This window comes from Paucibacter sp. DJ2R-2, from assembly GCF_025717675.1.
GTDB lineage: Bacteria > Pseudomonadota > Gammaproteobacteria > Burkholderiales > Burkholderiaceae_C > Paucibacter_A.
On the sequence record NZ_JAJIRT010000002.1, the window covers coordinates 226,384 to 284,054 of the forward strand.

Genomic DNA, 57,671 nt, shown 5'->3' on the forward strand with positions numbered 1-57,671 from the left:
AGTCCGCCGCCCTGCGGGGCAAAGCGCGGCGCACGAAAACTCCAGGCCGGCTCGTCGAGCAGGGGGCGAATACGTCGCTCGGCCAGATTCAGCTCGGCCAGGGCATGGCGCTGGCCGGCCTGCTGGACCGCGGCCGGATCATGTTCGAAGACGATGCGGCGGCCGTCCGGGCTGATGTCGAAACTGTCGGCGTCGCTGCCGGCGCGCGGCAGCTCCAGGCCGCTGCCCTCCATCAGCAAGCGGACCCGGCCGCTCGCCACGTTCAGGCGCAGCAGCTGCAGCACCCGCCCGACCGGCAAGTTCTCATCGAAATGGCGGTACTGGGCCTCGCTGGTGGCCAGACCACTTTCCAGGCGCGCGGCGAACTCGCGCTGACGCCGGTTCTGTGCCGCCAAACCGCGCAGCTCGGGCCAGACCCAGGCCATGAAGATGATGTGGCGGCCGTCAGGCATCCACTTGAAGGCCTCGATGCCGGCAGCGACTTCGCTGATGCGGTGGGCCTCGCCGCCATCGGCGGCAATCAGGTAAAGCTGCCGGCTCTCGTCACGCCGGCCCTGCTGCTCGCGCCGGGCCAGAAAGGCGATCTGGCGGCCATCGGGCGACCAGGCGGGCTGGCTGTCCTTGTCGCCGCACTGCGTCAGCGCACGTGCCGCAACCGGGCCCGCGGTGGGCAGCAGCCACAGCTGGCTGAGGCGGCCCCGACCATCCGGTGAGGGGTCCGGGCGACTCAGGCTGCAGACCACCTGGCTGCCATCGGGTGAAAGGGCCAAGCCGGCCAGCCTTTGCAGCTGGTTCAGGGCTTCGAAATCAATCGGGCGGGAAGAAACCATGGCCCGCAGTCTAGCGATGCGGGCAGGCTGCTGCCGATCAGCCGGGCCCCGGCCGCCTGAGGCGGCGCCGGGGCTCCAACTGCAACTCCAGCTCAGTGCTCAGGGCAGCGGCGGGGTGTTTTCCGCAAAGTACTCGTGGGTGTCGGCGTTGTCCAGGGCCTTGGTCGGGTTGGAGATGGCCAGGGACTTGGCGGCGCTCTGGCCGTAGGCCCAATCATCGGTGCCCGCCACCACATTGAAGTGCGTCATCTCGTGCACCAAGGTGCCGGCCTTGGAGTCGGTGCCGGTCAGCGGCGCGCTCCAGAAGGCATTGCAGACGTAGATCTTGTAGGGCTGGGTCGGATAGACGTAGGCGTAATAGCTCTGTTTGCAGCTGCAATCCAGGGTCACGGCCTTGTTCTTGAAGGCATCGTTGGTTGCCACGAAGTGCGCCTTGGCGGTGTTCCAGTTGGCGGCCGTGTAGGAACCGAACCAGGTCTTGTAGCGCTGCGTGCCCGAGCCGGCTCCGCTCAGATAAGTCTGGGCGGCCTGGGAATAGTTGCTCGCTGCGGCGAACGCACTGGCCAGGGTGGTCTTTTGCGAGGCCGTGCAATTGCCGGTGTAGCTGATGCTGCTGGCCAGGGACGGGCTCTGCTCCTGCACCGCCTGCGGCGCTTGCGGGCTGCGGCCTTCCAGCCAGAAGTAGCTGGGCGCCGCTTCGGCCAGTGCCGTCAGGCCGCCGGTCTGCTTGCCCAGGCCGATGTACTCGATCGCGTAGCGGCCGTTCTGGCTCAGGTCATAGGTACCGGTCAGTTCGACCTCGAAGCTCTGGGTCTCGCCGGCGGCGATCAAGACATAGTCGGCCTCGGTCAGCGGGCCACGCTTGACCAGGGGGCCGGTGTAGTCGACCGGCGCGCCATCGCGGGTGATGCGAAACAGTGCCGCCAAGGGCATGGGGCCGGGCAGCTGCGAACGCAGGATCTGGCGCGCCTGACGCGAGTTGTTGGTGATGCTGACGGTGACATGCACATCGACATCGCCCTTGAGCACGGGCTGGGCAAAGGACAGGCGCACGTCCAGGCCGCTGCTGGCAGGGGCGGCTTGCGCGCCGCTGGCGACGCTGCAGACCAGGGCGGCCACGGCCCAGGCACTCAAACTCGGGCTGACATTGATTCGCTTCATGTGTCGGTACTCCATGGGGTGGAAAGTTCGCCGCGCCACAGGCGGCAAGGCGTGGGCCACTCTAGGCAGAGCCGGGCTCGGCTCCCAGCTGTCAGCTCTTACAGCTGGGAGCCCTTCGTCCGGGAGGCTAGCCATCCATCGCGCGCCAGCGCCAGCCGTCGCATGGCGGCCCAAGCGGCCCAGTGGCCGCGACAAGATCCACCCATCGACACCGCCAACCCAAGGAGATCCCCATGCTCAGAACCGCCAAGACGGCCCTCGCCACCATCACAGCCCTGCTGGCCCTGCAGGTCCACGCCGCCGCAACGCCGGCAACTGCGGCCACGCAACAGCGGCAGGACCTGCAGCTGAGCGTACGCGGTGAAGGCCGGCCGGTGCTGATGATCCCGGGCCTGAACAGCGCCGCCAGCGTCTGGGATGAAACCTGCAACCAGCTGCAACCGGGGGTGCGCTGCCTGATGGTGCAGCTGCCCGGCTTTGCCGGCCTGGCGCCGCTGGCCACGCCCGAGGGTTTTCTGGAGCAGATCAAGGGCCAGCTGCAAACATTGCTCAAGCAAGAAGCGCCGCAGGGCGCGACCGTGGTCGGCCACAGCCTGGGCGGCGTGCTTGGCCTGATGTTGGCGGCCGACAACGCCGGCGCATCGGTTCGGCAGCTGGTGGTGGTGGATTCCCTGCCTTTTCTGCCCGGCATCCAAAACCCTGCGGCCACGGTCGAGCAGGTCAAGCCCATGGCCGAAGGCATGCGCACCGGCATGCGCAATGCGCCCGCCGAGGGTTTGCGCGCCCAGCTGACGCCCATGATGGCCGGCATGACGCGCGCACCCGAACGCGTCGAAACCCTGGTCCAGTGGGGCCTGGCCAGCGACCGCCCCACCACCGCCCAAGCCATGTACGAGCTCTGGACCACCGACCTGCGCCCGCTCTTGCCACGCATCCAGGTGCCGACCACCGTGCTCGGCTCCTGGGCCGCTTACGAGCGCATGGGCAGCACCCAAGCCAGCACGCGTGCCATCTTCGAGCGACAGTACGCCGGTCTGCCAGGTCTGGACCTGCAGATGAGCGCGCAGGGCTACCACTTTCTGATGTGGGACGACGCGAGCCTGGTGCTCGGCGCCGTCAAGAAAGCACTGGCCGCTAACTGAGTGCCTGCGCGGCCAGGCCCAGCAGCGCACTGGCCGCCAGCACCCGGGGAACACTCCAGCGCCAGCGGAACAAGGCCCAGGCTGCGGCCAGCATCAGCGCCGCCGAGAGCGCATCGAAGCGCCCGCCCCAGCCCTGTGGCCAGAGCAGATGCAGGGCAAAGAACAGGGCCAGATTGAGGATGACGCCGACCACGGCCGCCGAGATGGCCGTCAGCGGCGCGGTGAAGCCAAGCCGCCCATGGCTGGCTTCGACCAGGGGCCCGCCCGCCAGGATGAAAACAAAAGAGGGCAGAAAAGTGAACCAGGTCACCACGCCGGCCGCCAGGGCAGCGCCGGCGAACAAGGCATCGGGCCCCAGCACCTGGGCACCCCAGCCGCCGACAAAGCCGACAAAAGCCACCACCATGACCAGCGGCCCCGGCGTGGTTTCACCCAAGGCCAGGCCGTCCATCATCTGGGCCGCGCTGAGCCATTGCTGCTGCTCGACCGCCCCCTGGTAGACGTAAGGCAGTACCGCATAGGCGCCGCCAAACGTCAGCAGTGCCGCCTTGCTGAAGAACCAGCCCATCTGGGTCAGCACCCCCTGTGTGCCGCCCCAGAGCCAGAGCGTCGCCATGCTGAGCAACCACAGGCCCATGCCCAGGCCCAACACCTGAGCCAGGCCGGCGCGCGAAAAGCGCGCATGGGCCGGCGTGGGCGTGTGGTCGTCAATCACCGCCGGCCCGGCCTGTGCCAGCTGCGCGCCGCCATGGCTGCCGCCCGTGGCAAAAGCTTCCGGCCGGATCCGCCCGCCCAGCCAGCCGGCCAGGGCCGCCGCGGCGATGATCAAAGGGAACGGCAGCTTCAGCGCAAAGATGGCCACAAAGGCCGCCACCGCAATCGCCCACAGCCAACGATTGCGCAACACCCGCCCGCCGATGCGATGGGCCGCATGCAGCACCAGGGCGGTGACGGCCGGCTTGATGCCGAAGAACAGCCCGGCCACCAAAGGCTGCTGGCCATGCACCAGATACAGCCAGGACAAGCCGATCAGCAGCAGCAGAGACGGCAGCACGAACAGCGCTCCGGCCATCAAGCCGCCCCAGCTGCGGTGCATCAACCAGCCGATGTAGGTGGCCAGCTGCTGGGCCTCGGGGCCGGGCAAGAGCATGCAGTAGTTGAGTGCATGCAGAAAGCGCCGCTCGCTGATCCAGCGCCGGCGCTCGACCAGCTCCTGGTGCATCAGCGCGATCTGGCCGGCCGGCCCACCAAAGCTCAGGCAGCCCAGCCAGAGCCAGAACTTGAAGGCTGCCCAGCGGCTCGGAGCTTCGGGCGCCGGTGGCAGCGCTTCGCCGCTCATGGCGCCGAGCGCGCCAGCCAGGCCGCCCGGTCCATGTCGTAGACCGAGGTGTCCATGTCGTACCAATGTTCCAGGCCGCGGTAGCTCATGCCCAGCTTCTTCATCACATGGGCCGAGGCCTGGTTGTCGGGGTGGCAGACGGCGCACAGCAGCGGCGTCTGCAGCTCGTCAAAAGCAAAGCTGGCCATGCGCTGCGCAGCCTCGGAACCCAGACCTTGGCCCCAACGGTCCTGGCGCAGGCGCCAGCCGATCTCCAGAGGCTGGGCCCGGTCGCGACCCAGATGCTGGATGCAGCCCGCGCCCAAGACCTGGCCCGTCGCCAGGTCCAGAAAGCTCCACCAGGAATAGCCCAGCTCCGCCCAGCGCGCCTGCACCCGCGCGATCATGTCCTCGGTCTCTTGGAGGGTCTCGCCGCGCCCGGTGATGTAGCGCATCACCGCCGGGTCGCGGTTCATGTCATGCAGGCCCTGCAAGTGTTCAGGGCTGCAGGGTTCCAGGCGCAGGCGGGCGGTGTGAAGAACAGTCATGGTGCGGACAGGAGGCGATGAAGAATGTGGCCCGCAGTCTAGCCAGCCGCCCATGACAATCCGAAAGACAGCCGGCTGGATAGCCTCAGTCCCCGCTGAACAAGGCTTCTGCCTCGCCGAAACCATAGAAGCGCTCGCCCATGGCCTGCCAACTGCCCTTCTGCAAAGCCTCACGGCCCATATCGCGCAGCAAGCCCATGACGCTGAGCATGGGGCAGACGCCCAGACTGACGCGCTGCGCCCCGGCGGCAAACAAGTCGGCCGCGCCAGGCGCCCCGGGCATGGCCATCAGGCTCAAGGGCCCGCCGAGCCCGCTGGCCAAGGTGCGGATCATGCTCAGGTCCAGCAGACCGGGCACGAACACCATGTCCGCGCCGGCCGCCAGATAGGCGCGGCCGCGCGCCAGCGTCAGGGCCAGGTGCTGCTCGATGTCCGCGCCTTCGGCGAGCAAAAAGCTGTCGCAGCGCGCATTGATCCACAGCGGCAAGCCGCTGCGATCGGCCGCCGCCCTGGCGGCCACCAGGCGCTGGCCTTGCTCGGCCGGCGAGTACAGGCCGCTGCCAGCCGATCCGTGCCGGCGGTCCTCCAAATTGACACCGACCGCACCGGCGGCAATGGCCGCCTCGACCGACAAGGCCACCGCCTCGGGGGCGGCACCGTAGCCGGCCTCGATATCGGCCGTCAGCGGCAGGTGCACGGCGGCGGAGATGGCGGCGACCTGGGCCAGCATGGCTTCGCGACCCATCAGCTCGGCATCGCCGAGGCCATGGGCATAGGCGATGGCGCCGCTGCTCGTGCCCAGCGCAGCAAAGCCTTCCTGCTCGAACACGCGGGCGCTGGCAATGTCCCAGGCATTGGCGAGCAGCAGGCCGCCCTGGCGGTTCAAGGCGGCAAAGCGCTGGGCGCGTTGAGTTTGTTCTTGGTGATTCATGGCAACTCGATTCATCAGAGCGAAGACAAAGAAGCCGCCATGGTGTCGAGATCTGGGGAGGCTGGCTCGCGCTTTTCGGCCATGAACGTCGGCCGACGTTGTTGTCCGAAAACCGCCAGCCGCGGGCCCTGCCCACGCCCGAGAATGGCACCATGGACCTGCCCCTGGACCCCGACAGCTGCTACCGCGCACTCGCCAGCCGTGATGCGCGCTTTGACGGCCGCTTCTTCATCGCCGTGCGCAGCACCCGCATTTATTGCCGGCCGATCTGCCCGGCGCCCACGGCCAAGCGCGAGAACGTCAGCTTCTACGCCACGGCGGCTGCAGCCCAGGAAACCGGCTACCGCCCTTGCCTGCGCTGCCGGCCCGAGGCCGCGCCCGACTCCGGCGCCTGGCTGGGCGTGGCCAACAGCGGACATTCCCATGCAGTGAGCCGCGCCCTGGGCCTGATCGAGATGGGCGCGCTCGATGAGGCCGGCGTGGCGGCGCTGGCCGAACGCTTAGGCCTGGGCGAGCGCCAACTGCGGCGCCTGTTCGCCGAGCATGTCGGCGCCTCACCGCTGGCCGTGGCGCAGACGCGGCGCGTGCTGCTGGCCCAGCAGCTGCTGCGCGAAAGCGCCCTGCCCTTGACCGAGATCGCCTTCGCCTCCGGCTTCGGCAGCATCCGCCGCTTCAACGAGGTTTTCCAGACCCTGTTCAAACGCCCGCCCAGCGAGCTGCGCCACGGGCCCGGTGCCCGGCTGGCGCCGGGCCGCGCCGGCGAGGTCAGCCTGCTGCTGCGCTACCGGCCGCCCTATGACTGGCCGGCCATGCTGGGCTTTCTGCGGGCCCGCGCCATCCCGGGCATGGAGCAGGTCGATGACGAAGAGTGCGGTCGTTATGCACGCAGCTTTTCCCTGGCTGGACGGCAAGGGACCTTGAGCGTCAGCCATGCGCCTCAGCAGCAGGCGCTGCAGGTCAGCGTGCGCTGCGAACACCTGGCCGTGCTGCCCCTGGTGATCGCGCGCCTGCGCCGTCAATTCGATCTGGCCGCCGACCCCGAGCTGATCGCCGCCCAGCTGGGCGCCCACGATGGGCTGATGGCCGGCCTGGTGCAGCGCCGCCCGGGTCTGCGCGTGCCCGGCTGCTGGGACGGCTTCGAACTGGCCCTGCGCGCCGTGCTGGGCCAGCAGATCACGGTCGGCGCCGCCATCCAGCTGGCGACCAAGCTGCTGGCCCGCTACGGCGAGCCCCTGCAGAACGTAGCCCCCGAACAGCCGTCTTTGCAGTGCCTGTTCCCTCGGGCTGAGGCCCTGGCCGGCCAGGACCTCAGCCACCTGGGCATGCCACGCAGCCGCGCCGCCACCTTGTCCGGCGTGGCCGCCGCCAGCCTGGCCGACCCGGGCCTGTTCGAACGCCAGGCCAGCCTGGAAGACGCCTTGGCCCGCTGGCGCGCCCTGCCCGGCATCGGCGATTGGACGGCCCAGTACATCGCCCTGCGCCAGCTGCGCGAGCCCGATGCCTTTCCGGCGGCCGATGTGGGCCTGATGCAAGCGATTGAACGGCTGGAAGGCAGCCGGCCCGATGCCAAGCAACTGACCAGCCGCGCCCAGGCCTGGCGACCCTGGCGTGCCTATGCGGCCCAGCATCTGTGGGCCGAGCTGGCAGAGCAGGCGCCGCGCTGAAGGTCGATCGCTTCCCTTGTCAGTCCGCTGCGGACCACCCGAGCTAACCCGCTGTCAAGATTGACAGCTACAAGCCTGTTCCAAGCCATTCAAGAATGCGCTCTGCCGCCGGAACAGCGGTGGCACTCACACCCCCGGCAGCCACAAGCCAGCCCGGGGCTGAATCGCAATTTGGACAAGGCAAGGGACACGATGTTGTTGCGACAAGGATGGAAGGCCAGGCCGCTGGCCCGACGTTGGCGGGCGCCCATGGCGCCGGCGGCCGGGCAGGAAGACGGCCGCGCCGCCGCGCTGGACTGGGGCCCGCTGCGGCAACGCTGGCAGGGGCGCATCTTCACGGCCGAAGAGATGGCCGAGGCCGGCCTGGGCAAAGCGCTGGCGGCCGGAGGGCGGCCCCTGCCCCTGCCCGCAGTCTGCCTGCGCGCACGCAGCGAATGCGATGTACGGCGCGCGCTTGAGTTCCTGCAGCGCCACGAGCTGCCCTTCGCCCTGCGCAGCGGCGGCCACTGCCTGGCCGACCTGTCCAGCCACGCGGAGCTGGTGCTGGACTTGAGCGAGCTGCGCCGTCTGGCCTGGGACGCACGCGGCCTGCAGGCGGGGCCGGGCGTCAGCACCGCCGAGCTGAGTGGCTTCCTGACCTCACGCGGCCAGCTCCTGCCCAGCGGCAACTGCCCCGCCGTCAGCCTCGGCGGCCAGGCGCTGAGTGGCGGCTTCGGGCTGATGGGGCGGCGGGACGGCCTGGTCTGCGACCAGGTCCAGGCCCTACGTATGGTCACAGCCGGCGGCGAACTGCTGGAGGTGAATACCGAGCAGAACCGCGACCTGTTTTGGGCCCTGCGCGGCGCGGGCGCGGGCCAGTTCGGGGTCGTCACCGAGCTTCATTTGCGCACCCAGACGGCCCAGGCCATGAATGTGGTTCACGGCTGCTGGCCCTTGACCGAGGCGGCCGCGCTGATCGCCCTGTGGCAGGAGCTGGCGCCGGGCGCCGACCCGCGCGTCAATCTGCAACTGGCCATTCTTGCCGGTCGGCCGGCCGGGCATGGCGGTGGCAGCGGCCAGCCCCAGGTCGAGCTCTTCGGTGCGGTGCTGGCCGAAGCGGCCGAGGTGCCGGCCTTGCTGGCCCCTTGGCAGCGCGCCCTGGGCCGGCTGGCCGAGACTTTGTGCGAATGGCGCCTGCCTGCCGCAGCGGCGGCCAGTTATCTTTGCGGCCGCCTGGACCGGCGCTGTGAACCGGCCTGGCAAGCGGACCCGCCCTTCCCGGCCCATGGCTACCAGTTCACCCGTTCAGGCTTTTTCGAACAGGCCTTGTCGCGCGCCGCCATCGCCGGCTTGATCGAGCAATTCGCTGCCGGGCGCCCGGCGGCACAACAACGCGAGTTGTCCTTCATCCCCTGGGCCGGCGCCTATGCCCAGGACCTGGGCACTCCGGGCAGCTCCTTTGCTCACCGGCAGGCTCACTTCATGGTCCGCCACACTGCGGTGCTGGGCCCGAGCGCACAGGCCGCCGACTGCGAGCGGGCCAGGGCCTGGGCCGACGAATCCCGGGCCTGCATCGCACCGTTCGGCAACGGCCATGTCTACCAAGGTTTCGCCGAAACCGACTTGGAGGACTGGGACCAGGCCTACTACGGCGCCGCCCTTCCCCGGCTGCGCGCCATCAAGGCCCGCCACGATCCGGGCCTTTTGTTCCGGCACGCGCAGAGCATCGAGCCCGATGCAGGGCAGGACGAAGCGGCGCCGCTGCCCGCCTGAAATGACGCTGGGGCGGGCCTGCTTCAGCGCCCCTCGACCTGCTGGCGCCAATGCTGGTGCAGCGCCTCGATCTGATTCGAGCACAGCAAGGCCATCGCGGCCTCAATGGCTTCGATCGGCCAGTCCCACCACTGCATCTCCAGCAGCATGGCGATCTGCGCGTCGGAGAAGCGCTTCTTGATCGGCTTGGCGGGGTTGCCGCCGACGATGGCATAGGGTTCCACGTCCTGGGTGACCAGGGCACGGCTGGCGATCACGGCACCATGACCGATGTGAACGCCGGCCATGATCATGGCCTCGGTGCCGATCCAGACATCGCTGCCGATCACGGTGTCCCCGCTCTTGCGAAAGGCATCGAGCGCGCCCGCGAACGCCGGCTCTTCCTTCATGTAGAAAAAGGGGAAGGACGTGACCCAGTCATGGCGATGGCCTTGATTGCCGGCCATGACGAACGAAGCCCCGGACCCGATGGAACAGAAGCTGCCGATGATGAGCTGGTCGTCGCCGTTCACTTCGGGTGAGAGGTAGCGCGCGCAGTCGTCAAAGGCGTGCCCGTGGTAGTAGCCGGAGTAGTAGCTGTAGCGCCCGGCCTTGATATTGGGGTTCTTCACCTGCTCGCTGAGCGGTTTGCCTTTGAAGGGGCTGTCGAAGTAGTTGCTCATGACGGGCTCGGACACAGTTCTTCGGTGAATGGGCGAAAGGCTGCAGAGCGCGGCCAAACAGACAAGCGGCACTGTAGCCCCGCCCGAACGCCCTAGGCCCAAAAGAAAGGGCAGCCCGCAGGCTGCCCATGGTGAAGCACCGACTCTGACGCAGGCTCAGCTGCCGCGAAGGGCCAGCAACAAAGGCTCGATCTCGTGAGTCGTGAGTCGTGAGTCGTGAGTCGTGAGGAGCGTAAACCGCTCTGCCGCTCCGCCGTCAACCCGCTTCACCATTCACCATTCACCATTCACCTGTTCACCTGTTCACCTGTTCACCTGTTCACCTGTTCACCTGTTCACCTGTTCACCTGTTCACCTATCCACCTGTTCACCCATTCACTTCCCCACCGCCCCCCGCCGCCTCCCGCGCCCTTTGCTGCCGCACCCGGTCCACATAGGTCTCGGCGCGCGCCAGCTCGGTTTTCAAGATGGCGTTGTTCTGGCCCATGACGTCGATGGCCTTGGCGCGGAAGTTGTCCATCGCGTCCATGGCCTGGAAGGTCTGGTTGAACATCTCTTTCATCTTGTCGATGCCGAGCATGGGGTTCTGCGCGAACTGGGTGGTTTGCTCGACATGCTGGTTGAGCGCGCGGCCGGTCTCGCTGATCAGATTGCCGATGGTGGCGTTCACACCTTGCAGCATCTCCATCACCTGAATCTGATTGCCGGTGGCGCGCGCCACGGTCTGAGCCACGGCCAGGGCGCTCATGCCGGTGGTGGCGACACGGGTGCAGCCATTGATCATTTCTCGGCCGGTTTTCTTCAGCACATCAAGAGCCAGATAACCATTCACACAGACGGCTTGCTGGGTCTGGATGTCCTGGAGGTTCTGGCGCGCATAGAACAGCACTTCCTGGCGCAAGGCATGGGCGCGAGTCGGGTCGCTCAGCTCCAGGGCCTGCACCTTGTCGGCCAGCTGGCTGTCCAGGGCGCCGGCAAAGCGCGCGGCGGCGGCGAGCTTCTGCATCGCGTCCCAGAGCTTGGCGCGGGTGGCCTCGATGTCGACCACATCTTTTTGCATGTCGTCGCGGGCCGCATAGAGCTGGCCCATCGAGGTCTTGAGCTGCTCGGCCGCGCTCTGGTACTTGCGGAAATAGGCCTCCAGCTTGTTGCCGAAGGGAATGATGCCCAGCAGCTTGCGCGGCTGCAGCAAGTCGCCGTCGGCGCCGGGGTTCAGTTCATCGAGCTGGGCGCGGATGTCGGCAATCGCCTTGTAGGCCGGCGTGTCCTCGATGCCGGCGAAATTGCGATTCATGAAGCGGCCCTGCATCAGCGAGGACGCATTGGAGATTTCCTCCTTGCCCAGGGCGAAAGCGCTGTCCAGGCGCTGCTTGAAGGCGTCGGAATGCAGGTCTTCGCTGGCCAGGGCGTCGATGAAGCGCAGCACCTGGGCGTCGACCTGCTGGGCCAGCTCGGGCTTCAGGGGCACGGCCTCGCGCGTGGCCTCGGCGGCCACCGGGTGGATGACCTCGGGAGGCTGCAGCTGGAAGGCCGGAGCGGCTGTTGTGGTGCTGGTGCTCGTGTTGGACGGCGTGTTCATGGCTTGCGCTCCTCGGCGGCGATATTGAGTGCGGGGGAGTCCAGCCCTTGCGGGCCGAACTTCTGGCTCAGAAATTTGGAATGGACGAGAAAGGCGTGCGCGTCCTGCGCCGCCAGGTCCTCGCCGAGCTGGCCGACCTTGGTCTCGAGTTCAGCCAGGGTGTCGGCAAAAGTGGCCTGGGCGGTCTTGCCGTTGTCCAGGATCTTGCCGCTGGCGAAGGCCGCCGGAATGGACAGGTAGGTGTTGAGCGCCTCGGGCAGATAGCTGATGGCGATGTGGCGGGCATGGAAGCTGTCCTGCAGCGAGAGGCTGCCCTTGCTGCGCTCCCACTGTTGCAGCAGGCCATCGAGCGCAGCGCACAGGGCCAGCACCCGCGCCTGCAAGGCCGGTGGAATGCGGCGCTCGGGGTTGTGCTCGGTCAGCTGGCGCACGCCGTGCAGGGCGCGCTCCATGGCCTCGCGGGCATCGCCCTCGTCGCTGAACTGCAAGGCCTCCCAGGCCGGCTCCTGCGTCGAGGGGAAACCCAGCCAGAGCCCGCCGATGACGAAACCGGCAGCGTAGCCAAGCACCGCCACACCCAGACCCAGGCCGCCCAGCAGGCCTGCGGCCTTGAGCAGCAGCACCGCACTGGCCAGCCCGAGACCGCACCAGTTGGCCGGCGACGCCAGCAGTCGAAACACTCGGCCCATCATCATTGGTAGGCCCGGATGTCCTTGAACACGCTGTATAGCGGCGTGCGCCGGGCGTCAAAGACCCGGCCGCCGGTGGTCTTGACCAGCTCTTTCAGCTCCGCCTCATTGGCCTCGCCGAAGACGACCACAAACACCGGAATCGCGCGCACATCCTCGGGCAGGGCCTGGTAGTCGCGCTGGAACTGCGCCAGCGAGCGGCCTTTGTTGACCTCGCCATCGGTGAAGGCCACGACCGAATACTGGTAGTTGGGGCTCTTGCCGCGCTGCTCCAGCATATGGGCGAGTGCCTCATAGACCGCGTCGTAGAGGGCGGTGCCGCCTTTCATGCGCAGCTCGTCGGCGGTCTGGCGCACCTGGGCCAGCACCTGCTGCTTGGCCTCGCTGTCGGCCAACTCAGCCACGCCGCGCTGCGCCTTCGCGGCGGCCGGCAGCTCAAACGACTGCAAGCCATAGGGCTGATCGGCGAAGGGCTGCAACCACAGCCGCTCGCGGTTGCTCAGGCGGGCGATGCGGCCGGTCAGCGAGGCGTCGGCTCCGGCGATGTAATGCATGGCGTCGATCAGCTGCTGGCGCCGGCCACCACCGGCCATGCTGCCGCTGGTGTCGAGCACAAAGGTCGAGGCGATCGGCGTGCGGAACTCGTTCAGGTAGGCGGCGATCAAGCCATCGGCCAGGGCCCGGTCGGGCGAGAAAGGCAGCTCCACCTGCAAGCCCTGGCGCGGCAGCACATCGGCCACGCGCTCGTTCAGCTCGGGCTTGATGGGGCGGCGCAGGGTCTGGCGCGCCAGCCAGAGCTGGGCCGGCTCGCTCTTCAGGTACTCGGCCACCTTGAGGTAGTCGGCCCGCTTGGCCTCGTTGAGCAGCATGAAGGGGTAGTCGGCCGTGCTGACACCCTCATGCGGGTAGATCAGGGTCAGCTTCTCGCGCAACTTGCCCGAGGCATTGAGGCTGAGCAGCCAGCTCTCGTAATTGATGAAGGCATTGACCTTGGGGCCTTGCTGCAGGATGAACTGCTCGGACAGATAACTCGAGTTGTCACCGGGCAGCTTGTAACCCTTGAGGAAATCAGCAATCGCGCCGCGGTCGACATCGGCGGCGCTGAGGGCTTCGGACTTCTGGCTGGCCGCAGCCACCACCCCCATCAAGGCCATGAAGCCCTGGTTGGAGGTGGCCGGATTGGACAGCGCGTACTTCAGCTGACCGGCCTTGGAGGCGTTGGCGATGTCTCTCCAGCTCAGTTTGAGATCGGGCCGATCCCAGCCGTACTTGCGGGCCTCGGACTCGCTGACGCCGATGGCGATCGGCGAGAGCATGATCTTTTCCTGCAGCTTGACCCGGCCCTGGCCCTGCGGGCTGGACAGCAGGTATTTGGCATTGGCGAACCAGGCGGCGTCGCTCTTGGCCTCGCCGCTGAGCACGGCCTCGGTGCTCTCCATGGTGCCGCCAAACTTGAGCTTCAGGCGCACGCCGGTGGCCTTGCGCACCATCTCCTGCAAGGGCTCCACGTCCTTGAGGTCGCTGGTGGCGAGCACGGTGAAGTCCTCCTGGGCGGACTCCAGCTTGGGCGTGTCGGCGGCCGGCGCCTGCTCGGCCTTGCGTCCGCAGCCGGCCGTGGCCAGCAAGAGCGCACTCAAGGACGCCAGGCCCAGGCCTCGAAGCAAACGCATGGTGTTCAAGCGAATCATTGCGCCATCTCCTGGGCCACGACATCGATCATCTCGGCCATCAGTTCAAAAGACGGCGGGTCCACCACCTGGGTCAGGCGCGGCTCCACGCCCAGGCCGGTGGCCTGCACGGTCTTGACGAATCGAGCCGTGTCGGCGATGCGGAAACCGTACTCGACCGCAATGCCCTGCAGCTCTGCATCACTGGCCAGCAGCTCGCCCAAGGCCTTGGCCCGCTCATTCAGCGACACAAACACCACCTTGTTGACGATGGTGGGCTGCGGGTAGAGCAGCACCATGTCGGCGCTGACGCCCTTTTTGGCCAAGGCATGGCTGACGAGTTGGTTCTCGTAGATGAAGGCCAGCGGCGTCTTGCCCATGCCGATGGCCACGTAGTCGTCGAAGTTGCCGTTGACGTAGTTTTCCTGGTAGCCCTGGCGCTTGAACAGCTCGGCCAGCTTGAGGGCGGTGGCGCGGGCGGTCGGCCGGTCCGTCACCACATCGCCATTCAAGGCCTGGCTGGTCAGGGCCAGATACATGGCGCCGGAGTTGCTGCGCCGCAGGTCGGTGGTGGACACCAGCACGCTGCGGCTGACCTCGTAGGCGCCGGCGTCCTTGAGCTCCTTCCACTTTTTCTTGGCCAGCATGAGCTGGGTCAGCGCCGCCATGTCCAGGCCGTAGACCTTGGGCGACAGCGGTTTGGCCAGGCCGTTGGCGACCAGGATGCGCGCCACCGGCTCCCAGGAGGCGATCACCATCGGTGTATGGAAAGGTGCGACCTGGGCCACCGGCAGATTGGCCTTGCGGGCGGCGTCGACCACCTGGTTGGCGGCCACCACGCCGGAAGGGAAGAAGAAGTCGGGTGCGGTGTCGCGGCTGGCACCGTCGAGTTTGGCCGACATGTCACGGCTGCCGACCCGGGAGACGCTGACCGGCAGGCGTGCCGCAGCCAGACGCTGGATCACGCGAGGGTCCTTGAAGAAGGTCTCCACATCGAGCGCGATCAGGCCTTTGAGCTGCACCACGGCGGCCTGTTCGGCAGCCTCCAGCTGGGCTTGCGCCTCCTGCTTCTGCCCTCGCAGCGCCACGAACAGGCTGCCGCCAAAGGCTGCCGCCACCGCCACCGTGATCAATGCGCGCTTGCTCTTTGAGATCGCAGCCACAGGCCTCCCTTGCTGTTTGGATTGCGCGCAAATATAGACGCAAAGCGCCCTGCCGGAAGGCCGTCATGCCCCTGCCCTGCGGCGGCAAACCCGAAGGCGCCACACCCGCGTGCGATCAAGAACAGCTCGGGCAAACACCGAATCAAATATTTCGATTTAGCAGGCAGTCAAGGCTATATTTCTTTCGATCGCGAATTAAGGAAAGAATGTTTCCATCAATCGAAAGATTTTCCTTCGATATCTTTCAATAAGCCTTTTTCTTCCGACGATTTTCTCCATGCCAAACCATCCCACACCTCCTGCCTGTGCCCGCCCCTGGCTCCGCACCCTGTGGCTGGGCATCGCCCTGCTGACGGCGGCAGCCAGCGGCAGCAGCGTGGTCGCAGCACCCAAGAACAACAAAGCGACCGCCCCAGCGGCCCTGGACCCCTACCTCTGGCTGGAAGAGCTTCGCAGCCCGCGCGCCAGCGCCTGGGTGGCGGCACAAAACGCCCGAACCCAAGCCCCGAGGGCACAGGACCCCGCACATGAGGCCACCTACCGAAAGGTGCTGGACATCTTCAACACCCGGCAGCACATCCCCGAGGTGCAACAGCTGGGCGAGCACCTCTACAACTTCCACACAGATGCCGAGCACCCGCGCGGCCTGTGGCGCCGCACCCGGATGGAGGACTACCGGCACGCCGAACCCGACTGGGAGCCGGTGCTGGACCTGGACGCCCTGGCGGCGGCCGAGAACGAGCGCTGGAACTGGGGCGGACCGGTCTGTCGTGAGCCGGCCTTCGACCGCTGCTTGCTGACCCTGACCCGCGGTGGCGGCGACGCCACCGTGGTGCGCGAGTTCGACCTGCGCAGCAAACGCTTTGTCGAGGACCGAGGCTTCCAACTCAGCGAGGCCAAGCAAGGCATCAGCTGGCTGGATGCCGACACCCTGCTGCTGGCGCGTGCCGAAGGCGAAGCCGGCAGCACCCGCTCCGGCTACGCCCGCCAGGTCCGCCGCTGGAGCCGCGGCAGCGCGCCAGAGCAGGCACCGGTCGTGTTCGAGGGGCAAGCACAGGATCTGGGCGTTTCGGCCAGCGTCAGCCACACCCAGGGGCAGCGCTACGAGCTCTACCGCCGCATCCTCAGCTTCTACAAAACCGAGACTTGGCTGAAGCTGGACGGCCAGCTGCAGCGCCTGGCCATCCCCGACGATGCCGACATCGACTTCCTCGGCACGCAAGCCCTGGTGAGCCTGCGCAGCGCCTGGACGGTGGCGGGCAAGACCTGGCCCTCGGGCAGCCTGCTGGTGGCCGACTTGGCGGATCTGCAGGCCGGGCGGCCCGCGTTCAGCGTACTCTTCGAGCCCACGGCCAGCCGTTCGCTGAGCAGCTACACCGTGCTGCGCGATCACCTGATCGTCAACAGCATCGAGCATGTGCGCAACCGGGCGACCGAGTGGACACGCAGCGCCAGCGATGGACGCTGGCAGGCGCGCGAACTGAGCCTGCCCGGCCTGGGCAGCACCCGCTTCAGCGCCCTGGACGGCGAGCGCAGCAATGCCTACCTGATGCACTACAGCGACTTCCTGACCCCGCCCTCCCTGCTGCTGGGCGAAGGCGGCAGCGATGCGCGCGCGACGCTCAAAACCCTGCCGCCGCTGTTCGACGCCAGCGGCCTGGAGGCGCGTCAACACTTTGCCGTGTCCAAGGACGGCACGCGCGTGCCTTACTTCATCGTTCAGCGCAAAGACCTCAAGCTCGACGGCCGCAACCGCGTGCTGATGTACGGCTACGGCGGTTTCGAATCCAGCCAACGGCCCTTCTACTCGGCCAGCAATGGCAAGGCCTGGATGGAGGCCGGCGGTGTCTACGTTCTGGCCAATATCCGCGGCGGCGGCGAGTACGGCCCGGCCTGGCATGAGGCCGCCGTGCGCGGGCACCGTCAGCGCGCCTTCGACGACTTCATCGCAGTGGCCGAGGATCTGGTGCGACGCAAGATCACTTCGCCGCGACATTTGGGCATCGAGGGCTATAGCAATGGCGGCCTGCTGATGGGCGTGATGCTGACCCAGCGGCCCGATCTCTTCGGCGCGGTGCTCAGCCATGTGCCCCTGCTCGATATGCAGCGCTACAGCCAACTCTTTGCCGGCGCCTCTTGGCTGGAGGAATATGGCGACCCGAGCAAGCCCGAGGACTGGGCCTACCTGCGCCGCTACTCGCCCTACCACCAGCTCAAGAAAGGGCGGCACTACCCGGCGGTGCTGTTCAGCACCTCGACCCGCGACGACCGCGTGCACCCGGCCCACGCGCGCAAGATGGTGGCGCGCATGCACAGCCTGGGCATCCCCAAGGTCTGGCTGTTCGAGAACCCAGAAGGCGGCCATGCCGGCGCGGCCGGCGCCGAGCAGTTCGCCCGCATCGCCGCCATGGAGTACCGCTTCTTGTGGACTCAGCTGGGCGGGCCGCGACGTGACTGAAGGCAAGGCAGCTGCAGCGGGCCCAGGCAGCACCTGCCTGACAATGCCGCCATGCACCGGCCCCTGCCCGAACCCTCGCCATCGCCCCCGCATTCACACGCCCGAGCGCCCACGCTGCGGCGCTGGCTCGGTGGCCTGGCCGCCACAGCCAGCCTGGCGCTCTGTGCCGGCCTGGCGCTCTGGGTCTTCGGCCCCAAAGGTCTGCAGGTGGACCAGGTGGCCAAGACCTGGCAGCTGGAAATCGAGGTCGAACGCCGCACCCTGGAGACTGGCAGCGGCTGGTGTGATGAGCTGCCCGAAACCGCCCAGGTGCTGAGCCGCCGCTGGCTGGACAGTGACCCCAGCGGCCAGCGCAGCGGCGCCGTCGAACATTGCCATTACCGCTCGCCGCAGTGGCGCACCAGCTATGTGGCGCAAAGCCAGGGCCAAGCGCCGGCGGCAGCAGTGTGGCCGCAGCCTGTGCTGCGACCCGGCGACCCGGAACGCCAGGGCTTGGGCGAAGAACGCCTGGGCAAGCGCCAGAGTTTTTACGAGCTGCAGCTCCAAGCCAGCGACGGCCGCGCCTGGAGCTGCCGGCAGAGTCTGGCCGACTGGCAGGGCCGGCCCGCGCAAGCCCGCTACCGCGTGCAGGTGGACCGCTACGGCGTCGCCGACTGTGCCAGCCTGCCACCGGCTGCGCCCCCTGCCCGAGGTCCTGGCGCCGAACGCTGAGCCCCTGCCTCATTTTTCAGCAAAGCAGAAACAAGCTTTTGCAATCAATAGCTTGAGCGCGTCGCCCGCCGTTTGCGCACCTACTTATCCACAGAAGGCGGGGACAACGCGGCCCGCTGAAGGCACCCCCAGGGCAAAGCTGCAAGGCCCTCAAGGCGTGGCGCAGTGCAGTGCGGTGTGGGGCCCAGGCGCGATCGGGCCTGTCAGACCTTACACATGGCGGCGGCCGAGCGAAGCGGCCATGATCGCCCGGGCCGGAAGCAGCACCATCGACCCGCATCGCGCCGGCCCGGTCACCACTTCCACGCACCTGTCGCAACCGTGAGGACTCCCATGCAACACAGCACCGCAGCGCTCCTGTTGAGCGCACTCGCCGTTCTGAGCCCGGCTCAGGCGGCGCCCCAAGACTCCGAATCTGCACTCGCGGCCAAGGTCGGCCCGGCTGCCGCGGCGCGGCCGCTGACCGTGGCACGCGCCTGGGCCGCCGACATTCGCCTGGACGCCGGCAGCATGCTGGCCCACAACCAGGGCGAGCGCCGCATGGAGCGGCGCATCCAGCGCGCCGGTGCCGATTTCATCAAGCTGCACTTCGCCGAATTCCAGCTGCCGGCCGGCGCCTATGTGCTGGTGGCCTCTGGCGACGGCCGCGAAGTTCATCGCTATGAGGCCAAACCGGAGTCGCTGAACAACCGCACCTTTGATCGCAGCCTGGGCGAAGATGGCTTGCGCCAGTTCGCCGCCCTGTCGGTCTTCGGTGACAGCGCCACTCTGACCCTCGTGCTGCCGGCCGGCGTGCAGTGGAGCGCCAAGCATGCCCTGCATGTGGACAGTTACCACGCCGGTCAGATCGACGCAGAAACCTCGCCGCCTGCAGCCGGGGGTGGTCAGACACCGCTTTCGGTCTGCGGCGGCGACGAGCGCCGTGACCCGGTCTGCCTCGCCAGCAGCCATGCCAGCGCCGTGGATCGCAGCCGCCCGGTGGCTCGCCTGCTGATGGCCGGCAGCGGCCTGTGCACCGGCTGGCGGGTCGGCGCCGACAACCGCATGTTCACCAACAACCACTGCCTGTCGACCCAGACCACGCTGGCCAACACCGAAATCTGGTTCAACTACGAAAAAACCAGCTGTGGCGGCAGCACCCTGGCCCCTGTGACCAAGGTGACCGGCCAGACCCTGCTCAAGACCGACGCCACCCTCGACTATTCCTTGTTCACGATCAATGATTTCGCCAAGGTATCCGGCTTCGGCTACCTCGGTCTGGACCCGCGAGCCGCGGTCAAGGGTGAGCCCATCTTCATCGCCCAGCATGGCGGCGGCAAGCCCAAACAGCTTGCGGTCACCAGCGACCAGAATGGCGGCGCGGCCTGCCAAATCGACAATGCCTCGGTATCCGGTGGCGCCGCTGGTACCGATGTCGCCTACTACTGCGACACCGAAGGCGGCTCCTCGGGCTCGCCGGTGATCGCCGCCGGCAGCCGCAAGGTACTGGCCCTGCACCACTTCGGCGGTTGCACCAACCAGGGCGTGCAGATCAGCAAGATCTGGCCCCAGGTGGCCAGCCACTTCAACAACCAGGTGCCAGGCGGCGATGACGGCAACAGCGGCAACCGCCCGCCCGTGGCCGAGTTCAGCAGCAGCTGCAACGGCTTGGTCTGCAGCTTCAACGGCAGCGCCTCCAGCGACAGTGACGGCCGCATCGCACGCCACGACTGGCAGTTCGGTGACGGCCGCACAGCCAGCGGCGCCCAGGTCAGCAACAGCTATTTGCAAGCCGGGCGCTACACCGCCACCCTGACGGTCACCGACGACCGCGGTGCCAGCGGCAACAAGAGCCAGGAACTGGTGCTCAGCAGCGCCACGCCGCTTGAGTTGCAGTCCGGCGTGCCGGCCAACAATCTCGGTGCAGCCAAAGACCAGACCTTGAGCTACTTCATCAAGACCACACAGCCGGGCACCCAGGTCCTGGTTGGCATCAATGGCGGCACTGGCAGCAGCGGCAATGCCGACCTCTACGTGCGCGCCGGCGCTGAACCGACCAGCACCCAGTACGACTGCCGCCCCGCGCTGGCCGGCAACACCGAAAACTGCACCCTGCTTCTGGCCAACCCCGGCACGGCCTACATCAAGCTGGTGGCCAGCAGCGCCTTCAGCGGCGTCAATTTGCTGGCCAGCTTGCAAGTCGGCAACAACGGCTATCCCAAGACCGGTCTGGCCGCCAGCAAGGGCAACTGGCTGCGCTACGTCTACACCGTGCCGGCAGGTCGCAGCTCAGTGACCTTCACGACCAGCGGCGGCAGCGGCGATGCCGATCTCTACCTGCGCCGCGCCGAGGCCCCGGACACCAGCAACTACCAATGCCGCTCGAACGGCAGCACCAACAAGGAGACTTGTACGCTGACGGTCAGCGCCGGAGAGGCCATCCACATCGGTCTGCGTGCCTACGGCAGCTTCTCGGGGATGACGCTGGATCTCAAATAGACGCACAAGATGCGGCGGCCACCTCGTCTTGCGTGCAGGTGGCAGTCCGAACGCTCTGGCGCGGACTGGCTTATGCTTCCAGGCGCCATGGAACTGTTCATCGACGAGGCTCGCTACCAAGCCCTGCTGAGCAAGGTCGGGCAAGGCGCGGCTTCGATCGAAGAACGGCTGGCGCTGTGCTGGCATCAGCGGCAGCGCGAGCCTGCCGCCGCTCAGCAAATGGCCCGAGCCCTGCTGGAGCAGCCGCATCTGCTGGATGCATCGGGCCTTGCCCGCCTGGCCCTGGTGCGGGCCGAGCAGGCCCTGCTGGCGATCCGGGCCGAGCCGGCCGCCATGGCTTTGCAAGAGGCGCGCGAGGGCTTTGAGCTGGCAGCCGACGTGGAGGGCCTCGCCGACTGCGCCTGGTTGCAAGCGCTGCAGGCCGTGCTCGAGGGACGCCAGGCTCAGGCTTACCCCTTTCTGGACGAGGTCCGCGAGCGGGCTGGCGCTGCGTCGCTGCGCTGGCTGGCCGCGGGGCTGTGGCAGGACCTGCTGCGTACCTTCGCCGACCCGGTGGCCGGGCGGACGCGCGGCGCCCCGAGCGACGACGAGATTGCCGCGCTGCCACTGGGCGCCAAAGCCTGGGCCCATGAGCTGCGCGGCACACTGGCCGCCCAACGCAGCGACTACGGCCGAGCGGCAGCTGAACGCCTGCTGGCCTGCGAGTACGCCCTGGCTTCGGGCCAGGTGCACCGCGCCGTGGTGGCCATCCACAACGCGGCCGATGCCCTGAACAATCTCGGGGCCTACGAGCAGTCTTTGCACTGGATGGAACGCGCCCTGGCCTTGGTGCGCGAGCGCGCCTGGCCACAGCTGATGGGCTACAGCCTGGGCCAGTTGGGCGACACCTTGCGGCGACTGGGTCGGCTGGATGCGGCCCAGGAGGCTGTGCAGGAAGCCCTGGCCTTGCTGTCGAACTCGCCGACATCGCGTACTTTTGCGATCGCGCTGAAGTGCTGGGGCGATCTCTCGCTGGACCGTGCCGAGCCCGCCGCGGCGCTGGCTGCCTTCGAGCAGCTGGGGCACCACCCGCAAGCCCAGACGCAGCCCGATCTGGCCATCTTTGCCTTGCGCGGCCAGGCTCAAGCCCTGTCCCTGCTGGACCGGCCCGAGCAGGCCCTGGCCTGCGCCCTGCGGGCCCTGGAGCGCGCCACCGCCAGCGGCCATGCCTACCGCCAGATTGAAGCCTTGCGCGCACTGGCCAGCCTCCACACACGCCACCCTGTGCTGCCGCGCCCGCCAGGCAGCACGGCGCCCAACGCCGCCCTGCACCACCTGCTGCAAGCTCAGGCCCTGGCCCAGACCCTGCCCGGCTTTGAAACCCCGAGCGAGCTCTCGGAAGCGCTGGCCGACGCCTGGGCTGCGGCCGGCGATATGGCACAGGCCTTCCAGCTCTCACGCGCCGCCAACGCCGCGCGACAGCGCAGCCAGACCGAGCTGGCCAACCAGCGTGTGCTGGCCATGCAAGCCCTGCACCAGACCGACAAGGCCCGCGCAGAAGCGGCCGAACAGGCCCGCCGCGCCGACACCCTGGTGCGCGAGATGGCGCAGCGCGTGCAGCAAGGCAAGTTGCAGGCCCTGGGGCAGCTGGTGGCCGGTGTCGCCCATGAGCTCAACACCCCGATCGGCAACAGCCTGATGGCGGCCAGCCACTGGCAGGCGCGCAACGAAGCGTTGGGCCAGGCTGTTCAGGCGCAAGCCCTGCGGCGCAGCGCCCTGGACGACTACCTGCTGCACGCCCGCCAGTCGGCCGAGCTTCTGGCCCGCAATCTGAGCCGGGCCGCCAGCTTGGTCGAACAGTTCAAGCAGATCGCGGTGGACTCCACCACCGAGAAGCGGCGCCACATCAGCCTGCGCCCGCTGTGCGAAGCGGCCCTGCACACCTGCCAGCACGAGGCCTTGCAAGAACAAGGGCTCAAACTCGAACTGGAGATCCAAGTCGATGCTGGACTGGAGCTCGACAGCGACCCGGTGGCCCTGCAACAGCTGCTGGCCGAGCTCTGCCACAACGCCCGGCTGCACGCCTTCGCGGGCCGCAGCGAAGGCCGGCTGCGCCTGCTGGCCGAACCACTGCCCGGCGGCACCGGCTTGCGCCTGAGCCTGAGCGACGACGGCTGCGGCATCGCCGAGGCCGACCTGGGCCGCATCTTCGAGCCCTTCTTCAGCACCCGCTTCGGCCAGGGCCGCAGCGGCCTGGGCCTGCATGTCTGCCACAACCTGGCCTTGGCCCGGCTGGGCGGCAGCCTGAGCGTGCAAAGCACCCCCGGCCTGGGCACTTGCTTCGTCTTGGAGCTGGGCGAGATCCAGCGGGAAGCGGGTTGACGGCGCTGAGACGCTCGGCACTTAGGGCTTCGCGCCTTCAAGCCGTTTCAGGGTCAATTCGCGTTGGGCCTTGAGGCGTCGGATCTTCTCCTCCGCTACCGCCAGTTGCTCGGCGGACACACCCTGCGCGCGACCGAGGGCCAGCCAGTGTTCAAGCTTGGGCAGCTCGGCGTTCGCAGCTTCAACGAAAGCCTGCTGAACGGCGCGGTGCTCGTCCAACTCTCGACGCAGATGGCCCTCGTGATCGCTGAGCTGCCAGGCCGGGGTTTGAGCTTCCGGCGCGGGGCGGTGCAGGGGTGGTGTGCGCGGATCGCCATTCACGCGCGCGTCAGCCATGCTCCAGTGGGCAGGCTGCAGTGCATCGGAGGCCACAGGCGAAGGAAGTGCTGCTGGCGTAGCCGGTGGCACCGGCACCTGTGCTGCTGCTGAGGCCGAAGCAAGCGCGGGCTGCGGATGCGGCGCAGAAGCCGCCGGCGCCTGGCGCGACACCCGCGCGACCTCGGCCGGTGGCGCCTGCTCGGGCTGCATGGACAAGCCGGCGAGCACCAGTGCCGCGACCAGGGCGCTGGCCAGTAGCAGAGAACTGCTTGCGCCGCCCTGTTGGCTCGACCCAAACGGCGCGACCTGCGAGCGGGCCCTAGGATCAGTCATGTGAATGCCCATGGCCCTGCTGCGCGTCGGGCCAGGCCAGCACCGCAGCGGTCCACGACTCAGGCCAGCCGCGCCGGCCGTCGCCCCAGCGAATATCCGCATCCTGCAGCCACTGGACCTGGGCCTGCGCCCAGCCCTCGCGCATGCGGTCCAGGGTCAGGGCCAAGCGCGACTGGTAGCGAACGGTTTCGCTACTCAAGGGATGCACGCCCATGCTGCGTGCACTCAGCTGCACCCACTCCCGACCGACGCTGTCCACGCCCGGTGGGCGCACGCCCAAGGGCGGCTCGCCAGGCTGCGCCGCCATCAACAAACTGAGCGACCAGCGCTCACGCGCATTCTGCTTTGCCTCTGAATCGTCCAGGCGCCAATGCACGGGCTCCAGCTGCCAGCCCGCCACCGGCGCCTCAGCCAGGGCGCTGAGCTGTGCCGGCGCTTGCAGGGCCCGCAAACGCGCCTCGATCTGCTGGGCGCAAAGCGCCGTCGCGCATCGGCCGCGCCAGCCCTGCAGCGACTCGATGCGAGCGAAGTCATCGCTGTGGGCGCGGTAATAAGCCTCGATGTCCACGTCCGTGAGGGTGGCGCTGAGCTCGGCCCAGCCCTCGCGCGGGCCATGCGGATCACCATCCAGACCACGGAGCCGCACCCAAGCCGCGCGCTGCAGTCGCGCCTGCAGCCCACCACGCAGCGCCGCCACATCCTGGGCTTGCCAGCCGGGCTGGCTGGGCAGCCAACGGTCGGCGAAGCGCGCTTGCAGCAGTTCGTCGCCAGCCGCTTGCACGGGGCGCCAATCGCCGTCCAGCACCGCGGTGCGCGACTGCACATTCATGCGCCCCCAGAGTTCGCTCAAGGACAAGGAAGTGCAAGCAGAGTGAACGCATTGCCGCAGCACGGGTAGCCGGGCCGCCAGACGCTGTTGCGCCGGCGACAAGCGGTCATCGAGGCGAAATGCCGGCGTTGCGGCGAGAAACGCGCGGTGCGTCGCCCCCGGCTTGACGGCCTGCCAGCCCAGGCGCTTGCGTTCCGCAGCCCAGGCTTGCGAGAAAGCGGGCCCGCTCAGCTGTGTGAGCAGATGGATCCAGAGCCGCTCGACCTCGATCTCAAGCGGATAGGCCACATGCCGAGCCGGGAACAAGCGCTCGGCCGAAATGCCCTGTGCGACTTGGCGCCCCACCACCCAATCCCGCAGCCATTGCTGCGCCACCCGCTCGCAGGGCAGATCGGGCTCCTGGCGCTGCGCGAGCTGGCACAAGGCCGCCTGTGCATGGGCCGACAGCGTCACTCCCTCAACCACCACATCAGCCAGCGGCGCCGAAGCCACTGCAGCCGCTCGAGCACTCACAGAAACGTGCAAGACTGTCCACAGCCCAAAGACCAAAGCCAGCCCAGTCCGGCACCGGCCTCGCCAGCCGCGTCGCTCGCCCATGGGCTCAGAAACGCTCGGCGGCGCGGTTCAAGAGATGCACCACCATGGCAATGGCATGGGGCACCACCACGCGACCGACGGTCTTGCGGTCCTTGTGGTCGGTGCTGCTGAGCACGATACCGCCGCGTGCGTAAGACAGCGCGCCACCTTGACGCAGCAGCGGGCGGATGTCCGTCGCCGTCGGCGCCAGCGGCGTGAAGCTGCCCAAGGCCTCCGTCACCAGCGCGTCTTCGCTCAGACGCTCCTGGTCGTAATAGTCCTTGACCCAGGTCTCCCAGCCGGTGTGATTGCGTGCCGAAGTGGTCCAGGTGTGGTGCGGCTGGAGCAGGTCGGTGGTGTGCATCACAAAGCCCAAGCTCTGCACCGTCGGCTTGGCCAGAAACTGGCTCCACCAGTATTGGCCGAGGTTGTCGATGGGCTGGAAGGGCATTTTCTCAAAGTCCGCGTACATCGCCGGCGTCGAAGTGCTGCCCTGGCGGTAGTTGCGTTCGGTGATGCCGTAGGTGTTGTACTTGCTGCCGTCGCTGAACCAACCCTTCATGCCGCCCCGACCGTCGTCCAAGTGATCACCCACCAGCCAGGTCGCGGCGAGGTCGTCAATGTCGCCTTTGACGGTCAGCTTGGCATAGTTGTAGCCACCGAAGGGGTTGCCATGCACGTCCGGGCCTTGCGTGTGATTCTGGAAATGCCAATACGAGGTGTAGTTGACGATGCCTTTGCCCAAACCCCAGACCGGAGCCAACTGGCAATCACCGGTGACTGCGCCGCAGATATAGGTGTCGGCGAAGTCGTCCACGTCGTAGGCACCTTGGCCCAGCTGTTGAGCAAACTGTTCGACCGTATAGCCAGCCTTGACCAGGCCCGCTTGCAGCTTGACGAAATTGGTGCTGCTCGGGTTGCGCTGCATATACGCCACGGCATCCATGGCGATGCGTTTGTGCGTTTCCTGCGCGAAGGCATTGGCTTGGTTGGCCAACACGCAGCACATACCTGCAATCAACAGAGCCTTCATATGCGACGACACCGAGGAAATCAAAACCTTCATGCTCGCCCGCATTCATGACGTCGTGATGAAGGGATCAGCAAGCTAAAGCCACTGCGTTCGAGAGCAGGCCATGCGCAGTTTCTGGGCCAAATCGCGTCGCACTGATGGATTTCCCATCTGGACCTCCGTAACGATGAATGACCGACAACCACTGTGCATAACCATTGGTTTGCACTGCATGAAATTTTCTCTCGCTTACGCGACTGTCATCGTCAGCAGGAATACTTCTTTGCGGCATCGGTTCGTTGCCAATATCCAACTAGAAGGAGACTTTCGATGAGTGAGACCGCTGTAAATACCGCCTCGTCCCTGGAAATTCGCCGAGACTTCCTAAGGCGCAGCCTGATCGGCGCAGGCCTGGTGTCCGTGGGGTCCTCGAGCGCCTGGGCCCAGAGCCTGCCGGCCGTTCCCGCCAATCCGCAAGGGTCCGAAGGCCTGCAGACCATCGCCTCACTGGCGGCGCTTGGGCCGCTGCAGGCACCTGACGCCAATGGACTGCGCCTGCCCTCAGGCTTCAGCTCGCGGGTGATCGCACGCAGCGGGCAGAAGGTGGCATCGACCGGCTACACCTGGCACAGCACACCGGACGGCGGCGCCTGTCTGGCCAGTGGCGACGGCGGCTGGATCTATCTGTCCAATTGCGAGCTCGATGGTGGCAAAGGCGGCGTCTCGGCGATTCGATTCAACTCCACGGGCGGCATCACCAGCGCTTACTCCATCTGCAGTGGCACCAGCCGCAACTGTGTCGGCGGCATGAGCCCCTGGAAAACCTGGCTCAGCTGCGAGGAAGTCGACCGCGGTCGCGTGGTGGAGTGCGACCCTTTCGGCCAGAAGGCGCCGGTGGTGCGCAATGCCTTGGGCTGGTTCGACCATGAGGCACTGACCTTCGACACGACGACCGGTTTCATCTACCTGACCGAGGACAAGAGCGACGGACGCTTCTACCGCTTCCGCCCAACGCGGGCGAACGACCTGAGCTCGGGCACGCTGGAAGTGGCCCGGCGCGTCGGCTCGGCCGCGCCCTACTCGCTGCAGTGGCTGAGCGTTCCCACACCCAACCCCAGCAGTTCGGGCACGCGCACGCGCAAGCAGGTGAGCTCCAGTTCCAGCTTCAATGGTGGCGAAGGCTGCTGGTTCCACAAGGGCGTCGTGTACTTCACGACCAAGGGCGACAACCGGGTATGGGCCTATGAAACCGCAGCCAACCGGTTGAGCATCCTCTACGACGACAACACGGCCAGCAACCCGGTGCTGACCGGAGTGGACAACGTCATAGTCTCGGCCCTGGGCGATGTCTATGTAGCAGAGGACGGCGGCGACATGCAGATCTGCGTGATCCGACCGAGCGGCGAGGTGGCGCCTATTGTCAAGCTGGAGGGCCACAACGCCAGCGAAATGACCGGCATCGCCTTCAGCCCCGATGGCAGCCGCCTTTACTTCAGCTCTCAGCGCGGCACGACGGGCAGCGGCGCCAACGGCGTGAGCTTTGAGGTGCGAGGCCCCTTCCTGGGCATTTGAGGCTTGCGGGGCGGTACCCGCCCCGCTGCCTGCAGGACGCGCGAGCATCCACATCAAGCAATCACTGAACTGCCGTCATGGCAGCGCTCGAAGCACTTGCATCGAAAGATGGCCTCGGCCGCTCTTGCAACGTGTTCTGGAAGCAGCACGTCTGGGCGAGTGTCAAGCCCGTCCCGAACTGCAGTTGCAAGTCAGCGACGGCAGCCCAAACACCGTGACGCCTAGCCCAGCGCTGACCTGCTCCCACACAAACACGCATAAAAAAGGCCCGGTTCCTTCCGGAACCGGGCCCTCGGCTGAATCCGCTGAACGTCAGTGGCGCCGCACAACTCAGGGTGCGCGGGTGGTTGCCTTGAACGGCACCAGGTAACCACCGATGTTGAGCGTGGCCGTGGTCGTGGTCAGCGGCGAGACACTGCTGCGCACACGCACGCGAACCGACTGGCCCTTGCTCACGGTACCGGGTGCGTTGGTGAAGGCGGCGCCGGCGATGCTGTACTCACCATTCTCCACACTGATTGGGGCAGCGGTGTTGATGCCCCAGATACCGGCCGACGACGAAGACACCCAGGTGTCCGCGGTAACGTTGGTCGCTTCGGTGAAGGCAAAAGCGTCCGGCACGGCATCCTCAGCCACGGTGGTGACGTCGAAGTTGCCCGTGACGCCACCGATGGTGACCACTGCGCGCTTGGTCGCCAGGAAAGCACTGCTGCTGGTGACGCGGACACGGATGCCCTGACCATTCAGCACGGTACCCGGGGCGCTGGTAAAGGCGCCACCGCTGATGCTGTACTCACCGCCTTCAATGCTGATCGGGGTCGGTGCGTTGATGCCATTGACCGTGCGGGTCGAGGACACCACAGCGGTGTTGGTCAGCACACCCGAGATGGTGTCGAAGGAGAAAGCCGTCGGCACACGGTCGGCCGCGGCGGTGGTGACATCAAAGCGGGTGCTGAAGCTGCCCACATTCAGGGTCACGCTCTGGCTGGCCAGGTAGTCCGGGCCGGTGGTCAGGCGCACACGCACGGACTGGCCGTTGCTGATGGTGCCCGGAGCCGAAGTGAAGGCGCCGCCGGCGATGCTGTATTCACCACCGACCACGCTGATCGGCGTGGCGGTGTTGATGCCACCCACCACCTTGCTTTCCGAGACCACCAACGTGCCAGGCAAGGCCGTGGTGTTAGCCAGGAAGGCGAAGGCTGTCGGCGTGGTGTCAGGCGCCGCGGTCGTGACGGTGAAGCTGCCACTCACGCCGCCCACATTCAGGCTGACCGTGCTGGAGGTGGAATGCTGGCTGCTGCTGGTCACGCGCACACGCACAGACTGCGCATTGTTGACCGTGCCAGGTGCGCTGGTGAAGGCGGCGCCATTGATGCTGTACTCACCACCCGAGACGCTGATCGGCGTCGGGGCATTGACACCGGTGACAACCACAACCGGCGAGGTGATCCAGACACCCAGGTCCACATTGTTCAGGCTGGCGAAGCTGAAAGCCGCGGGGGTGGTGTCCACGCCCGAAGTGGTCACAGCGAAGCTGGCCGACACGCCACCGATGTTCAGCACGGTGGTGGTGGTTGCGCCGTAGCTGGAGCTGCTCAGCTGACGCACACGCACGGTCTGGCCCGACAGCACCGTGCCGGGTGCGCTGGTGAAGGCGCCGCCGTTGATGTTGTACTCACCACCGGTGACGCTGATCGCGGCCGGGCCGTTGATGCCGCGCACGATCACGCCCGCCGAAGCGGTCTGGGTCGACAGCGCGGCACCGGTCACCGCGGGGAAGGCAAACGCGTCCGGCGCGGTGTCCAGATTGGACGTGGTGACGTTGAACACGGCGTTGACCGTGCCGATGGTCAGCGTGGCGCTGGTCGTCTCGCCATAGCCCGCCGCACTGTTGACACGCACGCGCAGGGTCTGACCCTTGGCAACCGTTCCCGGCGCCGAGGTGTAAGGCGCGCCGGCGATGCTGTACTCACCACCCACGATGCTGATCGGCGTTGCGGTGTTGACACCCCAGACACCGATGCTGTTCGAGATGATTTGCGTGTTCAGCGCCGCGCTGGCCACCGGCGTGAAGGCGAAGGCGTCAGGGGTGACGTCTTCGGCCATGGTGGTCACGTTGAAGGGGACGCTGAGCGTGCCCACCGTCACCACGGCCGTCTTGGTGCTGCCGAAGCTGGTGCTGGACAGCAGGCGCATGCGCACACCCTGACCGTTGGTCACAGTGCCGGCTGCGCTGGTGAAGGCGCCGCCGCTGATGCTGTACTCACCGCCCACCACCGAGATCGGCGTCGGGCCGGTGACGGTGATGGTGGCCGTGCCCGAAGACACCAGGGTGTTCAGGGCTGCGTTCGCCTCCGGATTGAAGACGAAAGGCTTAACGTCGCCGCTGGCGGCCACGGTCGTGGTGTTGAAGCTGGCCGAGAAGCCGCCCACCACCACGGTGACGCCGCGGGTGGTCGAGTTGGCATTGGCGCTCATGACACGAACGCGCAGCACCTGACCGGCCAGCACCGTGCCGGGGGCGCTGGTGAAGGCGCCACCGTCGAGGCTGTATTCGCCGCCGCTGACCTGGATCGGGGCTGCGGCATCGATGCCGGCGATGGTCGCCGGCGCAGACACCACCCAGCTGTTCAGGGCCACATTGGCGGCGCTGGCGAAGCTGAAGGCATCGGGTGTGACGTCCTTGTCCGTCACCACCACATTGATCGACTTCTGCGCGCTTTCGCCGCGGTCATCGGTCACGGTCAACAGCACGGTGTAGGTGCCGGCTGCGGCGTAGCGGTGGCTGGCCGTGGCGCCTTCGGCGCCGGTGCCATCACCGAAGTTCCAAACGTAGGACACGATGGAACCGTCAATGTCGCGGCTGGTCGAGGCGTCGAATGCAAACGTGGTGTTCAGCGAACCCGTGGCCGGAGACACGCTGAACGCAGCCTGGGGTGCCTGATTGACCGTGCTGTCGGAATCCGCCAAGCTCAGGTGCCAGATGCTGCCCTGGATGGACTGGCCGGGCTCGCGGCCACCGTAAAGCACGGACACCTTGGCGATCGGGTCATAGGACAGCATCGCGATGTAGCGGGACGGCGGCGACACGGCCGGGGTCACTTCAGTCCAAACGTTCTTGGCGTAATCGTAGATCCAGGTGTCCGCCAGGAGTTCGGCGGTCGTGGGCACGGTGGCGTAGAAGTCGCGCACCGAGGTACCGCCGTTCATCACCACCACACCATGCTCCTTGTCGAAGGACATCTGGTGGCCCATGCGAGCCGGCGGGCTCACGGGGGTGATCATCTGCGTCCAAGTGTTGGTGGAGAGCTTGTAAGCCCAGGTATCACCCAGCGGACCCTTGCCACCCGGGCAACGGGTGTCGGAGCCGTCGCAACGGCCGCCGTACAGAATGAAAACATCGTTGACCGAGTCGTAGACCAGGCCGGAACTGATTTCATTGCGCTTGTAGGGGCCGACTTCGGCATTCGGCTTCTTCAGCGCCCAGGTCTTGGTGCGGGCGTCCAGCACCCAGGTTTCATTCAGCGACACGCCGTTGATGGAGCCGCCGAACATGACGATGGCCTTGTCAGCCGTCGAATAGGCCGCCGCCGGGGTGTTCGAGCCATAGCCCACATGGGGTGTCGGGCCGGTGTAGCCGTAATGGGCCAGCTGCAGCGCCGCCCACTTGCGTGTGACGGGCGAGTAGTACCAGGAACCTCCATCGGTCCAGACCTTGATCTGGTAGGTCGAGCCCGGGGCCAGGCCGTAGACCGGGCTGGACAGGGTCAGGGTCTTGGTGATGGAGTCGTAGGACTGCACATAGGCCTTGCCGTAGCCGGTGGCCACAGTCCAGTCCTTGAAGTAGTCCGAGGTCACATCGCTGGGCAGCGAGGAGTCCACCACGGTTGTCGTGTTGGTGCCGGCCTGTGCCGTGCGCACCGTGGCACGAGTGCCGGTGCACTTGTAGCCGCCACCGGAGAGCGACCAGTACAGGTGGTTGTAGTCGTCGTAGATGGTGACCTGGGTGTCACGGCCATCCGGGCCGGAGAAGCCGAAGGTACCCGGGCAATGGTCCGTGGGGTTCTCGATGGCGGTCCACTGGTCGGCCACGGTGTCGTACTGCCAGATGTCAGCCACAAAGCCCGAGGCACTGCCTCCGAACAGCATGAGTTTGCCATTCAGGGAGTCGAAGTCCATGGTCGTCCAGGCGCGCGGGCCCGGGCTGGTCGCGGAGCGGAAGGGCTCCAGCTGCGCCTTTTTGGTCCAGGTGGCAACCAAATTGCCGGCCCAGCTGCCGCTGGCGGCCAGTCCAAGCGCCAACAGCGTGATCGTGGACCTTGATCGTGTGTACATGTGCAGTCCCTTGAGATGTAGCAAAGCCCGGAAAACCGGGCAACTTAAGAAGCGTACGTCATCCGCCATTTCTTGACCGCCCCCTTAATCAGGGGGAACCCGTGAGAAAAGCCTCGCCCGCCCCCCCTTCCCCCCTGTCTAGGTGGCCAGCTCTGTAGGATGGCGTCAGCTCACCTGTCAAGTCGGCAATCGACTACCGAAATCTGCGACGGTGCTTAACCTTGGCAGAAACTGCTCGGGAGGCAGTCCGCCCTGTGCTTCGTGAGGTCGCTGCTCCATGTAGTTGCGCAGCCAGTCGTCGCTATGTGCCCGACCTGCTCGATGCCCTAAAACACGTAGGCATCCAAGACCTCGTGCCGGTTGGTCCGGTTGAATCTCTCGATACGGGCGTTCTGGCTGGGCCCACCAGGCTCTATGTGATTGAGCTTGGTATCTTTGGCCGCTGCACGGTCAATGAAGTCGTGGCTTGTCATCTCTGAGCCATTGCCCATACGGGGCTGCCCGGTGCGCCATACCAGTCGATCAAGCGATTCAGGGCTCGAATCAGCCGAGCCGATGGAATCGCAATGCCGACCTCGATGCACAGCGCCTCGCGGTTGGCGCCGTCAATCACCTTGATCCTGCGGAATCTACGACCGACGAAGAGCAGGTCGTGCATGAAGTCCCGCGCCCAGCCTTGGTTGACCACCGCGCCCGCATGCAGCAGCACGGGATCACACTTCGAGGTTCGCTTCTGAGTCCACCTGGGAATGTTGAGGCCCAACTGGCAATTCATCCGCCACACGCGCTTATGGTTCCAGCACCGCTTGCTCAGGCGCAGCCGATCAAAGCACGTCCAGGAACCACTGCGCGAGCTGACTTCAACGATGGCATTCAGCGCGTCGATCACTTCAGCATCACTGGCCACCGCCGGCTCGACCGGCTTGGGGTCCGAAGCCCTGGACAAGCCCATGATCCCCAAAACCTTGATCACCGCCTATGGGCCTATGAAACCGCAGCCAATCGGTTGAGCATCTTCTACGAGGACAACACGGCCAGCAACCCGGTGCTGACCGGAGTGGACAAGGTCATTGTCTCGACTCTGGGAGATGTCTATGTGGCAGAGGACGGCTGCGACATGCAGATCTGCGTGATCCGACCGAGCGGCGAGGTGGCGCCTATTGTCAAGCTGGAGGGCCACAAGGCCAGCGCAATGACCGGCATCGCCTTCAGCCCCGATGGCAGCCGCCTTTACTTCAGCTCTCAGCGCGGCACGACGGGCAGCGGCGCCAAAGGCGTGAGCTTTGAGGTGCGAGGCCCCTTCCTGGGCATTTGAGGCTTGCGGGGCGGTACCCGCCCCGCTGCCTGCAGGACGCGCGAGCATCCTCATCAAGCAGGCACTGAACTGCCGTCATGGCAGCACACGGAACGGCAGACGCACCACATCAGCAATCCGTCAGCAGCCCAGACCGGGCCGCTTGCCTGTTTTCGCAGCAACCCAAGTTTCCGCCTTTGCAATCAAGCACTTGCTGGGCCCGCCCGCAGCTTGCTCACGGACTTGTCCACAGGCGCTGGGGACAGATGCCAAGGCCTTCGCTACACATGGGCCCGGTCCCAAAGCAGGCCCGGTTCCTTTCAGAACCGCCCCCTCGATAAGGCTTCAAAACGCAGATGAAGTGGGCCATGCTGGCTGTCACACAAGAGCGCCACACTCGCCACGACTTCGCACTGCCAACTTGGCACTTCTCAACTGAAGGGAGATTTCATGAGCTTGCTGGATTCACTGCTGGGCGCCGTCAGCAACAACGGGGCGCAAGACGGAGGCGGCCTTTCCGCGCTGATCGGCATGGTCAGCGCCAGACCCGAGCTGCTGCAGATGGCGGCCAGCTTGCTGGGCAATGACGGCAGCGCGGGCGGGCTCGACGGCCTGTCGGACAAGTTCCGCGCGGCGGGCCTGGGCGATGTCATTGCCTCCTGGATAGGCAGCGGCCAGAACCAGCCCATCAGCGCCGATCAGCTGCAGCAAGTGCTGGGCAGCGATGCGATAGCAGGCATGGCGGGCAAGCTGGGACTGGAACCGGCGGACATGGCCGGCCAGTTGTCCAGCATCCTGCCGGGCCTGGTGGACCGGCTCACTCCGGGCGGCCAGCAGCCCTCGGGCGGCCTTGGCAATGCCGGCGATCTGATGGGCGCATTCGGCTCCCTGTTGCAACGCTGAGCACGCAAGCACAAAGCAAAGCAAAGGAAAAACACCATGGGAATGTTCAGCACGATTTTGGCCAAGCTCGGTTTTGGCGCCGACAAGGTAGAGGCCGCGATACCCACGGCCACAGCAGCAGCCACGCCCGTCCAGGAAGCAGCGGCCCCTACTGTGCAAGCCATCAGCGAGGTCGATGTGGTGGCCAAGCTCGCGGCCCTGGCCTCGGCCCATGCCGAGAAGCTCAACTGGAAAGTGTCCATCGTGGATTTGATGAAGCTTCTGGGCCTGGACAGCAGCCTTGCCGCTCGCAAGGAACTGGCCAAGGAACTGGGCTGCCCGGCGGACAAGATGGAGGAGTCGGCGCAGATGAATATGTGGCTGCACAAGACCGTGCTGCAAAAGCTGGCCCAGAACGGCGGCAACATCCCGGCAGAGCTGCTCTGAGTTCGGCACAAGGCGCCGCCTTGTACGCTCATGCGCAAACCGGCAGAAGCCCGAGCCCGACGCCCCGGCCTTCTGCTTTTTGGGCTCTGTCTTGGTGAGCGTGGCCAGGCGGCCTACTTCCGCGCCGGCGGCAAGTCAGCCCCGCTGCCCACCCGCAGCGACCCTAGCCCGACTGTGGCACGAGGTCGGCCCTGTTTGATCTCCAGCACCGACGAACCTCAAGCTCAGCCTCCCCGAGCACCCATCCACTTTGGATGCAAGGCCTGAGCGGACACGGCCACTTCCCGCATGCCAAGGCCGTCCCTTCATCTCGCGCAGTTGCTTCGGGGCCGCCGGGATTTGATCCAACGCAAGCTCGCATCGCGGCAGGCCGCAGCTTCACGCCACTGTCATCCGTAGCGACGAAGGTCTAGCCCGGATGTTTCACGAGGGACGAGGGAGTTGCGGGAATCCAGGCCGCAGCCAATGGCGCTGAGACAGCCGCAGCCGATGCCCCGAGGCATCGGCGAGGAGTTGAAGCGTCAGGGGCAAGGTCTGGGCCGCGCAAGCCCGCGTAGGCCCTGTATCCAAAAGGGATAGGACGTCGAAGCGAGAGAACGTCGTGCTCATCGCTGCTGCGGCCCAGCCGGGGCCGACCTCGTGAAATATCCGGGCTAGGGCCACGCCTTGCGCTGAACGGCCCGGCCGTGCAGCACTTCAAAGCAACACAGGAGTCTCCATGAGCACCCCAGGTGAACTGATCACAAACCACGTCTTCGACGAACTCCAGCCCGGGCTGCGCGCCAGCTTGCGGCGCGTCATCCGCATGGAAGACATCCAGGCCTTCGCGCTGGTGTCTGGCGACGTCAACCCCGCGCATGTGGACACGGCCTACGCGGACGCCAGCCGTTTCCGCGGTGTGATCGCCCACGGCATGTTCGCAGGCGCGCTGATTTCCAGCTTGCTGGGCACCGAGTTTCCCGGCCCCGGCACGATCTACATCGGCCAGAGCCTGCACTTCCACCGGCCGGTGCGGCTGGGCGATGCACTGGACGTGGAAGTCGTGGTGATGGACTGCGACGCCGAGACCCACAACGTTCGCCTGGACTGCACGGTCAAGAACCAGCATGGCGAGCTGGTGGTCAGCGGCGAGGCCCTGGTGCGCGCGCCCACCAGCAAGCTGGCCCTGCCCCGCGTGAGCTTGCCGGAGCTGCACCTGTTCGCCCCCCAGGCCCGCCTGTTGCACTGGCTGGCCAGTCTGCAGTTGCGCCAGGCACTGCGCTGTGCCGTCGTTCACCCCTGCGATGAGGAGTCGCTCAAGGGCGCGCTCGATGCCGGCAAGCACGGTCTGATCGTCCCGGTGCTGGTCGGCCCGGCCGGGCGCATTCGCGCCACGGCAGCGCAGGCAGGCCTCTCGCTGGAAGGCCTGGAACTGCACGACTGCGCCCACAGCCATGCGGCTGCAGAAGTCGCCACCGCCATGGCTGCGGCGGGGGACGTCGCCATGTTGATGAAGGGCAGCCTGCACACCGACGAGCTGATCTCTGCCGTGCTGGCCGAGCCGCGCTTGCGCACCGGCCGGCGGCTCTCCCATGTCTTCCGCTTCGAGGTGCCCAGCTATGCCAAGCCCTTGCTGGTGACCGATGCGGCCATCAACATCCGGCCCAGCCTGGAAGACAAGGCCGACATCGCCCGCAATGCCATCGAGCTGGCCCATGCACTGGGCGTGACCCAGCCGCGCGTGGCCTTGCTCGCCGCCGTCGAAACGGTCACGCCCCGGCTCAGTTCCACCCTGGACGCGGCCGCCTTGTGCAAGATGGCCGACCGCGGCCAGATCCGGGGCGCCCTGCTCGACGGCCCATTGGCCTTCGACAACGCCATTTCCAGCGAAGCGGCCGAGATCAAGGGCATCCAATCGAAGGTCGCCGGCCAGGCCGACATCCTGCTCGTGCCCGACCTGGAGTCCGGCAATATGCTGGCCAAGCAGCTGGAATATCTGGCCGGCGCATCGAGCTGCGGCGTGGTCCTCGGCGCCCAGGTGCCGATCGCGCTGACCAGCCGGGCGGACAAGGCCTTGTCACGCGTAGCCTCGGCCGCCCTCGCTTGGCTGATGGCCGAGAAAGGGTCTCAACCAGCAGCCGGCAGCGAGGCCGGCCGATAAGCGCAGCATCGGTGAGTTGCAGGCTCCGTCCTCGCGGGCGCCGCTGCGCAAGACAAGCACCCAGGCACTGTCTGCTGCGATGCAGATGATCAGCACGCACAATACCGACCAAGACAGGCATCGCTGCCGCGGTGTGAACGCGCCAACCGGGTGCTCAACCCACTTTCTCTTGAGATCATCGACATGCTGCAGAAGAACCAAGCTCTCTCCCAAGCTGCCGCCGCCATCGGCCCGGTGGTGGTGGTCGTGATGGACGGCTACGGCCTCTCGAAAACGGACGCCGGCAGTGCCATCGCCGCCGCCAAGAAACCGACCCTGGACACGCTGTTCGCGCAGCACCCGAACATCCGCCTGCGCGCCCATGGCACGGCCGTGGGCATGCCGTCTGACGAAGACATGGGCAACTCCGAAGTCGGCCACAACGCACTGGGCGCCGGCCAGGTCTATGCCCAGGGCGCAGCCCTGGTGGCCGACTCGATCGCCTCGGGCGAGATCTGGAAGGGCCAGGCATGGAAGGACATCGTCGCGGCCGGCAAGACCGGCCGCCTGCACTGCGTCGGACTGCTGTCCGACGGCAATGTGCACAGCCATATCGACCACCTCAAGGCCCTGGTGCAACAAGCCAAGGCTGAGGGCATTGCCACCGTGCGCATCCACGCCTTGATCGACGGCCGCGACGTGCCCGAGACCAGCGCGCTGGACTACGTCGTGCCCTTCGAGGCCTTTCTGGCCGAGCTGAGCCGCGACGGTTTCGACGCCCGCATCGCCTCCGGCGGCGGCCGCCAGTCCATCACCATGGACCGTTATGACGCCAACTGGCCCATGGTCGAACGCGGTTGGAAGACCCATGTGCTGGGCCAAGGCCCGCAGTTCGCCAATGCCACCGCCGCCATCGAAGGGCTGCGCCAGCAGCACCCAGGCGTGATCGACCAAGACCTGCCCGAGTTCGTCATCGCCGAGAACGGCCAGGCCATCGGCAGCATCGAAGACGGCGATGCAGTGGTGCTGTTCAACTTCCGCGGCGACCGAGCCATCGAGATCACCCGCGCGTTTGAAGAGGGCGCGGCCTTCGACAAATTCGACCGCGTGCGTGCGCCCAAAGTCACCTACGCCGGCATGCTGCAGTACGACGGCGACCTGAAGCTGCCGGCGCGCTTTCTGGTGGCGCCACCGGCCATCCGCAACACCTCGGGTGAATGGTTCAGCAAGCTCGGTGTGACGCAGTTCGCCTGCTCGGAAACCCAGAAGTTCGGCCATGTGACCTACTTCTGGAACGGCAACCGCTCCAGCAAGTTCGACGGCGAAACTTATCTCGAAGTGCCCAGCGATGTTGTGCCCTTCGAGCAGCGCCCGTGGATGAAATCGGCTGAGATCACCGACGCGATGATCGCCGCGCTGCAAAGCGGCCAGCACAAGATCCTGCGCTGCAATTTCGCCAACGGCGATATGGTGGGCCACACCGGCAACTTCCGTGCGGCGACCATGTCCATCGAAGCGGTCGATCTGGCGCTGAGCCGCCTGCTCAAGGCCGTGGACGCCGCTGGCGGCGTGGCCCTGATCACCGCCGACCATGGCAATGCGGATGAGATGGTCGAGTTGGACAAAAAGAGTGGCCAGCCTTCGCTGAACAAGGACGGCAGCTTCAAAGCCAAGACCGCCCACACGCTGAACCCGGTGCCGCTGATCCTGTACCACCGCATCCCTGGCCTGACCCTGGGCCTGAAGCAAACCGCCACCGCCGGCCTGTCCAATATCGCCGCCACCACGGCCGCGCTGCTGGGCTATGACAAGCACACCGATTGGGATGAGAGCTTGTTGACCGTGGGCGGCTGAGGCTGGACGGCTGCGGGGAGCCGCCCCGCGGGTCGGGTGATTGACATGATCTTGATCAAGGGCGAGCCGAGGCGCAGCGCCACAATGGAACGAACCCAAGCCATTGAGGAGGAACGCAAGATGCAAGTAAATCAAAGTCGAACCAAGGGGCTTAGAACGTCGGCATTGCTGGCATTGCTGGCGCCTCTGGCCTTGTCAATGGCGGGCTGTGCGATCGAGCTTCAGAACAAGCAGGGCGCCAAAGAGATTGCCGAGGCGGCCAAATTGCCCGGTTCGGTGGCGATCGGCTGGCGCGTGTTCCAAGAGAACTGCGCCGCCTGCCATGGCGCTGCCGCGAGCGGCACGGGCAAGGCGCCGGATCTCTTGCCCCGAGTGCGGGAGATGGGCTCCGAGCGCTTTTCCAATCTGGTGCTGAAACGCTATGACTGGGCAGCCACACCCGGCGCCGGCAATGCGGCCGGCTTGAGCCCACGCCCTCCGGGTCAGGTGCAGATGCCGGCCTGGCAAAGCGACCCCGTGGTGAACGCGCATATCGCCGATCTGTACGCTTACCTGAGCGCGCGGTCGGAGGGTACACAAGGGCCGGGGCAGCCGGCGCGCTAGTTTAGGTTGCCGCCCCCTGCGGGGCGGCCAACAGCCGCGGGCCGCTCAAGCACATGCGGCTTGTCGCAGGGTTCGACCGACTGGGGCAACCCGGGCTCTCATGAGGGATGGTGTGGAAGGGGCTCCGCCAAGCGGCTGAGCCCAAGCCCGGCTTTCAGGGTGTGCGCTGCGCCCTTCGATTTGCGCCAAGTCAAAGCCTTTGCAGGCAGACGGGGCGCCGACGCGGTACTCAAGCGCCTGTAACGGCCTTGTCACGCGCACCTGAACATACTGGCCGAGTCCTTCATCTCGAGCCGTTTTGTTCCGGCCACCATCATGCAAAAGTCCGATGCCGTCGCGTCCCTGGGTCAGCACAGCTTGCTCTTGCCCGCCTGGGTCAAAACCGCCTTGCTGGCCAATGATCGATTGAAGCTGTGCCTGACGGTCTTGCAAGCCGCCGCCAGCCATGCCATGGCCCCCAAACAGGCCTTGCCGGATTTGCGTCACGAGATGGCCGCTGCCAGCCTGGACGCCGCCTGGCTGCGCGAGATGCCGGCCCAGGCCAGCCGCGAGGGCGACGATGTGCTGCTGCCCGAGCTGCCCCGCCTGGCCGCCCAGTTGGCCGAGGATCTGGCCTTGATGGCGCGGCCCTTGCTGCAAACCGAAACCGACCGAGCCACGCGTGAGCGGGTGGCACGATGGACCTCGACCCTGGAAGCCGTGCAAGACGAGGTGCTCAGCCCCGCCCTGCTGCGCAGCTTGAGCCACGGCCACCGTGCCAAGCATGGCGAGGCCGACGACGACAGCTTGCACCTCTTGGTGATGGACCTGCACAAGCAGCTCAACCAGCTGGCAGCCAGCCTGGCCAGCGAGTTGATCGAGGGCGCCCATGTCTGGGCCTTGGAAGACGGCGACCGGCCGCGTGTGGCCGCCTTTATGCGCGGCCTGCAGCGCACCGCACCCTTGAAGTTCGACCACCCCGGTTTGGATACGGCAGCCACGCGCGACAGCGAGCGATTGCTGATCCAAAACGATATCGGCACCAATGATGCCCATGTGCTGGTGCTGCAAGTTCAAGGCTTGGCCATCAGCCTGACCTATTCGGACCTGCACAAAACCCGCTTCGAGTTTTTCCAGGCGCAACTGGCCGCCTATGGCGCGCAATGGTCCGTGCCCGAAGCTCGTGTCTCGGCGGGGCTGAATCAGGGTGAGGCCTATCAGCTGGGCACCGCGCGCTTTGAGGCCGAGGACGAGGCCCAGCTCTTGTGGATGCTGGAGGGCGTGGCTTCGCGCATCGTCTTTTTGATCGATTGGAACCGGGCCCGCAAGCGGCTGCTGAACTTTGTCGGCAAGCGCGAGGCGATTGCGGTGCTGGCCGAGGCGGCCCGGCAGGACGTGGGCCATATGGCCTGGTTGAAGACCGGCGGCGAGCGCATGTTGTTCGAAGCCATGCAGGCGCTGGGGGCCGATGCCTTTCGCATTGGCGATCGCTTGGACGAGGTCTTGGGCCAGAGCGGCGCACAGGCCTTTTTGAACGAAGTGCTGCGCATGGCCTCGCAAGCTTTGCTGCAAAAACAGCCCAGCGCCCTGGTGGCCGATGAAACCCGTTTGCTGCTGGCGCGGCAGTTGCAACAGCGTGCGCCCGAGTTTGACCTCTTGGCCGAACACGCGGCCTATTGCCAGACCCTGGCCGAGGGCATCAGTCAGGCCCTGGCCCATGGCTGGGAGCAGGACAAAGAAGCCGCCGCCAAGCTGGCTCAGCGCGCCAAGACCTGGGAGCGCCAGGCCGACCATCTGGTCATGCAAGCCCGCGAGCGCGCGCGCCGCCAGCCACGCTGGGCACCGTTCGCGGGCCTCTTGCAAACGGCGGACGATGCGGCCGATGCGTTGGAGGAATGCGCGTTCTTGCTGAGCTTGATCGCCGACCACCATCACCAGGGCTGGAACCGCGAACTGCGCGAGCTGCTGTCGCAGCTGGCGCAAGCGGTGCTGCATGCGACGCAAGAGCAGGTCAAGGCGGTGGCCGTGGCGCGCGGGCTGAATGCGGCCAGCGAAGCCGCCGAGCATGATGAGTTTGTGGCCGCCACTTGGCAGGTCTTGCGCGCCGAGCGGCAATGCGATGAGTTGCTGCGGGCCGCCAAACGCTGCATGGCCGCCGAGCTGTCGAACGCGGCCGCGCTGATGCTGGTCAACGACCTGGCCAATCAGCTGGAGTTGGCTTCGGACCGCTTGCTCAACGCGGCCTATGCCCTGCGCGAGCTGGTGTTCAGCAAGACCGAGGTGGGCGCATGAAAGCGATCAGCACAGCGGCCTTGCCGTCCGAACTCTTCCTCCTGGGCTGCGCCGGCCAAACGCCCTTGGCTCAGGCCAGCCCGCAAGGCCTGGGATTCAAGGCCTTCAATCTGCTGCGCATGGCGCAAATGGGCTTGCCGGTGCCGCCTGCCTTTGTGTTGGGCACGAAGTTCTGTGCCGACGCAGCATCGCAGGACCAAGCGGCGAGCCCTGAACTCTGGGCGCCAGCGCTGCAGGCTTTGGAATCGGCCAGTGCAGCGCTGCGCTTCGGCCATGCGGCCCGGCCCTTGCTGCTGTCGGTGCGTTCCGGTGCGCCGGTGTCCATGCCAGGCATGATGGAAACCCTGCTCAATATTGGCCTCAACGACGAAACGGTGCAGGGCCTGATTCGCCAGACCGGCAATCCGCGCCTGGCCTGGGATGCCTACCGCCGTCTGATTGCCAGCTTTGCAGAAGTGGTGGTCGGCCTGCCTGCCGCCTTGTTTGAGGACGAATTGAAGCGGCTCTGCGCCGGTCGTGATGAGCGCCAGCTCGACTTTGCCGAGTTGCGCGGCCTCACTCAGCGCTTTCTCCAGCTGTACAACCAAGTCGCCGGGAAGCCGTTTCCGCAGTCACCGCAGCTGCAACTGCAGCAAGCGATTGCCGCGGTGTTTGCTTCCTGGCAATCCGACAAGGCACGCAGTTACCGTGCTGCCCATGGCATTGCCGACGCCATCGGCACGGCCGTCACCGTGCAGGCCATGGTGTTCGGCAACGCGGGCGCGCGCTCGGGCGCCGGCGTGGGCTTCACCCGTGACCCGCGCAGCGGAGAACCCGGCTTGTGGGTCGATTTCCTGTTCAACGCCCAGGGCGAAGACGTGGTCTCGGGGCGCCGAAGCGCCCAGGGGCATGAGCAGTTGCAGCAGGTCTTGCCCCAGGTGTGGGAGGAACTGCAGCAAGCTTGTGCGCTCTTGGAACGCCAGATGGCCGAGATGCAGGACTTCGAATTCACCGTACAGGATGGGCGTTTTTACTTGCTGCAGACGCGGGACGGCAAACGCAGCCCGCAGGCCCAGGCGCGAATTGCGCTGGATCTATGCCGCGAGGGCGTGATCGATCAGGCGACCGCCCAGCAACGTTGTGCGGGTCTGGACGGCGAAGCCTTGCGGCTCAGCCGTGTGCTCGCCGCCGATGGACAAGCAGCACAAGCGCTGGCACGGGCGCAGGCGGCCAGCACTGGCGTAGTGGCAGGCCGCATCGTCCTTGACGAAGCCGGCGCGCGGGCAGCCCAGGCGGCCGGTCAGCCGGCGGTGCTGCTGCGGCGTGACGCCGAGACCGCCGACAGCGCCGCGCTGGCGCTCACCCTCGGGCTCTTGACGCAAAACGGCGCGCGCACCTCGCATGCCGCCGTGGTGGCACGGCAGATGGGCAAGGTCTGCCTGGTCGCCTGCGAAGGCATGTGGCTGGACGAAGCCGCGCGCGAGGTCCACTTCGGCGACCGCTGCTTGCGCGAAGGTGACTGGATCAGCCTGGACGGCAACGAGGCCTGTGTCTATGCCGGGCAGGTGCAGACCGAATGGTGGTGCCCGCCCGGACTGTTGGCGGAGTTGGAACAGCTGAGGCAAGACCTGCCACCCGCTCACACCCAGGCAGAGCAGCTTGTGGGTGCTTGAGGCCGCTGTGTCTTGATGGCGGCCTGCCTGTGCCGCCGCTCAAGTGTCATACGGCTTGGACTGCGCAATCGGCTGCCGCTCTGACGGGGTGGGTCTGATGGGGCGGCGGGGCGCAAAAGCGCTGGAGCAGCCTGAGGCCGCCCACGCTTCCGCCCTTCCCCCTCGGCCACTCAGCCAGTCAGCAGCCGCATCAAGGCTGCGGGCTCGGCAGCGGCCAATGAGCGCTCGTCCTGCTCATCCTTCAGCGCCACGCCGCTGAGCTTCCGGGCACGTGCCTCGCGCAGCAGCGCATGCAGCTTGGCGGCGGCGGCGGGCGCCGGCAGGCCTTCGGGGCGCACATTCGAGATGCAATTGCGTTCGGCATCGACCAGACCCACGCGCGGCGCCCAGCTGAAATAGATGCCCAGACTGTCCGGCGCCGACAAGCCCGGCCGCTCGCCAATCAGAACCACCACGCAGCGGGCCTTGAGGCGCGCGCCAATCTCGTCACCGATGGCCACGCGGGCCTGGACCGCCACCACCGGCGGCGCCCAGTTCCAGCCGCCCTCGTCCAGCAGGCGCTCGCGCAGTGCGGCCAGCAGCGGCAGGGCTTGGCGCTGCAGCGCCAGCGCCGAGAGGCCGTCGGCCAGCACAAAGGCCAAGTCCGGGGCCTCGTCAGCGCGGCCCGCCGGCTGCGCGTCCAGCAGCGCGGCACTGGCGGCATCGAGCTGACGACCCAGATCGGGGCGCTGCAGATAACGGGCACGATCCTCGGCCTGGCTGTGCACCCGAAGCGGCGCTTCGCCGAGCGCGCGCAGGCCCGCCAGCAAGGCCTCGGCATCCAGCGGCGTGTGCACGGCATCGCGGGCCTCGGCATGGGCCTGCTGGAAAGCAAGGTGGGCGGCGGTGGGCACGCTGGCGCCGGCGCGCCCCAGACCGATGCGTGCGGCCGTGTAGCGGCTGAGGCTGGCCCAGGGCTGCGCGGTCACGGCGGGCTTGGCGGTGGCACTCATGCCCGCTCCAGCAGCGCGGCAAAGCCGGCCGGCAAGGCGTCTGCCAGCCGCGGCGAGCCGCCGGGCTCGAACACGCCCATGCGCTGCAACCAGGCCTCGAACTCAGGCGCCGGCCGCAGGCCCAGCAGGCGGCGCATCGCCAGTGCATCGTGAAAGCTGGTGCTCTGGTAGCCGAGCATGATGTCGTCCGAGCCGGGCACGCCCATGATGTAGTTGCAGCCGGCAGCGCACAGCATCGTCAGCAGGCTGTCGACATCGTCGACATCGGCCTCGGCATGGTTGGTGAAGCACACGTCCACGCCCATGGGCAAGCCCAGCAGCTTGCCGCAGCAATGGTCTTCCAGCCCGGCGCGCAGGATCTGCTTGCCGTCGAACAGATACTCCGGCCCGATGAAGCCCACCACGCTGTTGACCAGGAGCGGCTCGAAGCGCCGCGCCACCGCATAGGCGCGGCACTCCAGCGTCTGCTGGTCGCAGCCCTGGTGCGTGCCGCTGGACAGCGCACTGCCTTGGCCGGTTTCGAAATACATCACCTGGCGCCCACCGCGTTGCAGCGCCAGCGCGGCTGCCTGCGCCTCGGCGAGCAGGTCCAGCGTGATGCCGAAGCCGCGGTTGGCGCCCTCGGTGCCGGCGATGGACTGGAACACCAGGTCCACCGGCGCACCGCGATGAATCGCTTCCAGCGTGGTTGTCACATGGGTCAGCACGCAGCTCTGCGTCGGGATCTCGTGGCGGCGGATCACCGCATCGAGCATCTGCAGCAAGCGCATCACCTGGGGCAGGTTGTCGGTGGCCGGGTTGATGCCGATGACGGCATCGCCCGCGCCCATCAGCAGCCCGTCCAGCAGGCTGGCGGCGATGCCGGCCTCGTCGTCGGTCGGGTGATTGGGCTGCAGCCGCGTGGCCAGCCGCCCACGCAGGCCCAGCGTCGAGCGAAAGCGGGTGACGACCTCGCAGCGCTGCGCGATCAACATCAGGTCCTGCGCCCGGCACAGCTTGCTCAGCGCGGCCACCATCTCGGGCGTCAGGCCGGGTGCGATCGCCGCCGTGTCCAGCGCCTCGGCCAGCAGCGCATCGCGCAGGCCACCCACGGTCAGATGCGCAATCGGCGCAAAGGCCGCGGCATCGTGCGTGTCGATGATCAGCCGCGTGACCTCGTCGCTCTCGTAGGGCACGACGGCCTCGTTCAAAAACGCCTTCAGCGGCAGATCGGCCAGCGCCAGCTGCGCGGCCACCCGCTCTCGCGCATCGGCAGCCGCCACACCCGCCAGCTCATCCCCCGAGCGCCGCGGGCTCGCCTTGGCCAGCAAGCTGCGCAGGTCCGCAAAATGAAAGCGCTCAGCGCCAAGACGGTGAACATAGGCCATCGCGCGAGTATGCGACAGCGTGAGGGCGGCAGGATGACAGGCGCGTGGCGGACGATGGCTACCTGCCGCTTGCCTGCAGCCGCGGAGCGCGCAACTCGGCCGGCTTCGCCTTCACGACCTGCGGCACCCAGCGCCGTATCCGCGCTACCGCTTCTCGCACGACACAGCCAAACCCGGCAGCGCTGCGATCGCGTTTAACTTGTCCGAGGGCAGCGGAATACCAGTGATGTCGATGGCGGTAAGCAAGGGCAAAGGCTTGTGTAGGCCTTGCCAGCGGGCGCTACAAGCCCACGAACTGGGCACCATGAATGGCTTTGAGCACTGACTCTGGGCCATGGGTACGAGCTGAGCCCCAAGATATGGCCCTAGGAAGCTGGCCTCGATCAGCGCGCCAAGCGCAAGAGCTTGCCACTGTCCGTCAAAAGCATCAAAGCGCCATCGGCGGCCTGACGAACATCGCGAATGCGCTCGCCCTGATCCTTGAACATCTCGGTGCGCGATTGAACCGTGTTGCCGCTGAGCTGCAGGCGCCAAAAAGCTTGGCCGGCCAACGAGCCCGAGAAGAGCTGGCCCTGCCACTCCGGGAACATGCGGCCGGTGTAGAAGACCAAGCCGGCCGGCGCCACCGACAGCGGCACCCAGTAGGTCAAAGGTTCCACATAACTCGGCGCATGAACGCCACCGCCGAGGCGGCAGCCTTCGCCGACCGGATCCCCGTAGTTGCAGCCATAGCTCTTGATCGGCCAGCCAAAGTTGGCCCCCGCCCGGGCGATATTGATCTCATCGCCACCCTGCGGGCCATGCTCGCTGACCCACAGCTCGCCCGTGGCCGGATGCAAGGCTGCGCCCTGAGGGTTGCGATGCCCAACGCTCCACAGGCCGGCACGAGCGCCCGCGCCGAAGTTGGGGTTGTCGCTGGGGATGCTGCCATCGCGCTGGATGCGCACCACCTTGCCCAGCGTCTGTGCCAGGTCTTGCGCCGGTGCACCGAGCTGGCGCTCGCCCAGGGTCACAAACAAACTCTTGTCACGCGCAAACACCAGGCGAGATCCGAAGTGACCGCCGCCGCTGACTTTGGGCGCCTGCCGGAAGATCGTTGCCACATCGACCAGCGCATTGCCGACCAGACGCCCGCGAGCCACGGCCGTGCCGGACTTGCCGACTTCCGCGCCCTGGCCGGCTTCGGCATAGCTGAGGTAGACCCAGGGCGTGCTCGCAAAGTCAGGGTCAATGGCCACATCGAGCAAACCGCCCTGTCCGGCTGACGCCACCGCGGGCACACCACCGATCGCCATCGATGCCCCTTGGCCGCTGGCCGGCAGCTTCAGCAGGATGCCGCCTTTTTGCGTCACCAGCCACTGGCCGTCGGGCAGCTGCGTCATGCCCCAAGGGCTTTGCAGATCGCTGCGCAAGATGCTCAGTTGCGGCGCGGCTGGGGTGGGTGCGGGCGTGGGTGCAGGCGTTGGAGCGGGCGTGGGGCTGGGTTCAGCCGCGACGGAGCTGCCCCCTCCACCACAAGCAACCAAGAGCGAGACGGAAATGCAAGCCAAGGTGCAAATCGAGGGTCGAGCGGACATGGCGGCGGTCTCCGGTGGCGATGTTTGCCGGGAGTCTATGCCGGCCTCCTTTCAAGCGCACACCCCGGCCAAGACCCGGAAGCAAAAGCCCCGGACGGCTTCCCGTTCGGGACTTAGGTCTCGTCAACGATTTCGCTACTTCCGCTGCCATACCGATGCTTTCGCCAAGCGTTGGGTGCGAATGGATGGTATCGCCGATGTCCACCGCGCCCGCCCCCATCTCGATCGCCAGGGCGATCACGCCGATCATGTCGCCGGCATGGGTGCCGACGATGCCGCCACCGACGATGTGGTGAGTCTCTTCATCAAACAGCAGCTTGGTGAAGCCTTCGTCGCGGCCGTTGGCGATGGCGCGGCCCGAGGCGGTCCAGGGGAACAGGCCTTCGCAACTGCGAAAACCGCGACTCCGCAAGCTCAACTGGAGTCTTGACTACTTACAGCACCTTTTCGGCTCGCGGCCTTCTCCTTGGTCACCATGGTGGCCGCCCATCATTTTCGATCGGAGCCTAATGCCATCTCTTGAGTGACAGCATGCGCGATCTCAACGATCATCTCGCCCGCGTATCGCAGTACAGCGGGGAACTGTACAAAACCACCATCAAGAGCCTGCCATGCCCATTCGTTTTGATCTGATCATCACCGCCGACGATTCAAACCGCAACGCCGAGTTCCGCCTTTGTGATGCCCAAGGCGTGCAACTCGCCTATCAAAAGACGGCTTTCAAGGACATCCCGGTGAGCCAACAGCGGGCTCTATTTGATTTGCGCAACCACCTGCGCCTGTATGTCGAAGCGGGCCAGCAACAGGCGGCCGTGGCGGCCGTTGGTGTGTGCATTGCCGAAACGATCCTGGGCAAAGACATCTTTACCCAACTCTGGGCATCGCAAGCGCAGCGCACGTTGTGCATCCAGTTGCCAGGCGCTGGGGACAGTGAAAACCACCTCGCTGCCGCGCTGGCTCGTGTGCCCTGGGAGATCGCCCGGCCGGCCGCCGATCACGCGACCCTTGGCGAGCGCAACCTGCTCGTCCGTGTGGTTCACGACATGCAGGCTACGGCGTCAACGCCAATTGAGCTAGGGGCGGACGAAGCCCTGCGCGTGCTTTTTGTGTTTGCCGAAGCGCGCGGCTCGCGTCCGCTGGGCGCGCGCAGGGAGCGGCGGGAGCTGTTGCGGCTCTTTGAGAAGGAAATCTACCCGCAGCGCCGCATCGTTGCGCACTTCCTCACCCATGGCGTCACCCGCGAGCGGCTGACAGCGCAGATTCAGGAAAACGGCGGCTACCACGTCGTCCACTGGAGCGGGCACGGCCACATGAACCTGCTTGAACTCTGCAAGCCCGGCGGCGCGAGCGACCGCCTCTCTGGCGGGGAACTGCTTGAAATCTTCACGGATGCTGGCGGCTTTCTCCCAAGGCTGTTCTTCCTCAGCGCCTGCCATTCCGGCGACATCCTGCAGGTGAAGGACTGGAGTGACTTCCTCGCCGTCGCCCAGGGCCAAGAGCCGGGCACGAGAGAAGCCAACACCAAGGACCTCGATCTCAAAGAACAGCCCGGCTACACCGGCACCGCCCATGCGCTGCTGCAAGGCGGCGTGCCCTCCGTGGTGGCCATGCGTTACGCCGTGGGTGACGACTATGCCCGAGAGGCGGCGGTGGAGTTTTACCGCGCCCTGTTCGCCCACGCCCAGCCGAAGAACGTCGCCGCCGCCCTCACCCAGGCGCGGCAGGCCATGCTGAATAGCAAAAAGCATAACCAAGCGCACTTCAGCGTGTGCGACCACGCCACGCCCGTGCTCTACGGCGAGGAACAGCCCGGCCTCAGCCTTTTGACCGGGCGCAGCCCAGCCCGCAATCCGCGCAATCCCCGCCTGCACACCATCACCGAGCTGAGTACGGCAGGGCACGAGCATTTCGTCGGGCGCACCTGGGAATTGGTCGGGCTGGGGGCGGACTTCATCGGCTCCAGCACCGGCGTGGAGGTGAAGCCGGTTGCCGTCATCACCGGGCTGGGCGGCATGGGCAAGACCGCGCTGACCGCCGAGGCCTTGGCGTTGTGGGAAACGCGCTTTGAGTGGGTGCTGCTGTATCAGGCCAAGCCGAATGCGCTCGGCTTTGACGCCACATTGCGCGACATCCACATGAAGCTCATGGGCGAGCTGAAGCTTTACCACGACCATGTGCGGGCCCATCCCGCCGATGCCATCCACCGCGATGCCAGCGCCGAGTTCACCGGCCCCCTACGGCTGGAGCGGCTCACGCGCAACCTCCTGCGCGCACTGAAGGACGAGCCCATCCTCCTCGTGCTGGACAACTTTGAGACCAACCTCAAGGACGCCGACCCCGCCACCCCATATTCAGCCTGCCAGGACCCGGCATGGGAACGTTGCCTGGCCGTGCTGGCCACCGAACTCGTCGGCTCGCCTTCGCGCGTGCTCATCACCTGCCGGCGTCCGCTCACAGCGCTCGCCGGCGGGGCGGCGCATGCCGTCCCGCTCGGGCCGCTGCCCGGCGCGGAGGCGGCGCTCTACCTGAGGGAGCAGCCCGGCCTGAGACGCTTGGTCTTTGGCGCAGCCCCTGAGGAGAAGAAGCTCGCACTCCGTCTGCTGAATGCCAGCCGCTTTCACCCACTGCTGATGGATCGGCTGGCGAAGCTGGCGGCGCAGGCGCCGCTGCGGCCCCAGCTGCTGGCCGCACTCGATGCGCTGGATAAAACCCAGGACTTCGCCCAGCTCCCGGCGCTTTTTGCCACCACGCCGGGTGATGCAAAAGAACTGGCCTACCTCGACGATGCGCTGGCTTCTTCGCTCGACCAGCTCATCCGCGACTTGGGCCCGGATGCCCGCCGCCTGCTCTGGATCATCGCCTTGGCCAATCAGCCCGAGGCGCAGGGGCTGGTTCAGCGCTTGTGGAGCGGGGAGACGCACGAGCAGCAGCAACTCCGGCAGATCAAGCAGATGCTAGACATGGTGCCGCAACTCCCGCCGGAGATGCCGGCGGAGTTGAACGCGATGCCACCGGAGCTTCGCGCGATGCTCGACGCCCTGCCGGCCGAGCGGCCGGCGCGGCCGGATTTGGCGCCGCTGTTGGCCCGGCTGGTGAGCGTGGGGCTGCTCACAGAGGAGCGCGACGCACCGGACGACGCCAACCCGAATCTCAGCTGCCACGAACTCGTCCGCGAACGCATCCGCGCCTGGATGGCGCAGCGGCCGCAGGACCATGCGGAGTGGACCGAAAACACCATCCGCCTCGCCTACGCCGAGCGGCTGGAGGCTGTGTATGACGCGCTCCAGCACCAGAACATGAGCGCCGCTCTAGAGGCAGGCAGCCGCGCCGTGGTCTATTGCGTGCAGGCCGGGGCCTGGGATCGGATGGGCGGTTTTGCCAGCCGCCTGGTCACAAGCACCAACGATCCGCGCTTGCTGGAGACGCTGATCCCGCATCTCCAGATGGCCGCCGAATCCACCTCTGAGGGCCGGCCGCGCTGGACCTGCCTCGGCAACCTCGCCGATGCACTGAAGAACAGTGGCCGTCCCGATGCCAGCCTGCTCTTCTACGAGCAGGCCGCTGCCCAGGCCCGCACCGTCGCCGAGGCGGGAGGCGAGGGCTCCCGGCAGGCGTGGTCGGACCTCGGTTGGATCTCTGGCAACTGGGCGCTTGCTCTCCGGGGTGACGGCAAGATCGACGCGGCGCGCCAGTGTCAGCTCGACAGCGCCGAGGCGGAGAAGCAAGCTGGCAGCCCTGCCATCCAAGTCATCGGCAGCGAGCTGGAGGCCCTGCGCATTGACATCCTGCAGGGCCAGGTCAAGGCGGCCTTGCCGAAGGTGGAGGCGCGGCTGGCGCAGGTTGATGCGTGGTGGCAGCAACAGCGCTGCGGCCAGCAAGTGCCCGAGGCCCCGGATGCAGAGGTCCTCGCTCGCGCGTTCATCAGCGCGCTCGACATTGCCACAGACGCTCACTTTGCCGAGAAGGACTGGCCCTCCGCCCTGCGCCGCCTTGAAGCCATCCTGGAGGTGAAACGTGCGCTGGAGCGCCCGGCGGAGGACATCGGCACCACGCGGATGAACCGCGCCAACGTGCTAAATCGGCTCGGCGATTTCGGCGAGGCCAAGGCCGAGCTGGAGGCCTGCCTCACGCTGTTCCAGTACGACCCGGCCAGGAGCGCCAGGGTGCTCAGCTCCCTCGCGGACTTGTTCGACAAGCAAGGCGACATCGCCCAGGCCATCATCCAGCAGCGCCGAGCCCTTGCCCTGCGCGAAGCTCTTCCTGATCCCGCTGCCCGCGCCGGCTCGCACAACAATCTGGCCCACTACCTGGTAAGCAGCGGCAGCCCAGCCGCCCTCGCCGAAGCCCCCCGCCATCAGCTCGCCGCCCTGGTTTACCGCCTGGTCGCCGGGCTGGGACAGCAGCTCCAGACCTCGCTGCACAACTACGGCGTTCGTTTCCGCCGCGCCCATGCCGCCGGCACCGAGCTCTCAGTCCCGCGCGTGGCGGAGCTGCTCGCCGAGCCCGCCTTTGCCCCGCTGGCGCAATGGTTGCGCCAACGCCAGCTGCCGCTGGAAGAGCTGCAAGCCGATGTGGATCGATTCCTCGCCCGAGCCCGACAGGACGGTAAAGCCCCATGAAGCTACCCCAACTTTTTCAAGCCCTCAGCGCCGCCGTGCAGCGGGGCGACCGCCCGGCCGCGCTGGAACTGGGCCGCCAGATTCAGCAACAGCTGGCCAGCGAAAGCGCCGAGCACGCCACCCTGGAGCGCCAGATGCGCGCCTTGCTGGCGGAGCTGGACGGTGCCCCGCCGCCCGCCGCATCACCTGCCCAGCCACTCGAGGAGTTGATCTTCGACCCACTCGCCGAACGCGGTGGCTTGGATGATCAGCCGGAGGAAGCGTCGCCCAGCGCAGAAAAGGAGACTGCCTCTTCAGCACTGACGGGCGACGCGCGCCTGTTTCCGCTGTGGTTTGGCACCAACCGCCGCGCCACGGCCGATGGCAAAGGCTTCAGCGGTGAGCGCGATGCGCAGACCACCGTGGGCCGGGTGCTCGTGCGCGTGCCCGAGGCCCACCGCTTCGGCGAAACCGGCAGCGGCTTTTGGCAAAAGCTCAAGCGCTTGGATTTCCGTGATGACCGCCTGCGCCTGCACGAGGTTCAGGTGCAGGACGAAGCAGGCTTCTACGCCAGCCTGCAAGCCGCCACGCAGCACGACGGGGCGACGCACGCGCTGCTCTTCCTGCACGGCTTCAATGTGAGTTTTGAGGAGGCCGCCATCCGCGCAGCGCAGCTCGGCTGCGATCTGGCGGTGCCGGGCGTCACGGCCTTCTTCAGCTGGCCCTCACGCGCTGCCGTGGCGTGCTACCCGGCCGATGAAGCCAGCATCGAGGCCAGCGAACGGGCCATCACCGATTTTCTGGTGGACTTCGCCACCCGCTCAGGCGCTCAGAAGATCCATGTGATCGCCCACAGCATGGGCAATCGCGGCCTGCTGCGTGCCTTGCAACGGATTGCCGCCAACGCGCAGACGCAGGGCCGGGTGAAGTTTGGCCAGATCTTTTTGGCGGCACCCGATGTGGACCGCGACCTGTTTCTCGACCTCGCTCATCTGTACCCGGCGCACAGTGAGCGCACCACGCTCTACGCCTCCGCTGCCGATCTGCCCGTGCATCTCTCGTCCAAGCTGCACAGCGCCCCGCGCGCGGGCTATTTCCAGCCCTACACCGTGGCGCCCGAGGTGGACACGGTGGCTGTGCCCGACTTCGACCTCGATCTGCTGGGCCACAGCTACTTCGCCCAGGCCGCAGCGCTGCTGCACGATATGTTCGACCTGATGCGACTGGACGCCCCACCGTCTTCGCGGCAGCGCCTGAGTGCAGCACTCGAAGAAGACCAGCGTTTCTGGAGGCTGCGGCTCTGATTTGCGCACCAGAAACGATTCGTCATACCCAGCGAAAAAGCCCTGACCAGTTTCCCGGACGGGGCTTTTTTCTTGCGCTAAGGCCGCTTACTTCTTGCTGGGCGGAAGGTCCGTGCAAGACCCGTGCGCCACTTCCGCCGCCATGCCGATGCTCTCGCCCAGTGTCGGATGCGGGTGAATCGTCTTGCCGATGTCCACCGCGTCGGCGCCCATCTCGATGGCCAAAGCGATCTCGCCGATCATGTCGCCGGCATGGGTGCCGACGATGCCGCCGCCGACGATGCGGTGCGTCTCTTCATCGAAGAGCAGCTTGGTGAAGCCTTCGTCGCGGCCGTTGGCGATCGCGCGGCCCGAAGCCGACCAAGGGAACAAGCCCTTCTTGACCTTGATGCCTTGGGCCTTGGCCTGGTCTTCGGTCAAACCCACCCACGCCACTTCCGGGTCGGTGTAGGCCACGCTCGGGATCACGCGGGCATCAAACTGGCTCTTGCTCAGGTGCGCATCGCCGAGGATGGCGCCAGCGGCCACTTCGGCCGCCACATGGGCTTCGTGCACCGCCTTGTGCGCCAGCATGGGCTGGCCGACCACATCGCCGATGGCGAAGATGTGCGGCACATTGGTGCGCATCTGCACATCGACGTTGATGAAGCCACGGTCGGTCACGGCCACGCCGGCCTTGTCGGCTGCGATCTTCTTGCCATTGGGCGTGCGGCCCACAGCTTGCAGCACGAAGTCGTAGACGCCTTCGCTCTTGGTGCCGTCCAGGCCCTCGAACTGCACCTTGATGCCTTCAGGCGTGGCCTCGGCACCGACGGTCTTGGTCTTCAACATGATGTTGTCGAAGCGCTTGGCGTTCATCTTCTGCCAGACCTTGACCAGATCGCGGTCGGCGCCTTGCATCAGGCCGTCCAGCATCTCGACCACATCGAGGCGTGCGCCCAGGGTCGAGTAGACCGTGCCCATTTCCAGGCCGATGATGCCGCCGCCGATGATCAGCATCTTCTTGGGCGTGCCCTTGAGTTCCAGCGCGCCGGTCGAATCGACGATGCGCGGGTCTTGCGGCAAAAAGGGCAGGCGCACCGCTTGCGAGCCGGCCGCAATGATGGCCTGCTTGAAGCGAAGCACCTTCTTGGCGCCGGTCTTGGCCTGGGCCTCGCCGGCGGTTTCTTCGACTTCCACATGGAAGGCGTCGATGAAGTTGCCGTAGCCGCGCACGGTGGTGACCTTGCGCATCTTGGCCATCTGGGCCAGGCCGCCGGTCAGCTTGCCGATGACCTTTTCCTTGTGGCCGCGCAGCTTGTCGATGTTGACGGTCGGGGCGCCGAAGTCCACGCCCAGATCGCCGAGGTGCGAGACCTCATCCATCACCGCGGCCACATGCAGCAAGGCCTTGGACGGGATGCAGCCCACATTCAAGCAGACACCGCCCAGGGTGGCATAACGCTCCACCAGCACGACCTTCAAACCCAGGTCAGCGGCGCGGAAAGCGGCTGAGTAGCCGCCCGGGCCGGCGCCCAGCACCAAGACATCGGCTTCCAGATCGACCGGGCCGCTGTAGCTGCCGGCGGCGGGGACGAAGGCGGGAGCAGGAGCGGGGGCAGGGGCAGCCGCCACAGGGGCGGCAGCTGCGGCAACAGGAGCAGCAGCAGGCGTAGGTGCAGGCGCAGCAGCCGCTTCGGACTCCAGCACCAGCAACAGCGTGCCCTGGTTGATCTTGTCACCCAGCGCGACCTTGACTTCCTTGACCACGCCGGCATGCGAGGACGGGATCTCCATCGAGGCCTTGTCGGACTCCACGGTCACCAGGCTTTGCTCGACCTTGACCGTGTCACCGACCTTGACCAGCAGCTCGATGACGGCCACATCCTTGAAGTCGCCGATGTCGGGAACTTGTACTTGAACCAATGCCATGTCAGGGTTCTCCGGTCAGAGCACGATGCGGCGGAAATCGGCCAGCAGCGAAGCGAAGTAGACATTGAAGCGCGCAGCGGCCGCGCCGTCGATGACGCGGTGGTCCCAGCTCAAGGAGAGCGGCAGCATCAGACGCGGCTGGAAAGCCTTGCCATCCCACTTGGGCTCGATCTGGCTCTTGCACACGCCCATGATGGCCACTTCCGGCGCATTGATGATGGGGGTGAAGTAACGACCACCGATGCCGCCCAGGGACGAGATGGTGAAGCAGCCACCGCTCATCTCGGCCGGGCCCAGCTTGCCGTCGCGCGCCTTCTTGGCCAGCTCGCCCATTTCGGCGCTGATCTCGAAGATGCCCTTCTTGTCGGCGTCCTTGATCACCGGCACGACCAGGCCGTTGGGCGTGTCCGCCGCAAAGCCGATGTGGAAGTACTTCTTCAGCACCAGCTTTTGCGCGTCGCCCTCGCCTTCCAGCGAGGCATTGAACTCGGGGAACTTCTTGAGCGCCGCCACGGCCGCCTTGATCATGAAGGCCAGCATGGTGACCTTGACCGCCGCCGGGTTCTTCTCGTTTTCCTTGTTCGTTTGAACACGGAAGGCTTCCAGCTCGGTGATGTCGGCGTCGTCGTGGTTGGTCACATGCGGGATGACCACCCAGTTGCGGTGCAGATTGGCACCGCTGATCTTCTTGATGCGGCTGAGGTCCTTGCGCTCGATGGCGCCGAACTTCTCGAAGTCCACCTTGGGCCAGGGCAGCAGGCCAGCCAGGCCCGCGCCGCCGGCCGCAGCCGGGGCAGCTGCAGGTGCCACCGCCTTTTGCGCTGCGGTCTGCACCGCACCGGCCATCACGGCCTTGACAAAGGCCTGCAGGTCTTGCTCCTGGATGCGGCCATTCGGGCCCGTGCCCTTGACCTCGTCCAGCGGCACACCCAGCTCACGCGCCATGCGGCGGATGCTGGGCGAGGCGTGCGGCAGCTTGCCCTTGAGCACGCTCGGGTCGTGAGCGGGCACGGCTACAACTGCAGCAGCAGCCGGCGCGGCCACCACGGCTGCAGCAGCCGGAGCAGTCACGGGTGCAGCAGCCACAGGCGCGGCGGCCACGGGTGCAGCAGCAGCGCCCTGCACTTCCACCAGCGCCAGCAGCGAGCCCTTGGCCACCTTGTCACCGAGCTTGACCTTGAATTCCTTGATCACACCAGCGTGCGAAGACGGGATCTCCATCGAGGCCTTGTCGCTCTCGACCGTGATCAGGCTTTGCTCGACCTTGATGCTGTCGCCGACCTTGACGAAGACCTCGATCACCGCCACCGACTCGAAGTCGCCGATATCGGGCACGAACACTTCGACCAGGCTGCTCGCTGCTGCCGAGGCGGCGGCCACAGGAACAGCGGCCACCGGCGCAGCAGCGACCGGAGCCGGTGCAGCAGGAGCGGCAGCCGGCACAGCAACAGCCGCCGAGCCCGCAGCCTCGACCAGCAGCACCAGGCTGCCTTCATTGACCTTGTCACCCAGGGCGACCTTGATCTCGCGCACCACGCCAGCGTGGCTGCTCGGAATCTCCATCGAGGCCTTGTCGCTCTCGACCGTGATCAGGCTTTGCTCCACGGACACCGTGTCGCCCACCTTGACGAGCAGCTCGATCACCGCCACGTCCTTGACGTCCCCGATGTCGGGAACTTTCACTTCTACCAATGCCATGTCTGTCTCCGCGAGCGCGATCAAGCGTACAGGGGGTTGATCTTGTTGACGTTGAGGCCGTACTTGGCAATCGCCTCAGCCACCTTGGTGGCCGGGATCTTGCCTTCATCGGCCAGGCTCTTGAGCGCAGCGACGACGATGTAGTGGCGGTTGATTTCGAAGTGCTCGCGCAGCTTGGAGCGGAAGTCCGAACGGCCGAAACCATCGGTACCCAGAACCTTGAAGCTGCGGCCGGCGGGGATGAAGGCGCGGATCTGTTCCGCGTAGTTCTTCATATAGTCGGTCGAGGCCACGACCGGGCCGCTGGTGCGGCTCAGCTGTTGGGTCACGAAAGGCACGCAGGACAGCTCGGTCGGGTGCAGCAGGTTCCAGCGCTCGGCGTTCTGGCCGTCGCGGGCCAGCTCGTTGAAGCTCGGGCAGCTCCAGACATGGGCGCCCACGCCCCACTCCTGCTCCAGCAAGACCTTGGCCGCCTGGCTTTCGCGCAGAATGCTGCCGGAGCCGAGCAAATTGACCGTCAGGGCCGTGCCGGCCTGGGCTTCTTCCAGCAGGTACATGCCCTTCAGGATCTGCGCCTCGGTGCCGACCTTGAGGCCGGGCATGGCGTAGTTCTCGTTCAGCAGGGTGATGTAGAAGTAGACGTTCTCCTGGTCTTCCACCATGCGCTTGAGGCCGTGCTGCATGATCACCGCCACTTCGTGCGCGAAGCTCGGGTCATAGCTGATGCAGTTCGGAATCGTGCCGGCCAGGATGTGGCTGTGGCCGTCTTCGTGCTGCAGGCCTTCGCCGTTCAGCGTGGTGCGGCCCGAGGTGCCGCCCAGCAGGAAGCCGCGCGCCTGCATATCGCCGGCCGCCCAGGCCAGGTCACCGATGCGCTGGAAGCCGAACATCGAGTAGTAGACGTAGAACGGGATCATGACCCGGTTGTTCGTCGAGTAGCTGGTGGCCGCAGCGATCCAGCTGGCCATGCCGCCGGCTTCGTTGATGCCTTCTTGCAGGATTTGGCCGTCCTT

General features: G+C 66.5%; 40 protein-coding genes and 1 pseudogene (2 of these 41 only partly in view). 18 read left to right on the forward strand and 23 right to left on the reverse strand.

Going from position 1 to position 57,671, the window contains the following annotated elements:
- Together LNV28_RS08195 and LNV28_RS08200 are read right to left on the reverse strand one after the other, a co-directional pair.
- A protein-coding gene (locus tag LNV28_RS08195) for a S9 family peptidase (RefSeq protein ID WP_263518423.1) crosses the window boundary here: on the reverse strand, positions 1-830 show its 5' end (the start). Its footprint begins 1,252 nt before the window's first position; the window shows 830 of its 2,082 coding nt (coding positions 1-830); it begins with the start codon at positions 828-830; its stop codon lies beyond the left edge, outside the window.
- A gap of 99 nt (positions 831-929) precedes the next feature.
- Complete coding sequence (locus LNV28_RS08200) at positions 930-1,991, reverse strand: M35 family metalloendopeptidase (protein ID WP_263518424.1); 1,062 nt, start codon at positions 1,989-1,991, stop codon at positions 930-932.
- Between the two features lie 233 nt (positions 1,992-2,224).
- Here LNV28_RS08200 and LNV28_RS08205 point away from each other — a divergent pair, with 233 nt between their 5' ends.
- Complete coding sequence (locus tag LNV28_RS08205; RefSeq protein WP_263518426.1) at positions 2,225-3,133, forward strand: alpha/beta fold hydrolase; 909 nt, start codon at positions 2,225-2,227, stop codon at positions 3,131-3,133.
- Here LNV28_RS08205 and chrA read toward each other — a convergent pair.
- The 3 genes from chrA to LNV28_RS08220 all read right to left on the reverse strand — a co-directional run bounded on the left by chrA (position 3,126) and on the right by LNV28_RS08220 (position 5,930).
- Positions 3,126-4,472: a chromate efflux transporter gene (gene chrA, locus LNV28_RS08210; RefSeq protein WP_263518428.1), complete on the reverse strand. Its 1,347-nt coding sequence runs from the start codon at positions 4,470-4,472 to the stop codon at positions 3,126-3,128. The two genes, LNV28_RS08205 and chrA, sit on opposite strands and share 8 nt — an antisense overlap.
- The gene (locus tag LNV28_RS08215; RefSeq protein ID WP_263518430.1) at positions 4,469-4,999 is read right to left on the reverse strand and encodes a GNAT family N-acetyltransferase; all 531 of its coding nucleotides are present in this window, start codon (positions 4,997-4,999) and stop codon (positions 4,469-4,471) included. Before LNV28_RS08215 ends, chrA begins: the two co-directional genes overlap by 4 nt.
- Before the next feature lie 85 nt (positions 5,000-5,084).
- Positions 5,085-5,930 carry an isocitrate lyase/PEP mutase family protein gene (locus tag LNV28_RS08220; RefSeq protein WP_263518432.1) on the reverse strand — a complete coding sequence of 282 codons (846 nt, stop codon included), beginning with the start codon at positions 5,928-5,930 and terminating at the stop codon, positions 5,085-5,087.
- 98 nt (positions 5,931-6,028) lie between these two features.
- Here LNV28_RS08220 and LNV28_RS08225 point away from each other — a divergent pair, with 98 nt between their 5' ends.
- Positions 6,029-7,594, forward strand: a complete 1,566-nt coding sequence (locus tag LNV28_RS08225; protein WP_318013835.1) for an AlkA N-terminal domain-containing protein — start codon at positions 6,029-6,031, stop codon at positions 7,592-7,594.
- Positions 7,595-7,786: 192 nt separating this feature from the next.
- Entirely contained in the window at positions 7,787-9,346 is a 1,560-nt protein-coding gene (locus LNV28_RS08230; RefSeq protein ID WP_263518434.1) for an FAD-binding oxidoreductase, read from the forward strand.
- A gap of 23 nt (positions 9,347-9,369) precedes the next feature.
- Here the strand turns inward: LNV28_RS08230 and catB are convergent, their stop codons facing one another.
- The 5 genes from catB to LNV28_RS08255 all read right to left on the reverse strand — a co-directional run bounded on the left by catB (position 9,370) and on the right by LNV28_RS08255 (position 15,106).
- Complete coding sequence (gene catB / locus LNV28_RS08235) at positions 9,370-10,008, reverse strand: type B chloramphenicol O-acetyltransferase (RefSeq protein ID WP_263518435.1); 639 nt, start codon at positions 10,006-10,008, stop codon at positions 9,370-9,372.
- Between the two features lie 367 nt (positions 10,009-10,375).
- Positions 10,376-11,587, reverse strand: coding sequence for a toxic anion resistance protein (locus LNV28_RS08240; RefSeq protein ID WP_263518436.1), 1,212 nt, complete (start codon positions 11,585-11,587; stop codon positions 10,376-10,378).
- Complete coding sequence (locus LNV28_RS08245) at positions 11,584-12,267, reverse strand: hypothetical protein (RefSeq protein WP_263518438.1); 684 nt, start codon at positions 12,265-12,267, stop codon at positions 11,584-11,586. The genes LNV28_RS08240 and LNV28_RS08245 overlap by 4 nt, the downstream gene beginning before the upstream one ends.
- Before the next feature lie 11 nt (positions 12,268-12,278).
- Positions 12,279-13,946 carry a vWA domain-containing protein gene (locus LNV28_RS08250; RefSeq protein ID WP_263518439.1) on the reverse strand — a complete coding sequence of 556 codons (1,668 nt, stop codon included), beginning with the start codon at positions 13,944-13,946 and terminating at the stop codon, positions 12,279-12,281.
- A gap of 14 nt (positions 13,947-13,960) precedes the next feature.
- The gene (locus tag LNV28_RS08255; RefSeq protein WP_263518440.1) at positions 13,961-15,106 is read right to left on the reverse strand and encodes a hypothetical protein; all 1,146 of its coding nucleotides are present in this window, start codon (positions 15,104-15,106) and stop codon (positions 13,961-13,963) included.
- Between the two features lie 277 nt (positions 15,107-15,383).
- Here LNV28_RS08255 and LNV28_RS08260 point away from each other — a divergent pair, with 277 nt between their 5' ends.
- The 4 genes from LNV28_RS08260 (at position 15,384) to LNV28_RS08275 (ending at position 23,114) form a co-directional block, all read left to right on the forward strand.
- Positions 15,384-17,564: a prolyl oligopeptidase family serine peptidase gene (locus LNV28_RS08260; RefSeq protein ID WP_263518441.1), complete on the forward strand. Its 2,181-nt coding sequence runs from the start codon at positions 15,384-15,386 to the stop codon at positions 17,562-17,564.
- A 51-nt stretch (positions 17,565-17,615) separates the two neighbouring features.
- The gene (locus tag LNV28_RS08265) at positions 17,616-18,275 is read left to right on the forward strand and encodes a hypothetical protein (RefSeq protein ID WP_263518443.1); all 660 of its coding nucleotides are present in this window, start codon (positions 17,616-17,618) and stop codon (positions 18,273-18,275) included.
- Between the two features lie 333 nt (positions 18,276-18,608).
- Positions 18,609-20,753, forward strand: coding sequence for a pre-peptidase C-terminal domain-containing protein (locus LNV28_RS08270; RefSeq protein ID WP_263518445.1), 2,145 nt, complete (start codon positions 18,609-18,611; stop codon positions 20,751-20,753).
- 87 nt (positions 20,754-20,840) lie between these two features.
- Positions 20,841-23,114: a tetratricopeptide repeat-containing sensor histidine kinase gene (locus LNV28_RS08275; protein ID WP_263518447.1), complete on the forward strand. Its 2,274-nt coding sequence runs from the start codon at positions 20,841-20,843 to the stop codon at positions 23,112-23,114.
- Positions 23,115-23,135: 21 nt separating this feature from the next.
- Here LNV28_RS08275 and LNV28_RS08280 read toward each other — a convergent pair whose 3' ends face one another.
- The 3 genes from LNV28_RS08280 to LNV28_RS08290 form a co-directional block, all read right to left on the reverse strand.
- On the reverse strand, positions 23,136-23,765 hold the full coding sequence (locus tag LNV28_RS08280) for a hypothetical protein (protein WP_263518448.1): 630 nt from the start codon (positions 23,763-23,765) through the stop codon (positions 23,136-23,138).
- Positions 23,758-25,107 (reverse strand): hypothetical protein, encoded by a 1,350-nt coding sequence (locus LNV28_RS08285; RefSeq protein ID WP_263568789.1) that lies wholly within the window; start codon positions 25,105-25,107, stop codon positions 23,758-23,760. Before LNV28_RS08285 ends, LNV28_RS08280 begins: the two co-directional genes overlap by 8 nt.
- Before the next feature lie 88 nt (positions 25,108-25,195).
- Positions 25,196-26,236: a phospholipase C/P1 nuclease family protein gene (locus LNV28_RS08290; RefSeq protein ID WP_263518452.1), complete on the reverse strand. Its 1,041-nt coding sequence runs from the start codon at positions 26,234-26,236 to the stop codon at positions 25,196-25,198.
- Positions 26,237-26,512: 276 nt separating this feature from the next.
- On the opposite strand from LNV28_RS08290, the gene LNV28_RS08295 reads away from it, so the two are divergent.
- Positions 26,513-27,754 carry an alkaline phosphatase PhoX gene (locus tag LNV28_RS08295; protein ID WP_263518454.1) on the forward strand — a complete coding sequence of 414 codons (1,242 nt, stop codon included), beginning with the start codon at positions 26,513-26,515 and terminating at the stop codon, positions 27,752-27,754.
- Positions 27,755-28,084: 330 nt separating this feature from the next.
- On the opposite strand, the gene LNV28_RS08300 is transcribed toward LNV28_RS08295, so the two are convergent.
- The 3 genes from LNV28_RS08300 to LNV28_RS08305 form a co-directional block, all read right to left on the reverse strand.
- Positions 28,085-32,089 carry a Kelch repeat-containing protein gene (locus LNV28_RS08300; RefSeq protein WP_263518456.1) on the reverse strand — a complete coding sequence of 1,335 codons (4,005 nt, stop codon included), beginning with the start codon at positions 32,087-32,089 and terminating at the stop codon, positions 28,085-28,087.
- Between the two features lie 326 nt (positions 32,090-32,415).
- Positions 32,416-32,580, reverse strand: a complete 165-nt coding sequence (locus tag LNV28_RS25170) for an integrase core domain-containing protein (protein ID WP_411969931.1) — start codon at positions 32,578-32,580, stop codon at positions 32,416-32,418.
- Entirely contained in the window at positions 32,559-33,062 is a 504-nt protein-coding gene (locus LNV28_RS08305) for a hypothetical protein (protein ID WP_263518458.1), read from the reverse strand. The genes LNV28_RS25170 and LNV28_RS08305 overlap by 22 nt, the downstream gene beginning before the upstream one ends.
- A gap of 33 nt (positions 33,063-33,095) precedes the next feature.
- On the opposite strand from LNV28_RS08305, the gene LNV28_RS08310 reads away from it, so the two are divergent.
- The 8 genes from LNV28_RS08310 (at position 33,096) to LNV28_RS08345 (ending at position 43,211) form a co-directional block, all read left to right on the forward strand.
- Positions 33,096-33,404: a PhoX family protein gene (locus LNV28_RS08310; protein ID WP_263518460.1), complete on the forward strand. Its 309-nt coding sequence runs from the start codon at positions 33,096-33,098 to the stop codon at positions 33,402-33,404.
- Positions 33,405-33,818: 414 nt separating this feature from the next.
- Positions 33,819-34,286: a YidB family protein gene (locus LNV28_RS08315; protein WP_263518793.1), complete on the forward strand. Its 468-nt coding sequence runs from the start codon at positions 33,819-33,821 to the stop codon at positions 34,284-34,286.
- A gap of 36 nt (positions 34,287-34,322) precedes the next feature.
- A complete protein-coding gene (locus LNV28_RS08320; protein WP_263518462.1) occupies positions 34,323-34,712 on the forward strand; it encodes a DUF3597 domain-containing protein in 390 nt (129 codons plus the stop codon).
- A 718-nt stretch (positions 34,713-35,430) separates the two neighbouring features.
- Positions 35,431-36,852: a bifunctional enoyl-CoA hydratase/phosphate acetyltransferase gene (locus LNV28_RS08325; protein WP_263518464.1), complete on the forward strand. Its 1,422-nt coding sequence runs from the start codon at positions 35,431-35,433 to the stop codon at positions 36,850-36,852.
- A 183-nt stretch (positions 36,853-37,035) separates the two neighbouring features.
- On the forward strand, positions 37,036-38,685 hold the full coding sequence (gene gpmI / locus LNV28_RS08330; protein WP_263518466.1) for a 2,3-bisphosphoglycerate-independent phosphoglycerate mutase: 1,650 nt from the start codon (positions 37,036-37,038) through the stop codon (positions 38,683-38,685).
- 51 nt (positions 38,686-38,736) lie between these two features.
- Positions 38,737-39,288: a c-type cytochrome gene (locus LNV28_RS08335; protein WP_263518468.1), complete on the forward strand. Its 552-nt coding sequence runs from the start codon at positions 38,737-38,739 to the stop codon at positions 39,286-39,288.
- 315 nt (positions 39,289-39,603) lie between these two features.
- Positions 39,604-41,559, forward strand: coding sequence for a DUF47 domain-containing protein (locus tag LNV28_RS08340; protein ID WP_263518470.1), 1,956 nt, complete (start codon positions 39,604-39,606; stop codon positions 41,557-41,559).
- Positions 41,556-43,211 carry a PEP/pyruvate-binding domain-containing protein gene (locus LNV28_RS08345; protein ID WP_263518472.1) on the forward strand — a complete coding sequence of 552 codons (1,656 nt, stop codon included), beginning with the start codon at positions 41,556-41,558 and terminating at the stop codon, positions 43,209-43,211. The genes LNV28_RS08340 and LNV28_RS08345 overlap by 4 nt, the downstream gene beginning before the upstream one ends.
- Positions 43,212-43,381: 170 nt before the next feature.
- Here the strand turns inward: LNV28_RS08345 and eutC are convergent, their stop codons facing one another.
- The 4 genes and pseudogenes from eutC to LNV28_RS08365 all read right to left on the reverse strand — a co-directional run.
- The gene (gene eutC / locus LNV28_RS08350) at positions 43,382-44,203 is read right to left on the reverse strand and encodes an ethanolamine ammonia-lyase subunit EutC (protein WP_263518473.1); all 822 of its coding nucleotides are present in this window, start codon (positions 44,201-44,203) and stop codon (positions 43,382-43,384) included.
- A complete protein-coding gene (locus tag LNV28_RS08355) occupies positions 44,200-45,570 on the reverse strand; it encodes an ethanolamine ammonia-lyase subunit EutB (protein WP_263518474.1) in 1,371 nt (456 codons plus the stop codon). The genes eutC and LNV28_RS08355 overlap by 4 nt, the downstream gene beginning before the upstream one ends.
- 383 nt (positions 45,571-45,953) lie before the next feature.
- Positions 45,954-47,147: a PQQ-dependent sugar dehydrogenase gene (locus tag LNV28_RS08360; protein WP_263518475.1), complete on the reverse strand. Its 1,194-nt coding sequence runs from the start codon at positions 47,145-47,147 to the stop codon at positions 45,954-45,956.
- Between the two features lie 133 nt (positions 47,148-47,280).
- A pseudogene (locus tag LNV28_RS08365) lies at positions 47,281-47,532 on the reverse strand (oxidoreductase dimerization domain-containing protein); the annotation flags it as partial.
- A gap of 226 nt (positions 47,533-47,758) precedes the next feature.
- On the opposite strand from LNV28_RS08365, the gene LNV28_RS08370 reads away from it, so the two are divergent.
- Together LNV28_RS08370 and LNV28_RS08375 are read left to right on the forward strand one after the other, a co-directional pair.
- On the forward strand, positions 47,759-51,766 hold the full coding sequence (locus tag LNV28_RS08370; RefSeq protein WP_263518476.1) for a CHAT domain-containing protein: 4,008 nt from the start codon (positions 47,759-47,761) through the stop codon (positions 51,764-51,766).
- Positions 51,763-53,049: an alpha/beta hydrolase gene (locus tag LNV28_RS08375; RefSeq protein ID WP_263518478.1), complete on the forward strand. Its 1,287-nt coding sequence runs from the start codon at positions 51,763-51,765 to the stop codon at positions 53,047-53,049. Before LNV28_RS08370 ends, LNV28_RS08375 begins: the two co-directional genes overlap by 4 nt.
- A gap of 87 nt (positions 53,050-53,136) precedes the next feature.
- Here the strand turns inward: LNV28_RS08375 and lpdA are convergent, their stop codons facing one another.
- The 3 genes in view from lpdA to aceE are tightly spaced (at most 20 nt apart) and all read right to left on the reverse strand, a layout consistent with a single transcriptional unit that may run on beyond the window.
- Positions 53,137-54,960: a dihydrolipoyl dehydrogenase gene (gene lpdA / locus LNV28_RS08380; protein ID WP_263518479.1), complete on the reverse strand. Its 1,824-nt coding sequence runs from the start codon at positions 54,958-54,960 to the stop codon at positions 53,137-53,139.
- A 15-nt stretch (positions 54,961-54,975) separates the two neighbouring features.
- Positions 54,976-56,658 (reverse strand): dihydrolipoyllysine-residue acetyltransferase, encoded by a 1,683-nt coding sequence (aceF, locus tag LNV28_RS08385; RefSeq protein ID WP_263518481.1) that lies wholly within the window; start codon positions 56,656-56,658, stop codon positions 54,976-54,978.
- 20 nt (positions 56,659-56,678) lie between these two features.
- Positions 56,679-57,671: the 3' end of a pyruvate dehydrogenase (acetyl-transferring), homodimeric type gene (aceE, locus tag LNV28_RS08390; RefSeq protein WP_263518483.1), read on the reverse strand. Its footprint extends 1,731 nt past the window's final position; only the last 993 of its 2,724 coding nucleotides appear in the window; its start codon lies beyond the right edge, outside the window; the stop codon is at positions 56,679-56,681.

Excerpts from the sequence above, each read along its gene's own strand:
- LNV28_RS08200 (WP_263518424.1), bottom strand. The coding sequence starts at position 1,991 with ATGAAGCGAATCAATGTCAGCCCGAGTTTGAGTGCCTGGGCCGTGGCC.
- LNV28_RS08205 (WP_263518426.1), top strand. The coding sequence starts at position 2,225 with ATGCTCAGAACCGCCAAGACGGCCCTCGCCACCATCACAGCCCTGCTG.
- chrA (WP_263518428.1), bottom strand. The coding sequence starts at position 4,472 with ATGAGCGGCGAAGCGCTGCCACCGGCGCCCGAAGCTCCGAGCCGCTGG.
- LNV28_RS08215 (WP_263518430.1), bottom strand. The coding sequence starts at position 4,999 with ATGACTGTTCTTCACACCGCCCGCCTGCGCCTGGAACCCTGCAGCCCT.
- LNV28_RS08220 (WP_263518432.1), bottom strand. The coding sequence starts at position 5,930 with ATGAATCACCAAGAACAAACTCAACGCGCCCAGCGCTTTGCCGCCTTG.
- LNV28_RS08230 (WP_263518434.1), top strand. The coding sequence starts at position 7,787 with ATGTTGTTGCGACAAGGATGGAAGGCCAGGCCGCTGGCCCGACGTTGG.
- catB (WP_263518435.1), bottom strand. The coding sequence starts at position 10,008 with ATGAGCAACTACTTCGACAGCCCCTTCAAAGGCAAACCGCTCAGCGAG.
- LNV28_RS08240 (WP_263518436.1), bottom strand. The coding sequence starts at position 11,587 with ATGAACACGCCGTCCAACACGAGCACCAGCACCACAACAGCCGCTCCG.
- LNV28_RS08250 (WP_263518439.1), bottom strand. The coding sequence starts at position 13,946 with ATGCGTTTGCTTCGAGGCCTGGGCCTGGCGTCCTTGAGTGCGCTCTTG.
- LNV28_RS08260 (WP_263518441.1), top strand. The coding sequence starts at position 15,384 with ATGCCAAACCATCCCACACCTCCTGCCTGTGCCCGCCCCTGGCTCCGC.
- LNV28_RS08265 (WP_263518443.1), top strand. The coding sequence starts at position 17,616 with ATGCACCGGCCCCTGCCCGAACCCTCGCCATCGCCCCCGCATTCACAC.
- LNV28_RS08270 (WP_263518445.1), top strand. The coding sequence starts at position 18,609 with ATGCAACACAGCACCGCAGCGCTCCTGTTGAGCGCACTCGCCGTTCTG.
- LNV28_RS08275 (WP_263518447.1), top strand. The coding sequence starts at position 20,841 with ATGGAACTGTTCATCGACGAGGCTCGCTACCAAGCCCTGCTGAGCAAG.
- LNV28_RS08280 (WP_263518448.1), bottom strand. The coding sequence starts at position 23,765 with ATGACTGATCCTAGGGCCCGCTCGCAGGTCGCGCCGTTTGGGTCGAGC.
- LNV28_RS08290 (WP_263518452.1), bottom strand. The coding sequence starts at position 26,236 with ATGAAGGTTTTGATTTCCTCGGTGTCGTCGCATATGAAGGCTCTGTTG.
- LNV28_RS08295 (WP_263518454.1), top strand. The coding sequence starts at position 26,513 with ATGAGTGAGACCGCTGTAAATACCGCCTCGTCCCTGGAAATTCGCCGA.
- LNV28_RS08300 (WP_263518456.1), bottom strand. The coding sequence starts at position 32,089 with ATGTACACACGATCAAGGTCCACGATCACGCTGTTGGCGCTTGGACTG.
- LNV28_RS25170 (WP_411969931.1), bottom strand. The coding sequence starts at position 32,580 with ATGGGCAATGGCTCAGAGATGACAAGCCACGACTTCATTGACCGTGCA.
- LNV28_RS08320 (WP_263518462.1), top strand. The coding sequence starts at position 34,323 with ATGGGAATGTTCAGCACGATTTTGGCCAAGCTCGGTTTTGGCGCCGAC.
- LNV28_RS08325 (WP_263518464.1), top strand. The coding sequence starts at position 35,431 with ATGAGCACCCCAGGTGAACTGATCACAAACCACGTCTTCGACGAACTC.
- gpmI (WP_263518466.1), top strand. The coding sequence starts at position 37,036 with ATGCTGCAGAAGAACCAAGCTCTCTCCCAAGCTGCCGCCGCCATCGGC.
- LNV28_RS08340 (WP_263518470.1), top strand. The coding sequence starts at position 39,604 with ATGCAAAAGTCCGATGCCGTCGCGTCCCTGGGTCAGCACAGCTTGCTC.
- LNV28_RS08345 (WP_263518472.1), top strand. The coding sequence starts at position 41,556 with ATGAAAGCGATCAGCACAGCGGCCTTGCCGTCCGAACTCTTCCTCCTG.
- eutC (WP_263518473.1), bottom strand. The coding sequence starts at position 44,203 with ATGAGTGCCACCGCCAAGCCCGCCGTGACCGCGCAGCCCTGGGCCAGC.
- LNV28_RS08355 (WP_263518474.1), bottom strand. The coding sequence starts at position 45,570 with ATGGCCTATGTTCACCGTCTTGGCGCTGAGCGCTTTCATTTTGCGGAC.
- LNV28_RS08360 (WP_263518475.1), bottom strand. The coding sequence starts at position 47,147 with ATGTCCGCTCGACCCTCGATTTGCACCTTGGCTTGCATTTCCGTCTCG.
- LNV28_RS08370 (WP_263518476.1), top strand. The coding sequence starts at position 47,759 with ATGCCCATTCGTTTTGATCTGATCATCACCGCCGACGATTCAAACCGC.
- LNV28_RS08375 (WP_263518478.1), top strand. The coding sequence starts at position 51,763 with ATGAAGCTACCCCAACTTTTTCAAGCCCTCAGCGCCGCCGTGCAGCGG.
- lpdA (WP_263518479.1), bottom strand. The coding sequence starts at position 54,960 with ATGGCATTGGTTCAAGTACAAGTTCCCGACATCGGCGACTTCAAGGAT.
- aceF (WP_263518481.1), bottom strand. The coding sequence starts at position 56,658 with ATGGCATTGGTAGAAGTGAAAGTTCCCGACATCGGGGACGTCAAGGAC.